Raw genomic sequence first — 53,672 nt, 5'->3', positions numbered from 1 at the left:
CGGGATCTGGGCTTGGGCGACCTGGGCTGGCGAGGCGGGGGCCTGGACCAGGTTACGAATGAGGGCTGCAGTGTCGACGGGCGCGGGCGCTTCATCGCGCTTGAGCGAGGAGGTCTGCTCGACCGCGGGCGCCACCGGCGCGGACTGGCTGGCACCCTGCACGGTGACCTGGCCGCGGCCGGTGACGACACCGGTCAGCGTGCGCTTGGATTGCAGGTTGAGCACGGAGACGGTGTCGCCCTCGGCGCCGCTCTCGATCGCCTTGCCGCGCGTGGTGAGGTAGAGGCCGGGCACCTGATAGATGATGGTGACGCTCTGGTCGCGCTGCACGAAGTCGGGCTTGACGATGTCGGCGACGCGGATCGGCGTGCCCGCCCGCATCGGCCGGCGCAGCTGCATGCCGATGGTGCGATCGCGCGAGGCGGGCTCGCCGGTGACCTCGGCCTTGGGCCGGCGCTCCAGCGAGATGTCCGAGGCTTTCAGCATGTCGGAGCGGTCGATGTCGCGGGTCAGCACGGCGACTTCCACGGTCTCGATCGCGGTGCCGGTGAAGCGCAGCTTGGTTGGCGTCGGGTTGTTGTCGTTGTTGATCTCGAAGGCGATGTCGAAACGGCCGCTGCGCGCGTCGTAGCGGGTTGCGACCGGCTGCAGCGCGCCGGTGTTGGAGGCGTCCAGCCGCATGTCGGAGACGCCGCGGTCGAAGGTGACGGTGATGTTGGCGGCATCGCCAAGGCCGAAGCGGCGCTCGAGCGCGAAGGCCACCGCGTTTTCGAGATCCCTGTTGGCGAGCGTGCGGGCGAGGCGGGTGACCTGGACTTCCTTGATGTCGCCGGTCATCACGCCGATCACCTGTTTTCCACGCAACACCGAAAGCACCTGGGCGACCGGCAGCGCACCGGTGGTGCCGAGATCGGGCGAGCGGTAGACCGGGATCAGCGCGGCGGAGCCGGCATTGTCGACGAGGTCGCCGACCCGAACCACGTCCGAGGTCACGGTGACGTTCGCGCGCAGCGTCGGCGCGGCGATGCCGTCGTCGGCGGCTTCTGCCGGCAGGGCCAGCAGCAGGAGCGCGGAGATCGTGGCGATTGTGGTCCGGATCATCGTCATCACCTCAGCGGAACAGCGCCGTGGTCGATTGCATCATCTGGTCGGCGGCGCTGATGACCTTGGCGTTCATCTCGTAGGCGCGCTGGGCGGCGATCAGGTCGCTCATCTCCGAGACGACGTCGACATTGGCCTGCTCGAGGCTTCCCTGCGTGATCTTGCCGTAGCCTTCGGCGTTCGCAGTGCCGTCCTGCGGCGGGCCGGAGGAAGGCGTCTCGGTGAACTGGTTGCTTCCGACAGGCTGCAAACCCGCCTTGTTGATGAACCGGGTCACGCCGATCTGGCCGATGATCGAGGAGGTCGACGAGCCCGGCAGCGTCACCGAGACCTGGCCCTGCTCACTCACGGAGATGCCCGAGGCGTTGTTCGGGATGGTGATGGTCGGCTGCACCGGGTTACCCTGCGCGGTGACGACGCGGCCCTGGTTGTCCATCTGGAAGGTGCCGTCGCGGGTGTATTGATAGGTGCCGTCGGGCATCAGGATCTTGAAGAACCCTTCGCCCGACATCGCGAGGTCGAGGTCGTTGCCGGTCTGCGACAGCGTACCCTGCGTCATGCTGCGGGGCGTGCCGACGGTCTTGACGCCGCCGCCGATGTCGACGCCGACCGGCAGGATGGTGCCCTGGTCCGAGGCCTGCGCGCCGACGCGGCGCACGTGCTCGTAGATCAGGTCCTGGAACGCCGCGGTCTGCTTCTTGAAGCCTGTGGTGCGGAGGTTCGCGATGTTGTTGGAGATCACCTGAACGTTGAGTTCCTGTGCCGCCATTCCGGTCGCTGCGGTGTGAAGCGCCTGCATGTCAGTTCTCCCTCAATCAGGCCGGGACGTCGGCGAGCTTCTCGATCGCCGATTTGTGGAGGTCGCTCTGCTGCTGCAGCAGGTTGGCGATGGCGGTGTAGCTGCGCATGACTTCGACCATGCGGGTCATCTCGCCGACCGAGTTCACGTTCGACTTCTCGATGTAGCCCTGCTGCACGGTCGACTTGGTGTCGGCCTGCTGGTTCGCCGACCCCGCACTGTAGAGGTTGGTGCCGAGCTTGGTCAGCTTGGCCGGATCGTCGAACGAGACCATGCGGATCTTGCCGCGGATCGAGTCCGTCTTGGCGGTCCCTTCGAGCACGGTGACGGTGCCGTCGGGGGCGACGTTGATGTCGTGGTCGGTCGGCTGGAAGGTGATCGGGCCGCCGGTGCCGAGCACGAGGTTGCCGTCGGAGGTGACGAGCTGGCCGGTGCTGTTGAGCGTGAACTTGCCGTCGCGGGTGTAGCGCTCGGCGCCGTTGGCCTGCACGGCGAAAAAGGCATTGCCGCTGATCGCCATGTCGAGCGGGTTGTTGGTCGGCTCCATCGGCCCCTGGCCGACGTCGCGGAAGGTGCCGCGGTCCTGCACATAGGAGACCCGGCGGTCGGAGCCGATGAAATTGTCCTCACGCGCGTTCGAGTTGAGGTACTCCTCGAACAGCGAATGGTCGGCCTTGAAGCCGTTGGTGTTGGCATTGGCGACGTTGTTGGCGACGACATCCATCTGCCGTTCCAACGTCATCTGCCGCGACAAGCCGATCAGAAGCGCGTTCTGCATCGGAAGATCTCCCCTGAGTGAGATCTGCCACCTCGCTCTCCCAAGCGCCTTGGCCGACCCCGTGAACGAGACCGTCGGGTTCTCCCAAACCGTTCGGTCTCGGTCCTCTCTCAGCGAAAGCCGTGCCAACCTGAAAATGTATGTAATTTCAATTATTTGACGATTTTTCGAGGGCGCGGGAAGGCGGCAGAAAGGTTCTGTTAGCCATGTTTGCCCGGCAGATTTTTCCTAGCTGAAGCCCAATCGAAAGAAACCGTTAACCATTATTACCGTAGCGTTTGCGGGCAAGAGGAGCGCATTGCGCTGGGGCATTTGTATCGCGTCACTGTCTGCCAGGAGGCTTCGCTCTTTCGACCCTTTATAAGATGAGCGAGCCCGGACGATCATGGCAGATGAAGCGGAAGGCGGCGCAGCCGCCGAAGGCGCGGAAGCCGCTGCCCCCAAGAGCAAGTTCAAGCTGATCCTGATCGTAGTCGCCGTGCTGGTCCTGCTCGGCGGCGGTGCCGCGACCTGGTTCCTGTTTTTCCGCCATGGCGACGACGAGCATCACGCCGAGGCGGCGCCTCCGCCGAAGCCGCCGGCCTTCGTCGACGTGCCCGACATCATGGTCAACCTCGCCGGCGCGCCCGGTGAGCGCGTGCAATATCTGAAGCTGAAGATCGTGCTGGAGCTGAAGGAAGAGAAACAGATCGAGGCGATCAAGCCGACCATGCCGCGCGTCACCGACATCTTCCAGACCTATGTCCGCGAGCTGCGCTCCTCCGACCTCAACGGCTCCGCCGGCATCTTCCGCCTCAAGGAAGAGCTGACCAAGCGCGTCAACGCGGCGGTCGCGCCGATCCAGGTCAGCGCGGTGCTGTTCAAGGAAGTCGTGATCCAGTGATGATGCTGCGGAAGGCAACGGGCTAGCGTCATGGCCGGCAACGAGCAAATGGACCAGGATGCGATTGCCGCCCAATGGGAGGCGTCGCTCGATTCCGAGGATCCGGCAGAGGCCGCGAAGGCCGCTGCCGAAAACGAACTGTCGGAGACCATGGCCCTGCAATGGGCGGCCATGGTCGAGGACGGCAGCCGCGATCTCGGCACCGGCAAGAATTCCGGCGAGCGGGTGCTGTCGCAGGAGGAGATCGACAATCTCCTCGGCTTCACCGTCGGCGACGTCACGCTCGACGACCACAGCGGCATTCGCGCGATCATCGATTCGGCGATGGTCTCCTACGAGCGTCTGCCGATGCTCGAAATCGTCTTCGACCGCCTGGTGCGGCTGTTGACGACCTCCTTGCGCAATTTCACCTCCGACAACGTCGAAGTTTCGCTCGACCGCATCACCTCGGTGCGCTTCGGCGACTACATGAATTCGATCCCGCTGCCCGCCGTGCTCTCGGTGTTCAAGGCCGAGGAGTGGGACAATTTCGGCATGGCGACGGTTGATTCCAGCCTGATCTACTCGATGATCGACGTGCTGCTCGGCGGCCGCCGCGGCACGAGCCAGCTTCGCATCGAGGGCCGGCCCTACACCACGATCGAGACCGAGCTGGTCAAGCGGCTGGTCGAGGTGGTTTTGATCGACGCCGAGCAGGCGTTCCGGCCGCTGTCGCCGGTGACCTTCACGATCGACCGGCTCGAGACCAATCCGCGTTTCGCCGCGATCAGCCGTCCCGCCAACGCCGCGATCCTGGTGCGCCTGCGCATCGACATGGAAGACCGCGGCGGCAACATCGAGCTGCTGCTGCCTTACGCGACCATCGAACCCATCCGGGGCGTCCTGCTCCAGATGTTCATGGGCGAAAAGTTCGGCCGCGACCCGATCTGGGAGGGCCATTTCGCCACCGAGATCAACCAGGCCGAGATCGCCGTCGATGCCGTGCTCTACGAGGCCGACATTCCGCTCAAGCAGCTGATGCGGCTGAAGGTCGGCGACACGCTGCCGCTGGACATGCGCGCTGATGCCAACGTGACCGTGCGCTGCGGCGACGTCACGCTGACCGAAGGGCGGATGGGCCGGGTCGGCGACCGCGTCGCGATCCGCGTGACGAAACCCCTGCGCAAGCCAAGTACGACACTTGCGATGTTCGAGAAGGTGGACGAGCAGAACAAGATGATGGAGGCCCCATGAACCACTCCCTGGGAATGGCGATCGAGACGCTGGTGGCTATCTTGCTGATGCTCACGATCGGCTACTGTATCCTGCTGAACAAGCGCCTGACGCGGCTGAAGGCGGACGAGCATTCGTTGAAGGCGGTCATCGCCGAGCTGATCACCGCGACCGAGATCGCCGAGCGCGCGATCGGCGGGCTGAAGCTCGCCGTGCGCGACGTCAACGAGAACCTCGGCAGCCAGCTCGCGGCGGCGACCCAGATGTCGGACCAGCTCTACAAGCAGCTCGGCGAAGCCGACAACGTGGTGCGGCGCCTGTCCAAGATCGCGATCGCCGCGCGGCCCGTCACCAATCCGGAAACGGTATCCGCGCCCGTAGCCAAGCCGTCGTCGGCGAAGGCGGTGGCGGCTGCAGCCGAAGCCTTCTCGGAGCGCCGGCGGTCCAACGGCCTCGCCGCATAAAGCCATGGTATGAAGTCCTTTCGTAACATCCGCGTCATTCCGGTCGTCCTGGTCGCCGTCGCAGGTCTCGCCGCGCTCAAGGTCGTGGGCCTCGTGATCAATGGCGGCTATGTCTTCGACTACCAGCCGAAACAGGTCAAAAGGTCCTGGGCGCAGGAGAATCTGAACTTCCCGACCGGTCGCGAGGACCCTGACATCACCGGCTCGACCCATGGCGCGCCGAAGGAGGCGCCGAAGCCCGCCGCGCCCGAGACCAAGCCCGAAGGCACCGTGGTGAAGGTGGAGGAAGGCCAGCCGCAGGTCTCGGCCTCGGAGCGCGCGATCCTCGAGCGCCTGCAGGCGCGCCGCCAGGAGATCGAGGCCCGCCAGCGCGAGATCGACATCCGCGAAAGCCTGCTCAAATCCGCCGAGAAGCGCATCGAGAACAAGGTCGAGGAGATGAAGGCGGTGGAAACCCGCATCTCCGCGACCCAGGCCGAGCAGAAGGCCGCCGAAGCCCAGCGCATGAAGGGCCTCGTCACCATGTATGAGGGCATGAAGCCGAAGGACGCCGCGCGGGTGTTCGACCGGCTGGAGATGGGCGTGCTGATCGAGATCGCCTCGGCGATCGCGCCGCGAAAGATGTCGGACATCCTCGGCCTGATGTCGCCGGAGGCCGCCGAGCGGCTCACGGTCGAGATGGCCCGCCGTGCCAATGGCGGCGGCGATCAATCCGCCTCGGCTGGCGACCTGCCCAAGATCGACGGCAAGCCGACGCAAAAGCCGAATTGAGGGCTCATACTTAAGAAGTCCTTAATTGGCAAAACCTACATTCGAGGGCATGGGCCGGCACCAGTTGCCGGCGTGAACCGCCGAACCGGAAGAAATGCCGCAAATGGCGCGAGAGGCTGCCGCTGGATTTGTGTCGCGAGCCCGCGCGTTGGTGCGAGGATTGTCGCGTCATGCCCGCAAGGCGCCGGTGCTGGCAGCCTGCTTGCTGATCGGCCTCACGGTGCCAGCCGGAGCCGCCGATCCGATCCGCGGCGAGGCCAGTTTTTCGGCCGGCGGCGGCTTTGCCCGTCTCGTCATCAAGCTCGGCGAGGATGTTCCATCCGAGGTGACGACGGCCGGCTCCATCCTCATCATCCGCTTCGATCGTCCCGTCGACGTTCCCGTCGACCGCGTTCCGGAAGGCGCGCCCGACTACGTCAACTCCGCCCGCCGCGACCCCGACGGCGGCGCCATCCGTCTGTCGCTCGCGCGGCGCGTCACCGTCAACACCATGAATGCCGGCGAGCGCACCTTCGTCGACCTCCTGCCGGAGGGCTGGAAGGGGCCGCCGCCGAGCCTGCCCATGGACGTGGTCAAGGAACTTGCCGAGCGCGCGCGTCTCGCCGAACGTGCCTTGCGCGCCCAGCGCGCCGCGGCCGAGACCAAGAAGCGTCCGCAGATCCGTGTCCGCGCCTCGGTGCAGCCGACCTTCGTGCGCTTCGTGTTCGAGATGCCTGACGGCGTCGGCGTGTCCTCCGTGCTCAATGAGCAGAAGCTCACGCTGATGTTCAACGCCAACCTCAATTTCGACCTCGCGGACGCCGTCGTCGCCGCGCCGCCGAACGTCGCCTCGATCAAGCAGAAGGCCGACATCGACCAGACAAGTGTCGAGATCGCGCTGATCGGCGATTCCGACGTGCACTCCTTCCGCGACGACAAGAACTACGTCGTCGACGTCTCCTTCCAGCCGGACAAGGGCAAGACGGCCATGACGCCGGAGGCGGCGATCGCGCAGGCCAAGCCCGCGGGCCATGCACCGGCGCCTGCGCCGGAAAAGCCGGCTGCCGAGAAGCCGAAGGAGGCTCGCCGCGAGATTACGCCGCCGACATCGGAGACGATCGCGCGCGAAGCCAAGATCGAAGTGAAGCCGGAAGTGCCCACCGCGGTGCCGGTCGCCGAAGCACCGAAGCCGGCGCCGGCTCCCGCGACCGAGGCTGCGCACGCCGCGGAAGCGCCTAAGGAAGTGGCGAAGCCAGCGCCTGTTGCCGAAGCTCCGGCTGCGCCTGCCGTTCCCGCAATCGTCGAGACGCCCAAAGAGCTCGTGAAGGAGGCGGCGAAGGAGCCGGCCAAGGACGCCGCCAAGGCCGAGGCCCCGCCGCAGCCCGCTGTCGCCAGCGTCGATGCGCGCCGCGACAGCGATGGCTTGCGCGTCACGTTCCCGCTGCAGGTTTCAACCGCTGCGGCGGCGTTCCGCCGTGGCGATACCATCTGGCTGGTGTTCGATACGCCGAAGCCGATCGACGTCGAGGCGATCCGCACCAAGGGCGGCGCGATGATCGGGGAGGTCGGCCGCATCCCGCTCGACAAGGGACAGGCGGTGCGCATCCGTCTCACCCGGCCGCTGGTCTACTCGCTGACGAGCGAGGAGGTCGGCAAGGAGACCAACTGGCTGTTGACCCTCGCCGACAAGATCCAGGCAACGCCGCTGCCGCTGATGATGTCGCGCAACATCACCGATCCCGCCCTCGCCAACATCGCAATCCCCTTTGCCAACCCGGGCCAGCTGCACAAGCTGACCGATCCCGATGCCGGCGACACGCTCTACATCGTCACCGCACAACGGCCGGTGCGCGGCTTCATCAAGCGGCAGGACCTCGTCGATCTCTCGCTGCTGGAATCCGCGCACGGCATCGCGATCCGGCCGAACTCCGACGAGGTCGGCGTCGAGGTCGGCTCCGACAAGGTCATCCTCGGCAAGAAGGGCGGGCTGACGCTGTCGCCGGTCGACATCTCCGCCGAGCGCGCGCCGACCGCGGTGCGCCCGATCTTCAGCCCGGAAGGCTGGCGCAAGGGGCAGTCGGAGAATTTCTGGACGCGGCAGAGCGATCTGGTCATGGCGATCTCCGCGGTCGATCCGGCGCAGCGCTCGCTGCCGCGGCTCGACCTCGCGCAGTTCTACATGTCGCGCGCGATGTATCACGAAGCCAAGGCCGTGACCGAATTGATGCTGGCCGATCCGCTCAACAAGGAGGAGAGCGGCGCCCTGATCATGCACGCGATCGCGAGCATCCTGATCGGCCGGCCGGCGCAAGGCCTGAAGGACCTCGCCAATCCCGTAATCGGCAACAGCCATGACTCCCTGCTGTGGAAGGCGCTCGCTTATGCGCGCCAGGGCAAATGGGCGGACGCGCGCGAGAAGTTCAAGAACGTCGAATTCGCCATCGCCTCGCTGCCGCTCGACATCCAGCGCATCGTGACCATGGACGCGATGCGGGCTTCGCTCGAAGTGAAGGACTATGCCGGCGCCTCCAAGCGCCGCAGCGAACTCGAGGTCGTCGGCGTCTCGCCGGAGGCGGCGCCCGGCTTTGCGGTGTTGCGCGGCCGGCTCGCCGAGGCGCTCGGCCACGACAAGGATGCACTCGACGACTACAAATTCGCGGTCGCCTCGAGCGATCGTCTGGCTGCGGCAGAGGCCAAGCAGCTCGAGGTCGCGCTGCGTCAGAAGCGCGACGAGATCGGCAAGGAAGACGCGCGGCGCGAGCTCGAGACGCTGTCGATGACCTGGCGGGGTGATGCGATCGAGGTCAAGACGCTGCAGATGCTGTCGCAGCTGTATGCCGCGAACGGGCGCTATCGTGACGCGCTCACGGCGGCGCGCACCGCGACAAGGCTGCAGCCGAACGCCGAAGCCTCGCGCCAGGCGCAGGACCTCGCATCCGAGCTGTTCACGCAGATATTCTTGGGTCCCAAGGGCGACGAGCTGCCGGTGGTCGAAGCGCTCGGCATGTTCTACGAGTTTCGCGAGCTGACGCCGATCGGCCGTCGCGGCGACGAGCTGATCCGGCGTCTCGCCGACCGTCTCGCCTCGATCGATCTGCTCGACCAGGCCGCCGAGCTCCTGCAGTACCAGGTCGACCACCGCCTCGAAGGCGCCGCCCGCGCCCAGGTTGCCGCGCGCCTGTCGATGATCTATCTCGCCAACCGCAGGCCCGACAAGGCGATCTCGGCGCTGCGCGCAAGCCGCATCAGCGATCTCTCCGGCGAGCTCAGGCAGCAGCGCCTGCTGCTCGAAGCGCGCGCGCAGAGCGACGTCGGCCGTCACGATCTCGCGCTCGACATCGTCTCCAACGTCTCCGGGCGCGAGGTGCTCCGCCTGCGCTCCGACATCTTCTGGGCGGCGCGGCGCTGGCGCGAGTCCGCCGAGCAGATCGAGCTGTACTACGGCGAGCGCTTCCGCGACTTCAAGCCGCTCAACGCGGTGGAGAAGAGCGACATCATCCGCGCCGCCGTCGGCTACGCGCTCGCCGACGACTCGATCGGCCTGTCGCGCTTCCGCGAGAAATACGCGCCGCTGATGAGCGAGAGCGCCGATCGTCTCGCCTTCGACATCGCCAGCAAGCCGGCTGCGGCCTCCAGCGCCGAATTCGCCGAGATCGCCAAGCTCGCCGCCAGCGTCGATACGCTCGACGGCTTCCTGCGCGAGATGAAGCAGCGCTTCCCCGACGCCACCGCCCGCGCACCGGCCTCGCCGCAGGCCAGGGACGAGAGCGACCACACCGGCTCGCTGCCCACGATCCCCGCCGTGCGGCAGATCAAGATGACGCGCTAGGAACCCTGCTACCTCTGGACCTCTCGACAGCTGCCGCGCGAGGCGGCAACCTGCACGTCTTCATGCCGGGAGAGGGACGATATGAGCAAGCCTGCCAAGACCGAAGCCGAACTCATCGCCATGGCGCGGGCCGAGTTGAAGGCCCACGCGGACGGCCCTGACGGCCTCGTCATCTCGATCGTCCGTGACGGCGACAGCTGGGAGTTCCGCGCCGACGCCGATCAGGCCACGCGGGACCGGCCCGGCTTCCCCGAAAGCGTCGCCATGCTGGTCCAGATTGGCGACCATCTCAGCAAGCAGTATGACGTGAAGGGGTAGGGGGCGCCTGTCGCCAGCCATTCCGCGCCAAGCGCGGCCCTGAGCGTCGCCACACACTCCGTCATTGCGAGCGGAGCGAAGCAATCCAGAATCTTTCCGTTGAGGCAGTCTGGATTGCTTCGTCGCAAGGGCTCCTCGCAATGACGGGGAGAGGGAGGAAGGCTCTCGTTGAGGCGGTGGGGATGCGCCGGTGACGTTGTCCCAAGCGCCTCACCCTCCGTAACTCTGCACCAAACTCCCCGCCACCAGCGACCAGCCGTCGACCAGCACGAAGAAGATCAGCTTGAACGGCAGCGAGATCGTCGCCGGCGGCAGCATCATCATGCCCATCGACATCAGCACCGAGGCGACGACGAGGTCGATGATCAGGAAGGGCAGGAACAAGAGGAAGCCGATCTCGAAGGCGCGCTTGAGCTCTGAGATCATGAAGGCGGGGACGAGGATACGCAGCGCGAGGTCGTCGGGGGTGGCCGGCGGCGGCTCGCCGGACAGGTCGAGGAACAGCTTGAGGTCCTTCTCGCGCACGTTCTTCTGCATGAAGCCGCGCAAGGGGACGGAGGCACGCTGGAGCGCGTCCTCGACACTAACCTGGTTGGCGACGAGCGGACGGATGCCCTCGTCATAGGATTTTTGCAGCACCGGCCCCATCACGAAGAAGGTGAGGAACATCGCGAGCGCGATGATCACCGAGTTCGGCGGCGCGGTCGCCGTGCCCATCGCGGTGCGCAGCAGCGACAGCACGACCACGATGCGCGTGAACGACGTCATCATGATCAGGATCGACGGCGCGATCGACAGCACCGTCAGCAGCGCGATCAGCTGGATCGCGCGCTCGGTGACGCCGCCGCCCTGGCCGCCGAGATTGATGCTGATGTCCTGCGCGTGCGCGGGCATCGCGAGCGAAGCCGCGCCGACCAGGACAGAAAGAAAAAGAACTCTACGCGGGAGGGCCGGCAGCCTCACGAAGACGGCTTCGGACGGCCGAGCAGTGAGGCCATCTCGTCTTCGAGATTCTCAAAGCTGGTCTTCTCCGCGGCGGGTTTTACCGGCGGGGCCGGGGACGCCGGCGGCTCGCTGCGTGCAACGCGGGCCGGAGCGACCGGCGGTTCCGGTGCAACCGGAGGGGCGACCGGTTCGCCGCCCGGGCGGCGCAGGGCAGCCTCTAACCGCTGCGCCATTTCGGCAAGATTCTGCTCGGCGCTCGAGGGCGCCGCGGTAGCGGGGGCCGGCGGCGGAACGGGCGCGGCCTGCGGCACCGGCGGAGGCGGCGGCGCGGCTGCGCGCTCGGCGCGCACTGGCGGCACCTTCACCGGCTCGCTCTGGCGCGGCGGACGCGGCATCAGCGGCGGCTCGCTGCGGGCAATGCGCGGCGGCAGCGGCTCTGGCCGCGGCTCGCGCTCGGGACGCGGCGACATCGGCTCCGGCGGAAAGCCGGGCAGGGCCGGCTCGCCACGGCGCTCGGCCAAAGCGGGTGCGGGCCGGCGCACTTCGTCGGCGAAGGACGGCCGCGCGGGCCGCGGCGGCGGCTCGGGCATCTGCGGTTCGGGATGATCGAGCAGTTCGGGCCGTGGCGCTTCGTCGGCCCAGGCGCCGGCATCGGGCATGGGGGCGAGACGCGGCGGTTCGGCGGCGTTGGGGCGCTGCGGGAGCTGGTCACGGCCGGGCGCGGCGCGCACGATGTTGGGCTCGACGACGATGTCGGTCGGACCGCCGATCATCAGGAGATGCTCGACGTTGTCGCGCCGGACCAGCACCAGGCGGCGCCGGCCATCGACCGCGGCGGCATCGATCACGGCGAGCCGGGGCATCCGGCCGCGCTGGGTGTTGGCGCCGATCCGGTTGCCGGCGAATCGGCGAACCAGCCATGCAGCGACGCCGATCAACGCCAGAACGACGATGAACGCGACGATGAAGGTGATAGGGCTGCCTTGCATACTTGTCCCCGACAAATGGCGCTTTTCTCGCGCCCGTGGTCAGCTGCGCCAACCACCGGCGTACGATGCCCCAAACTGCGATCTCTTAACGTTCCACGGCAAGTTTTGCCGTCCCCAACTCTTAATAACCTATGAATCGCTCGATCCAAAACGACTTCTTGGCCCGTGCGTGGGCCGCCAAGCGGTTGGGTTAATGCCGCTTTTTGACGCGTAGAATCACGGGATCGCAAGGTCGTGTCCCGCCCCGGAACATGTCCCGGCTGCATCCTTAACCACCTGTTAACCATACAGGCGGCAAATTCTGCCTAGCTTCGGACACAGGTCCGACGGCGGAAGGAGCCGCAACGATGTCCATCAACGACCTCCCGGTGCTGTCGGCGCTTCGTACCAAGATGCAGTGGCATCAGGAGCGCCAGCGCGTCCTGTCCGAGAACGTCTCCAATTCCGATACGCCCAAGTTCCGGCCGCGCGACCTGGTCGAGCCGAAGCTCGACAAATCAGGCGCAGTCACGGGCTCGATGGGCCCGCTGGCGATGGCCGTCACCAGCGCCTCGCACATGAAGCCGTCGGGCGCGGCCTCCGGATTCGACCAGAACAAGAATGCGGGATTTGAAACACGCCCCGCGGGCAACGCCGTCAATCTCGAAGAGGAGATGATGAAGTCCGCCAGCAACCAGATGGACTACGCGGCGGCAACCTCTCTCTATTCCAAGAGCCTGCATCTGCTCAAGACCGCGATCGGCAAGGGCTAGAGCATGATCCGGGAACAGCAGAGTTAGCGGAGACAGATGATGGCGAATGACAGCAGCGACTTTGCCCGCTCGATGGCGATCGCGACCTCCGGCCTGCGCGCGCAGGCCGGACGCATGCGGGTGATCTCGGAAAACATCGCGAACGCGGATTCGACCTCGCAGACCGCGGGCGGCGATCCCTACCGGCGTAAGGTTCCGACCTTTTCCTCCGCGCTCGACCGCACCCTCGACGCGCAGGTCGTCACCCTCGGCAAGATCAAGCCCGACCAGTCCGCCTTCCGCGTCAGATACGAGCCGAACAATCCGGCGGCAGACGCAACCGGCAACGTCAAATTTCCCAACGTGAACTCGGTGGTCGAGATGACCGACATGCGCGATGCGCAGCGGTCCTACGAGGCCAATCTCAACATCATCAGTGCGACGCGCCGGATGATCCAGCGCACACTCGACATCCTCAAGAGCTGAACAGGACCTTTGAGCCATGGCATCACCGACAATCGCCGCGAACGCCTATGCCAATCTTGCCCGGGTGCTGGAGAACAGCGGTGCCGGCAAGGGCAGCGAAGCGAGCGGGCAATCCTTCGCCTCGCTGCTGAAAGACGCCGTCGGCAGCGTCATGGAATCCGGCCGCAAGTCCGACGCGCAGACGGTGGCGATGGCCGCCGGCAAGGCCAACGTGATGGACGTGGTGACGGCAGTCGCCGACACCGACGTGGCGGTGTCCACGCTGGTCTCGGTCCGCGACCGCGTGATCGCCGCGTATGAGGACATCATGAAGATGCCGATCTGATTTTTCGCGCTGGCGCTCGCCCCAGGCGTCATTGCGAGCGCAGCGAAGCAATCCAGAACTTCTCCGCGGCGGCAGCCTGGATTGCTTCGCTTCGCTCGCAACGACGGGGGAGGGAGCGTTCGTTCCTCGCCGGGGTGGCGGGGATGAAGGATGAACAAGGAATTCTGCAAATGACCGGACCCGAAACCCTCGACGTCGCGCGCGATGCAATCTGGACCATCGTGATCGTGTCCTCGCCGCTGATGGTGGTCGGCCTCGTGGTCGGCGTGATCGTGTCGCTGTTCCAGGCACTGACGCAGATCCAGGAGCAGACGCTGATCTACGTCCCGAAGATCCTGGCCATCTTCGCCACGATGCTACTAGCATTACCGTTCATGGCCGACTCGCTCCACGCCCACATGCTGCGGATCTCGTCGCGAATCATCGGCGGCTGAGGCACAATGCGGCCGCTATGCGCATCGACGTCTCGCTGCTGCCGGCGCTCGCCGCGTCCTTCATGCTCGCCTTCGCCCGGGTCGGCGCGATGGTGATGCTGCTGCCCGGTCTCGGCGAGACCAACATCCCGACGCGGATCAAGCTGTCGATCGCGCTGCTGCTGACGCTGATCATCCTGCCGCTGCATCGCAACGCCTACCACGTCGACATGGGGTCGCTGGCGCCGCTGCTGGTGTTGATGCTGCATGAGATCGCGATCGGCATCGTGCTGGGCGCGACCGCGCGCGTAACGCTGTCGGCGTTGCAGGTCGCGGGATCCGTGATCGCGCAGCAGATGGGACTCGGCTTCGTCACTTCGGTCGATCCGACGCAGGGACAGCAGGGCGTGCTGGTCGGCAACTTCCTGACCATGCTGGGGGTGACGCTGCTGTTCGCCACCGACAGCCATCACCTGGTCATCGCTGCGCTGAACGACAGCTACTCGATCTTCTCGCCGGGCGAGACGGTGTCGAGCGGGGATGTCGCTTCGCTCGCGACGCGCGCCTTCGCCGCGGCGTTCCGGCTCGGCCTGCAGCTCTCGGGGCCATTTCTGGTGTTCGGCCTCGTCTTCAACATCGGATTGGGCGTGCTGGCGCGGCTGATGCCGCAGATGCAGGTCTATTTCGTCGGCGTGCCGCTGTCGATCTTCGCGGGTTTCCTGGTGCTCGCCGTGGTGCTCACCGCGATGATGGGCACCTATCTCGACTACTTCATCGGTGTGATGCACCAGATGATGCCGCTCAAATAGGTGATCGATGGCGGAAGACAACGATCCCGAAAGTCAAACAGAAGACCCGACACAAAAGCGTCTCGACGATGCGCTCGAACGCGGCGACGTCGCCAAAAGCCAGGAGATCAACACCTGGTTCATGATCGCGGGCGGGACGCTCGTGGTCTCGACCTTCTCTGGCTCGGTCGGCAGCGGGCTGGTGACGCCGATGCGCAACCTGCTCGCCAACTCCTGGATGATCAAGACCGACGGCGGGAACCTGCTCAAGCTGATGCAGCAGATCGAGGTCGCCGTGCTTGCGGCGGTCGGCGGTCCCTTGCTGATGCTGGTGCTGGCGGCGATCGCCGGCAACATGCTGCAGCACCGCCTGGTGTGGTCGGCCGAATCCCTGAAGCCCAAATTCAGCAAGATCTCGCCCGGCGCCGGCTTCAAGCGCATCTTCGGCAAGCAGGCCGCGGCGAACTTCCTCAAGGGCCTCGGCAAGCTGATCGGGCTCGGCGTGGTCATGACCATGATCCTGTGGCCGGAGCGGCATCGCATGGAGGCGATGGTCAGGCTCGATCCGGCCGCCATGCTCGGTGCCACCACCAGCATGACCGTCCACCTGCTCGGCGCGGTGGTCGCGGCGCTGGCGATCGTCGCCATCGCCGACTACTTCTTCCAGTACCGCAGCTGGTTCCAGCGGCAGAAGATGTCGCTCCAGGAGATCAAGGAAGAGTTCAAGCAGTCCGAAGGTGACCCCCACATCAAGGGCAAGATCAGGCAACTCCGGCAGCAGCGCGCCAAGAAGCGCATGATGGCGGCGGTTCCCAAGGCCTCGGTGATCATCACCAACCCGACCCACTATTCGGTGGCGCTGTCCTACGAGCGCGGCATGTCGGCGCCGATCTGCGTCGCCAAGGGCGTCGACAATCTCGCCTTCAAGATCCGGGAAATCGCGCGCGAGCACGACATCCCGATCGTCGAGAACGTGCCGCTGGCCCGTGCGCTCTATGCCACCGTCGACATCGACCAGGAAATCCCGACCGAGCACTACCATGCGGTCGCCGAGGTCATCGGCTACGTCATGCGACTGAAACAGGGATTCCGCGCCGGGCGCGGCTAAAACCCCCGAAAAGTACCGGAAATGGCTGTAATCTGGGAATCAGCGTACCTTTCACCCCTGCTGCCCTTGCGCCTGCGGGTCCTGATGAGGCAGGGAAGGCCCTGCGCGCGCGGCAGCGCGTTGATTCTCTGCCAACAGGCTGCGCCAGCTCGAGATGACTGCTGAGACCGACCACGACCTCACACGCGAGCCCGTTGCGGCGCACGAGCCGTCGCCGCGCTCGGGCAGCATTGCGCTGGTGCTGCTGGTGGCCGCCGGCCTCGTCGCGGTCGCCGTCGGGCTGATGACCCTCGGGCGCGCGCAGGCGCAGCCCTATATCCTCGGCATCCTCGCCGTGCTGGCGATGGTCGGCCTGTTCAACCTGTTCGCCTTCGCCGCCGGCATCATCCGCTTTGCCGACCGCAATCTCGACGATCCCATCATCGGCCGCATCTCCGATCACGCGTTCGACGGTCTCGCCGTCACCGATGCGCGCGGACACGTGGTCTATTCCAACGCGGCCTATCTGACGCTGACGGGCGCCAGCGGCCCGCAGGACGTGCGCCCCGTGGAGCGCGTCTTCATCGGCAACCCCGACGTCTCCGAAGCCGTGTTCCGCCTGCTCAAGGCCGCCCGCGAGGGCAAGCGCCAGCAGGAGGAGGTGCGCATCTCCGGGCAGGACGGCAGCCAGGGCCGCTGGCTGCGCATGCGCGTGCGCCCGCTCGGCACCGGCAAGCGCGAGGCGAAATACGCGGTGTGGTCGATCGCCGACATCACCCGCGACCGCGAGCGCCAGGAGGACGTGTTCCAGGAGCTCCAGCACGCCATCGAATATCTCGACCACGCGCCGTGCGGCTTCTTCTCGGTCAATCCGGCCGGCGAGCTCGCCTATGTCAACGCGACGCTGGCGAACTGGCTCGACTATGACCTGGCCGAGATCGGCTCGGGCGGCTTGAAGCTGACCGACATCGTCTCCGGTGACGGCGCCTCGCTCTTGACGGCGATCGTGGCGGTGCCGGGCGAGGTGAAGACCGAGGTCTTCGATATCGACCTGCGTATGCGGACCGGCAAGACCATGCCGGTGCGGCTCTATCACAAGCTCGCCTTCGGCGCCGACGGCGCGCCGGGACCGTCGCGCACCCTCGTCATCAGCCGCGCCCGCGACGAGCGCAGCGATCCTGACCGGGCCGCCGAAGTGCGGTTCATGCGCTTCTTCGACCACACGCCGATGGCGATCGCGACCGTCGATCGCGCCGGCAATGTCGTGCGCGCCAATGCGCGCTATGCCAAGCTCGGCCAGGCGCTGGGGCTCGACAGTGCCTCCAAGTCGATCTTCCGCGCGGTCAATTCGCGCGATCGTCATCTGCTGATCACGGCCATCAACCAGGCCGCCGAGGGCCAGGCCGACGTCGCTCCGGTCGAGGTGGCGCTGGAAGGGACCAAGGAACGCTGGGGCCAGTTCTTCGTCACGCCGGTGGATGCGGCCGAGAACGAGGCGGAAGCCGCCATCGTGCACATGCTCGAGACCACCGAGCGGCGCGCGCTGGAGAACCAGATCAACCAGTCGCAGAAGATGGAGACGGTGGGCCAGCTCGCCGGCGGCATCGCCCACGACTTCAACAACGTGCTCTCCGCCATCATGATGGCGAACGACTTCCTGCTGAACGCGCACAAGCCGACCGATCCGTCGTTCCAGGACATCATGCAGATCAAGCAGAACGCGACGCGTGCCGCCACTTTGGTGCGGCAGCTGCTGGCGTTCTCGCGGCGGCAGACGCTGCGGCCGCAGGTGCTCGATCTCGGCGATGCGCTCTCCGATCTCACCATGCTGTTGCGCCGGCTGATCGGCGAGAAGGTCAAGCTCGACCTGATCCACGGCCGCGACCTCTGGCCAGTGAAGGTCGACGTCTCCCAGTTCGAGCAGGTGATCGTCAACCTCGCGGTCAACGCGCGCGACGCCATGCCCGACGGCGGCAAGCTGATCATCCGCACGGCCAACGTCACGACCGAGGATGCGGGCAAGCTCGCCTACAAGGGCATGCCGGCCGCGGACTATGTCCGCATCGAGGTCGCCGACACCGGCACCGGCATTCCCGCCGACATCCGCGACAAGATTTTCGAGCCGTTCTTCTCGACGAAAGAAGTCGGCAAGGGCACCGGCCTTGGGCTGTCGACCGTCTACGGCATCGTCAAGCAGACCGGCGGCTTCATCTACGTGGATTCCGAGCCGGGGCAGGGCACCTCATTCCACATCTTCCTGCCGCGCCACCACGCGGAGCCGGAGGTGCAGGTCGAGCAGCCCGCAGCCGCGGCCAGCGCGACCAATGGCGCCGCGAAGGAAGCCGCGCCCGCCGCGCCGGCAGAGGCCAAGCCCCGCACCGATCTCACCGGGCAGGGCACGATCCTTCTCGTCGAGGACGAGGAGGGCCTGCGCGCGCTCAACGCCCGCGGCCTGCGCTCGCGCGGCTACACCGTGGTCGAGGCCGAGAACGGCGTCGAGGCCATGGAGGTGCTGGAGGAGCAAAGCGGCGCGATCGATCTCGTCGTCTCCGACGTCGTGATGCCGGAGATGGACGGCCCGACGCTGCTCAAGGCGATGCGGGAGAAGAACCCCGACATCAAGTTCATCTTCGTCTCCGGCTACGCCGAGGACGCCTTCGAGAAGAGCCTGCCTGAGGGCCAGCAGTTCGACTTCCTGCCAAAGCCGTTCACCCTCAGCCAGCTCGTGGCGGCGGTGAAGGAGACGATGACGAAGCAGGGGTGAGGGGCGGGCGTCGGCCACGCCGCTTCCGCATTCTCCGTCATTGCGAGCGTAGCGAAGCAATCCAGAAATGCATCCGCGGAGGGATTCTGGATTGCTTCGTCGCAAGGGCTCCTCGCAATGACGTGGTGAGAGAGTCGCGCCTCCAATGACGAGGAAAAAGCGGATTCCAGCCCCTGAAGCCGCCGGTAACCGGCGACCACGGTTTCCTCGGCGGACCCGGCCAAACCCCCGTCAAATATGGGCTTTTGCCACATCCCCGCGACTGAGGGCCGCAGCCATCGGTCCCGAAACCGGCTTCACTTTTCGGGAAGTCTGCCCATCTTAGGGGCACGTCCCCATGCCGGGGATTTGGGAAACGCACATGACTTTCTCGCAACGATCCCGCTCTCTCTTCAAGACGATCGCCGTCGTGCTGGCGCTTGCGCTGCCGACTGCGCTGGCGATCTCGTCCGCAGACGCCCGCGTCGGAGGCGGCGCTTCGTCGGGTTCGCGCGGCTCGCGCACCTATTCGGCTCCGCCGTCGACCACGACCGCGCCGGGCTCGACCTCGCAGTTCAACCGCACCTACACCCAGCCGGGTGCAGGCATGAACTCGGCTGCGGCTGCGCCCGCGCGCGGCGGCCTGTTCGGCCGCGCCGGCGGCTTCATGGGCGGCCTTGCGGCCGGCTTCCTCGGCGCAGGCCTGCTCGGCATGCTGTTCGGCGGCGGCCTGTTCGGCGGCCTCGGCGGCCTGTCCTCGATCATTGGCCTGATCATCCAGATCGCGCTCGTGGTGTTGGTGGTGCGGCTGGCGATGTCTTGGTGGCAGCGCCGCCACTCGCCGCAGGCGGCCTATGCCAATGCCGACGCAGGTAATGGCCAGGGACCGCAAACGAATTATCGCAGCGGCCTCGGTGGCGGACTTGGTGGTGGTCTTGGCGGCGGCTTCGGCTTCGGCGCCAACAACGCGCCGCTCGAGATCAAGCCTGATGACTACGAGGCGTTCGAGCGTCTGCTCGGCGAGATCCAGACCGCCTGGTCGAACGAGGACGTGGCCAAGCTGCACACGCTCGCGACGCCGGAAATGGTCTCCTATTTCGAGCAGGACCTCGGCCAGAACCGCGCCCGCAATGTCGTCAACAAGGTGACCAACACGAAGCTGCTGCAGGGCGACCTCGCGGAAGCCTGGCGCGAAGGCGAGACCGACTACGCCACGGTGGCGCTGCGCTTCGCGCTCACCGACAAGACGGTGGACCGCAACACCGGCGCGATCGTCGCCGGCAGCGAGCAGCCGGGCGAGGCCACCGAAGTCTGGACCTTCGCCCGTCGCCCGAACGGCGGCTGGGAATTGTCGGCGATCCAGCAGACCAATTGATCGCAGACGAGATGAGGAACCAGGGCGTCGTGCTTCGGCACGGCGCCCTTTTCTTTTGGGCGTCTCGCAGCGCGGCATCGGAATAAGCGGGCGTGCGTCGGGTTGAAAATCAGGCGGCCAACGAAAACACAACCGGGAGGACAAGATGATCCGTATCGAAAGATCCGTGACGATTTCAGGGCTCGCACTCACGCTGGCCTTGCTCGCGGCGCCATCCGTGCGCGCGCAGTCCGCTGACATGACGTTCTTCGTGACCTCCAGCGGCCCGGGCAAGGGCGCCGATCTCGGCGGCCTGGAGGGAGCCGATGCGCAGTGCCAGAAGCTCGCTCAGTCCGCGGGCGCCGGCACCAAGACCTGGCGGGCCTATCTCTCGACGCAGGCGGCCGACGGCAAGCCGGCCGTCAACGCGCGCGATCGCATTGGCAAGGGACCGTGGCAGAACGCCAAGGGCACGGTCATCGCCAAGGACGTTGCCGATCTGCATGGTCCCGCCAACAACCTCACCAAGCAGACCGCGCTCACGGAGAAGGGTGAGGTCAACAACGGCGCCGGCGACACGCCGAACCGGCACGACATCCTCACGGGATCGCAACCGGACGGCACCGCCTTTGCCGCGGGTGACGATAAGACCTGCAAGAACTGGACGTCGAGCACGCAAGGCGCGGCGGTCGTCGGCCACGCCGATCGTAAGGGCCTGCGCGATGACGAGCCGTCGAAGTCCTGGAACAGCTCGCATCCGTCGCGTGGGTCCGAAGGCGGCTGCTCGCAGGCCGATCTGAAGAGCACCGGCGGCGACGGGCTGTTCTACTGTTTCGCGTCGAATTGAATTAAGGCGCGAAGCTCTCTCCTCCGTCATTGCGAGGAGCTCTTGCGACGAAGCAATCCAGAATCTTTCCGAGGAGGCAGTTCTGGATTGCTTCGCTGCGCTCGCAATGACGCGGCAGTTCCGCCTCGCCCTGACGGAACCCTGAGCCGCATGCTACATTGGTCCGGTTGCCCCCACGTTCACGGACCCCTCCCATGAAATACGAGCTCTACTACTGGCCCGAGATCCAGGGCCGCGGCGAATATGTGCGGCTGGCGTTGGAGGAGGTGGGGGCGGCTTATGTCGATGTCGCGCGCGGTGCGCGCGGCTCGGCTGCGATGATGAAGATGATGGAGACGCAGAAGGGCACGCCGCCTTTTGCGCCGCCCTTCCTGAAAGCGGGCAAGCTCGTGATCGGCCAGACCGCCAATATCCTGCTCTATCTCGGCAGCCGCCACGGACTGGCGCCAAAGACGGAAGCCGGCCGGCTCTGGGTGCACCAGCTCCAGCTCACCATCACCGACTTCGTGGTCGAGATCCACGACACCCATCATCCGCTCGGGCCGTCGATGTACTACGAGGACCAGAAGGCGCCGGCGAAGAAACGCACGGCCGATTTCTGGGACGAGCGCGTGCCGAAATATCTCGGCTATTTCGAGCAGCTGCTTGCCGGCAACGGCGGCGCTTACGTCACCGGCCGCCGCTTCACCTATGTCGACCTTTCGCTATTCCAGATCGTCGCCGGGCTGCGCTACGCGTTTCCGAAGCGCATGACGGCGTTCGAGACGGACATCCCGGGCCTTGTCGGCCTGCACGACCGCGTTGCCGCGCGCCCGAACATCAAGGCCTATCTCGACAGCGAACGCCGCATTCCGTTCAACGAGCAGGGCATCTTCCGCCGCTATCGAGAGCTGGACAATTAGTCGGTCCGGAAGACGTCCGCCTGTCGTACGGGCGCGTATGCGCACTCACCACACGCCCGGCACCAGGCGATAGCGCACCCGTGTGGCGTAATCGATGTAGCCCGGCAGGCCCTCGCGTAGCGTGCGCTCCTCGATGCCGATGCGGACGGCAAACAGGGCGAGGAACAGCGGCGCCATCGCCAGTCCCCACCACGAGCCCAGCAGCAGCGGCAGGCCGGCGAAGAACAGGATCATGCCGCTGTACATGGGATGGCGCACATGGGCGTAGGGCCCGGTCGAGATCACGTGCTGCGCGCGCTCGGCTTGCAGCTTCACCACGGGCGCTGCGAACGAGTTCTCGCGGAACACTGACATCGTGAACAGCATGCAGAGCACGAACAGCACGAAGCCGAGGACCTGCAGGGCAAGCGGCATGTCGGACCAAAGCCAACGCCGGTCGAGCCCCATCACGACCAGCCAGGCCAGCATCGCCGCAATGAGGGCGGTGACGAAGGCCTTGTCGGCCGGCGGCTGGTCCTTCTGGATGACCGGCCGGAGGCGCTCCGCCAGCAGCGCCGGATCGAGCCGGTAAAGCCACCAGCCGCAGAGCGGACCGAGCAGGGCGGAGGTGATGAGGAACGCCCAGGCCGACGGCCAGTGCAGCGTGCCGGCGGACGCGAACAGCAGCGCGCCCATCGCGACGGTGAAGATCATGTTCTGCAGCAGAAGGCGGACGATCATGCGCAACTCTCAGACCCGAGCGCGCACGAGTGTGGTCCCGCTATCCGGCAAAGATGCGGCCGGACACGCGAAAAGCCCGATCGACCGGATCGGGCGTTTCATCTCTGGCAAGGCCGATCAGGCGAGTTGATCGATCCGCGTGCCCTGACCCGGCGGCAGCGGCGCGGGCGGCTGCGGCTTGTAGGTCGGATCAGTGTCCTTGGTCTTGGCCTGGTCATCCTGCTGCTTGGTCGTGTCGTAGCTCGGCACCACGATCGCGATCGGCGGCGGCGCAACGGTGGAAACCTTCATCCACAAATCCTCACACATGGAAACAATTCAGCCTGCCCCGACAGGAGCGAAATTTCCTTCAAGGCAATCGTTAAAATGCGAGGGATTGGGGCTGTGGGTTGTGCTGTTCTTACTTCCGTGAAGGGAAGATTTGAGAGGACGGTAGCTCTCTCCTCGTCATTGCGAGCGTAGCGAAGCAATCCAGAGTCCTTCCGCGGAAAGATTCTGGATTGCTTCGCTACGCTCGCAATGACGGAGTGTGTAGCCAGTCGCGTCGCGGCACATGTGCACCGCGTCCGTAGCCAAGAACGGGAGAGCGCGCCGCCTACTCGTCCTTGCCGCGCGTGATCGCGATGGATGCGTCCGTCTTGGTGCGGGTGCATTCCATGTTGAGCCGCCGGTAGCGCATGCTGATCTTGTCGCCGCGCAACAGGCCCATCCGTTTCAGGCAGCGTGTCGCGCCCGTCGTGGTGTCGTCCTTGGTCACGGTGAAGACGATCGCCGCCATCGATCCCACCAGCGCAAGGAATTCCGGCGTCGGCTTTCGGTCGCCCTTGGCATAGAGCTCGATCGAATATTTGTCGCCGCGGCAACCCACGGACAGCTCCTTGGCTGCGGGGTGCGTCAGGTAGACGATATTGGCGGCCCGGAAATTCACCTTGAGGCGGTCGATCTGGTTCGCCAGCTCCTTGGCGCTGTCGTCACAGCGATCGGCGCGCGCAGGCGAGGTGAGGGTCACAAGTCCGGTGATGGCGGCGGCGACCAGAATCGCGCCGCGGACGTTCAGTTTAAAAATCATGATGAAAAGCCCCTGAGGGCGCGCATTCAACCTTCGTCGCGCGCGGAGCGCAAGGGGTGCATCCGGACCTTTCCCGGAGACAACGGCGGCCGCGCATCTTTGCGGACATCGGCCTGGAAAAGGGTCGTCCTGTCGCCGAATTCAGATGCCCCGGCCGCGCCAGAACGCCTTCCCTTTGCGGCAAAAAAGCTTAGAACGCTTCTATGCTAGCGGCCCGCCAGGGCTCCAAAACCCCGAGATTCGCCCCATGAACGTTCCCACCGCCTTCCCCGACCAGTCCAAGCCCGTTCCGCCCTACAAGCACACCCCGCTGTTCCCGCTGGGCAAGGACGAGACGCCCTACAAGAAGATTTCGTCCGAGGGCGTCAGGGTCGAGAAGGTCCTCGGCAAGGACATGCTGGTGGTGTCGCGCGAGGCGCTGAAGACGCTGTCGGAGGCGGCTTTTGGCGACATCAACCATTATCTGCGCCCCGGCCATCTGAAGCAGCTCCGCTCGATCCTGGAGGACGGTGAGGCGAGCCCGAACGACAAGTTCGTCGCGCTGGACTTCTTGAAGAACGCCAACATCGCCGCCGGCGGCGTGCTGCCGATGTGCCAGGACACCGGCACTGCGATCATCATGGGCAAGAAGGGCTGCAACGTCATCACCGACGGTGACGACGAGGCGGCGCTATCGGAAGGCGCGCGCGACGCTTACTTGCGCCGCAATCTGCGCTACTCGCAGGTCGCACCGCTCTCCATGTACGAGGAGAAGAACACCGCCAACAACATGCCGGCGCAGTGCGAGATCTACGCCGAGGGTGACGACGCCTACAAGTTCATGTTCATGGCGAAGGGCGGCGGCTCCGCCAACAAGAGTTTTCTGTTCCAGGCGACGCCGTCCGTCCTGACCAAGGACCGGCTGCTCGCGTTCCTGAAGGAGAAGATCCTCACCCTCGGCACCGCGGCGTGTCCGCCCTATCACCTCGCCATCGTGATCGGCGGCACTTCGGCCGAGCTCTGCATGAAGACGGTGAAGCTCGCCTCCGCCCGCTATCTCGATGCGCTGCCGACCCACGGCTCGCCCGACGGCAACGCCTTCCGCGATGTCGAGATGGAGAAGGAAATCCACAAGATGACGCAGTCGCTCGGCGTCGGCGCGCAGTTCGGCGGAAAATATTTCTGCCACGACGTGCGCGTGATCCGCATGCCGCGCCACGGCGCTTCGCTCCCGATCGGGCTTGGCGTGTCCTGCTCGGCCGACCGCCAGGTGCTCGGCAAGATCACCAAGGACGGCGTCTATCTCGAGGAGCTCGAGCACAACCCGGCGCAGTACCTGCCTCAGGTCGAAGAGGCGCTCGGCGGCGAGGTCGTCAAGATCGACCTCAACCAGCCAATGAAGGATATCCTTGCGACGTTCTCGAAGCACCCGATCAAGACGCGGGTCTCGATGACCGGCACCATGATTGTTGCGCGCGATAGCGCGCACGCCAAGCTGCGTGAGCGGCTGGAGAAGGGCGAGCCGCTGCCGGATTACTTCAAGAACCACCCGGTCTATTACGCTGGTCCCGCCAAGACGCCCGAGGGCTATGCCTCCGGCGCGTTCGGTCCGACCACCGCGGGCCGCATGGATTCCTTCGTCGACCTGTTCCAGGCTGCCGGCGGCTCGATGGTGATGGTGGCCAAGGGCAACCGCGCGCCGGCCGTGCGCGAGGCTTGCAAGAAATACGGCGGCTTCTATCTCGGCTCGATCGGCGGCGCTGCGGCGAACCTCGCCGAGCACTGCATCAAGAAGGTCGAGGTGCTCGAATATCCCGAGCTCGGCATGGAAGCGATCTGGCGCATCGAAGTCGTCGACTTCCCTGCGTTCATCATCATCGACGACAAGGGGAATGACTTCTTCAAGGAGTTGAATTTGGGCTAGCTCTGGAGGCGATCGCCTTTGAAGCGGTCGCTCCGCGGCGCATCCTTCGAGACGCCCGCCGTTGGCGGGCCCTCAGGATGAGGGCAGAGTACGCGGTTGTGGTTTCTGGCGCCGCCGACCTAGCTCAGCCTCATCCAAGGAGACCGCGGAGCGGTCGTCTCGAAGGACGAGGCGCTTGCTCAGCCGTAGCCCAGGAAGCATTTGCGATTGCCTTGCCGCTTGCGGGGCGAGGTGATCAGACAGCTAACTGCAATTCGTGACCTGGTTGGAGCACAGCGAACGCCACCAGCCACGCACGCCGTCGTGGCTCTCGACGAGGCCCCAGAAGCCGCTGCAGGCCAATAGGCGCTTTGGTCCGCCATCGCCGTCGATCGGGCCGCCGAGCTCGTGCTGGGCGGGCATCCATTTGGCATCGACGAATGGCGCCTGGAATAGCCCGCCCGCGCGTGTGTAGCCATTGGCGTAATTCGCGCCGACCTTGTTGGAAGCGACCCAGCCGCGCCCCGCGTAGGGCTTTGGCGCGCTGCGTGGGTATCGCTTGTCGTCCTCGTAATCCTTGCCCGGCGGCTTGGCGCCCTCGATCAGGAACCAGCCGTCCCTGAAGCCGATGATCCGGAATTCGGTGAGCCAGCCGCCGTCAGGCGTGTTCTCGGCGCCGCCGAGCTTGAGCCGGTAGGGCGGCGGCAGCGTGCCGAGCACGCGCGCTTTCACGGAGGGTTCAGCGCGCACATTGAGGCCGTTCGGATCCTTGTCGATGGACCAGGCGCCGAGATCGCAGGGCTCGGTGCCTTCGGGCAGGCTTGCGCGTTTCGCGGCAAGTTCGGCGTGCAGCTTCGCGAAATCGTTGTCGTCGTTGTCTGGGTCAGGCCCGCTGCGCGGCTTCAACTCGGCCGAGACCGCGCGCGTCGCATCCGCGGTCAGCGTGACGACGAGAGCCTGGCGCGCGGCGAACACGCTCGCCGGTGTCTTCGGATCGTTCGACGTCGCCGGATAGACCGCGAGATATCCGGTCGCACCTTCGGTGCGATAGGCGAGGCCTGCAACATAGCCTGCCGGCACCATGGCGAGCGCGCTTGCGCGCCACGCCGGTTCGGTGTCATTCGCGCGCGCTGCCTGTGTCGCGACACACAGGATCGTCGCCGCGATGAGACGGAGCGCACGCATGGATGCCGCGCGGTCTTTACGTCCGCGCGCCCGTGAACGGGAAGCTGCCCATCGGGCCGATGCCCATTTCGCCGTTGATGCTGTCGCCGGAGACCGTGCCGGCGAATTCGAGCGTGAGCGGCATCGGGTTGGTGATCGAAACCTTCCAGGAGACGTTGTCGCCAGAGACGGTGCCGTCGAAGATCTCGGCGGTATTACCGTCCGCGCCCTGCGTGCCCGTGAGCGTGCCGCCTGCAGCCTTCACGCTCAGCGTCGCCTGGCGCTCGCCCATCGGCGTCGTCATCGTCAGATTCCAGTTGCCGTCTACGGCCATTCCCGTCTCCCCAACAAATCCCCGGCGGGCCGCGACGATCCGCGGCCCGTCCACAGCGAGCCTATAGCCCAACTCGCAGCTCCTGCCTAACGCTCCGATAGGGCATTTAGGCGCGGGCGGCGGCGCGGCGGCGGCTCGTGACGATGAGCCTGAGAACCACATACTGCACGGCAAAGGCCAGGATCTTGGCGCCGCCCGCGACCACCGTGATGTAGAACGCCCACAGCTTCAGATCGCCTGTGGCGGCGACCGCGATCATGCCGGCGCCGATCACGAACATCAGCGCGGCCCAGGCATAACCAGCAGCGGTCACATATTCCGGAACGGTCTCGGTGACGATCGGCGGCATGTAGCGCAGCATCCAGCCGCGCTTGAGCATGATGGCGCCAATCGCGAAATGCGCGATCGAGGGCTTTGCCAGCATGAAGCGGGGATCGTTGGTCAGCAGCGTCACCGTGCCCAGCACGATGACGAGCGCGAGGCTCGCATAGGTCATGTAGTTGAGCTGCTGCCCCTTCACCCGGGCGTAGATCACCTGCGCGATCGCGCCGGCAATCGCCACCGACGTTGCCAGCACGACGTTGTCGGTGATGAGGTAGACGGCCAGGAAGACGATGGCGGAGAGGAAGTCGGAGGCGAGGCGGGCGAATACGTCCTTCATCGTCGATCCTGTTCAGCGGGCGTCGGGAAGAGCGCGGGCGGGCGTACCGTACTTGATCTGGCGATACTCGGGATACCATTTTGTGAAGTAGATCGCGCTGTTGCGGGCGGCGAAGGCGACCGCAAGGCTCGACCAGAGCGGCAGGCCGGGGACGTAAAGCAGCACGAGATTGGCGGCCGCCATCAGCAGCGCGGCGGCTGTCCACGCGCTGGTGATGACGTAATTGGCCGTGAGAAAGCCGGGCATTGCCGCGGTCTCGGCCGGGACGGATTCGAGCGCATATTGCAGCGTGAAGGGGCGGCGGAGCAGCATCGAGCCGAGCGAGATGACGAAGATGCCGATGTCGACCGACAGCTTGACGCCGAGCGGGCCGAAGGCGGGGTCGATCAGCGCAAGGTAAAGGCCGATCGCGGCGAACACGATTGCGGAGCCCGCGGCCAGGACCTTCACCGAGCGGCCGCGCGCGACATCGACCGCGACGGTGGCGAGGCAGATCGCGGAGGCCGTGAACACGCTGACCGCGGCCGATGTCACCAGCATGAGGAAGGTGAAAGCGCCGTAGGGCGCGAGGATCAGGAAAATCGCCATGGTCGCCTCGGTCAGGCAAATCTTTACGATGTAAAGATCAATAGTGCGGCGGCGATGCCGGGTCAAGCGAAATCTTTACAGTGTCAAAATGACGTAGGCGACCTCTAAAAGGTGAAGGGCTGCAACGGCTTGGTCTGATGCCTCCTCGGCCAATTCCGCCCAGGGCAGGCGCGACAGGAGCGGCAGCGTGGCGGCGATCAAGAGGCCGAGGCAGAGCAGGATGCCGCCGTTGAAGACGGTATGGCGGCTCCGCCGCAACCGGATCATCTGCAATGCGAGCGCGGTGCCGGTCAGGGCAAGGAGGGCAAGGCAAGCTGCGGTGAGCGAGGGCATGTGCATGGGAGACCTCTCTGCATTCGCGATGTCACTCCGGGGTGCGCTACGCCGCGCCCACCCAATTGCCGTGGAAGCCGTCCGGCACGCGGTGGCCGAGCTGCACCAATGCGGCGGGGCCGGCTTCGATGTCGGTGGCATTGAACACGGCGAGGTCGCTGCGGTTCTCGCGCGCGCGCCAGACCACCGCGAGCAGCCAGCCGTCCCCCTCGGGGGCATCCTTTGATCGCTCGACGAAGACAGGTTCGGAGATGGTGTCGCCGGCCGGCAGCAGATAATGCCCGAGCCGCCTGCCGTTGCCGTCGACATGGACGATGCCGGACAGCGCGCCGAACATCGGCAGTCTTGGATTGGCGCAGGCGTACCAGCCGTGACGGCTCTTTAGCCCGGCGCGGCGATCGTCGATGCGCGGGAATTCGCCGGTGAGGTCGTCCAGGTAGGTCTGCTGAAAGCGGTCGGTATTCCCCGAGAGATCGAACGTCCAGCGGCAATGGCGGGCGCGCGATTTCTCCGGATCGGTCGGCCGGCCGTCGGGATGCGGAAACAGCGGCGCCTCCTCGAACTGCATGACGTGGGCGACGATGCGGTCTCCGTCCTCCCACGCATTCATGACGTGGAAGACGTAGCAGGCCTCGCTGCGAAACCAGACGATGTCCTTCGCGGTGCCGTTGCGCTTCATCACGCCGACATAGGCGCCCTTGTCCGGCTCCCAGGCATAGGGCGGCCGTCCGCTCATCGCGCGCTCCATGCTGCCGGTGATGGGCAGGATCGGAAACAGCACATGGTTCGCGGTGACGATGAAGTCGTGCACCATGCTGGCATAGGGCGCCTCGAAGCGCTCGAAGCGCGTCGCCTTGCCGGAGGCGTCGATCGATCCGTACGAGAGGGCAGGCGTCAGCGGCCCCGCAGCGTTGTAGCCGAAGAACACCAGTTCGCCCGTGACGGGATCGACCTTTGGATGCGCCGTGAAACTGCCGGCGACGCGGCCCTGGTAGTTGTGATAGCCGCACGTGGCCAGCGTGCCCGGCTCGATCTCGGTCGGCGGATGCGCTTCTTCCAGCGCCAGCAGCTTGCCGGCGTGGAAGATGATGTTCGTGTTGGCGACGCCGCCGTCGGTGAGGTTTGCCGGCGCATCCGGCAGCTTGCGGCCGAAGCCGCCGAACAGCGCGCGGCCGGCGTCGTGCTCGGCCAGCCATTTCGGCGTGCGGACCCAGCGGTTGCGGTAGCTGGCGCGGCCGTTCTCGAGATGGAAGGCGTGCAGCATGCCGTCGCCGACGAACCAATGCGCGCCGGGAGAATCGAACTGCGGATTGGGGCCGTTGCGATAGAGCGTGCCGTTCAGCTCGCGCGGCAATTCGCCGACGATTTTCAGATGGGGCGCGTCGGCTTCGAACGGGATCGGCGCGATATTGTTGCGGCGCTCGGTGACGGCGTCGTGCTGCACGGCATATCCCTCCCTATCTTTACATCGTAAAGATCGAATGGGGCCAATCGCGGCGTCCGTCAAGTGAAATCTTTACACTGTCAATATTGCGTCATATAGCTTGTAAATGGCCAAGTCCGACACCAAGAGCGAAACGGCGCGGAGTTCGCGTGCCCCCGGAAAAATGACATCGACCGCGGCATCGCGCACCTCGCGCCGCGCGACGAGTGCGAAGGCCGAGGCGCCGTATCATCACGGTGCCCTGCGCGAAGCGCTGCTCCAGGCCGCCGAACGGGTGCTCGAGCGCGACGGGCTCGCCGGCCTGACCTTGCGCGCGGTGGCGCGCGAGGCGGGTGTCTCGCATGCCGCGCCGACGCACCATTTCGGCGATCTCACCGGTCTTCTCAGCGAGCTTGCGGCCGTCGGCTTCCGCCAGTTCAATGCGGCGATGGCCTCGGCCTGCGATGCCGCCCCCACGCCGCTTGCGCGCGCATTGGCACGGCCGAAGGCCTACGTGGCCTATGCACAGGCTCATCCCGGCATGTACGGAATCATGTTTCGCACCGAGCGGCTCGATTATTCCCGTCCCTCCCTGCACGAGGCGGCGGAGGCTTCTTTTGCCGGGCTCGCCAACGCCATCGGCGCGATGCGGCAGGAGCAGATCAGCGGCGATGCGTTGACGCTGGAGCAGGGCGCCGCCATTGCGCGCGCCTGGTCGATGGTGCACGGCTTCACCACGCTGCTGCTCGACGGGCGGCTGAAGGATATCCTGGAGCGGCTGCCCGAGGGAACGACGGCCGAGCGGCTGCTCGAGTCGATGCTGACGGCGCCTATCACCACGAAACTTCCCGTGTAGCGGCTGTTCGGCGCTTTAGCGCATCGTCGCGAGCTCGCTGGGCTTGCCGGCAGCTCTTCGGCGCCGTCGAGCTATAGGTGGTGCCCACGGATTGAGCGTTCGCGCCATCGAGGACGGTGCTCGTCAGCAACATCGCGAGGCACGCGGAGGTGATGCGGATCGTCACGAGACCTCGAATGCAGTGGGAACTCCGTACCATCTGGCGTCTTTCATTGTGGGCAAGGTTCAAACAGGCCCGCGAGAGACCTGACAGCGGCGCGGAATCGTTCTAGAAGAGCGGCTTCGCCTGAAGCTCATGCGGCCTCGTACGCGTCCTCGTTCTCCTGATCATGCCAGCCACATCGTCGAACAAACCCTATCGCGTCGGCCGCTCCAAGACCGGGCTCGGCCTCTTTGCCACCAAACCGATCAAGAAGGGAACCCGGATCATCCGTTATTACGGACCGATCCTGGACTCGCGAATCCCCGAGCAGGACGAGATCGAGAACAAATATCTGTTCGAGCTCAACGGCCGCTGGACCATCGACGGCTCGGTGCGCAAGAATCTGGCGCGCTACATCAACCATTCCTGCCGGCCCAATGCGGAATCGGACGTCCGCCCGCGCGAACGCAAGGTCTTCATCCGCGCCATCAAGAACATCGAGCCGGGCGACGAGATCAACTACGATTACGGCACCGACTATTTCAAAGCCTATCTGAAGCCGATCGGCTGCAAGTGCGTTTCCTGCGAGGCCAAGCGCAAGAAGCTGCGTGCCGAGGAGCGGGCCGAGCGTGCCAAGGTGAAGGCGCGCACGGAAGTCAAGGCGGCCAAGAAGGCGCCCACAAAGGCGGCCAAAAAGAAGAAGCTCAACGGCCACGCCCTCGGCAAGGTCAACGGCCGCGCGCGGGCGTAGCCGTTAACCGCGGTGTCATGCCCCGCGAAAGCGGGGCATCCAGTACGCCGCGGCTTCTCCGCATCCCTCAACGTCTCTGGAATACTGGGTCGCCCGGCTAAACCGGGCGACGACAGCAGCGGCTGTGGCTTCACGCGGCGACCACACCCGCACTCTTCCGCAATCCCCAAAATTGCAGCTCGGCAAACACGCCCGTGGCGATTGCCTGCGCGACGACCATCAGCTCGCCGGCGAGGTTCGGCGACACCGCGCCCGAGAACAGCAGTGCGATGCTGCCGACCGTCCAGGCCGCATTGCCGATCACCACCAGCAGCACGAGCGGCTTCGCCACCGTGGCCCGCGAGGCTAGCCAGCCGACCAGGGCGGTGTAGGCGATCAGGAACAGGCCGGTCTCGCGCAGCAGCGCTTCGGGCAGGTTGAACATCGCTGCGAACGCGCCTGCGCCGAAGCTGAAGCCGAGAGCGGCAACGCCGCTGAAGACGGCGTCGGCGAGCAGGGCGCGGCGCAGGAAGGTGGATGCATCGATCATCTTAGGTCTCCTTGGTTGGGGTGGGCGCGGGGTGAAACTCAGTGCAGTCCGCGCCACCAGGCGCGGAGCAGGCGGGCGAGACGGAACGGGCAGAGGCTTTTGCCGACGCCGTGCTCGAAGGCGATGACCTGCGCGAGCACGTAATCGCCGGTCGAGTGCACCAGCGGCTCGGGCATGTTGAGGCTGCGCGCGAGCATCCGAGTTGCGAATGCCATGGCCCAGGGCACAACGTGGTCTGCGACGGTCCGGTAGAGCAGCAGCGCGATCATGGTCATCTCCTGTTGCGGCCGAAGATGCGCGCGCCTGCGCCCCAATTCGATTACCTCGCGGGTAATGGAAGGGCCGAAATCCGCATGCTAGGTTTCTGGTCATGAACGCACATGCATCCACGGCACAGGCCGAACGCAGCCAGCCGGTCCATATCGGCGACCATTTGCGCGAGTGGCGGCAGCGCCGCCGCATGAGCCAGCTCGATCTTGCCGGCGAAGCCGAGATCTCGGCGCGGCACTTGAGCTTCGTCGAGACCGGCCGCGCCGCGCCCTCGCGCGACATGGTGCTGCGGCTCGCCGAGCGTCTCGACGTGCCCTTGCGCGAACGCAATGTGCTGCTGGTCGCGGCCGGTTTCGCGCCGGCGTTCCCGCAGCGCCCGTTGGAGGACCCCGCCTTGAAATCAGCCCGCCAGGCGATCGACCTCGTGCTCAAAGCACACGAGCCCAATCCGGCGCTCGCAGTGGACCGGCACTGGAACCTGGTCTCGGCCAACCGCATGGTGGCGCCGCTGCTCGAGGGCATCCCGCAGCGGCTGCTCGGCCAGCCCTTCAACGTGCTGAAGCTCGCGTTCCATCCGGAAGCCCTGGCGCCGCGCACCGTCAATCTCGCGGAATGGTGCGGGCATCTCTTGGAGCGGCTGCACCGTCAATGCGAGGCGACGGCCGATCCGGAGCTGATCAAGCTCTACAACGACCTCAAGAGCTATCCCATCCCGGCGCGTTCGGCGCCGCTGTCGAGCGACAATGTCGCGATCCCCTTCAAGCTGCGGCATGGCGGGGAGACCCTAAGCTTCTTCTCCACCACCATGGTGTTCGGCACGCCCGTCGACATCACGCTGTCGGAGCTGGCGCTGGAGACGTTCTTCCCGGCGGACGAGCGTACCGCCGAACGGTTGAGGCAGATGGCGGCCGGGCTGCGGTAGCGCCGTTTACAGGTGAGCGCGGCGCTCGCATAATCCGCCGATGGACACACGCGCGTTCCGGCGATTGCGGCCGGCCAATCCCGTCGGTGATCTCCTGCGTGGCTGGCGCACGCGCCGCGCCTTGAGCCAGGCGGAGCTGGCGTTCGAGGCCGGCATCTCGGTCAAGCACCTGAGCTACGTCGAGACCGGCAAAGCGGCGGCAAGCCGGGACATCCTGCTGCAGCTCGCGTCCGCGCTCGACCTGTCGCTGCGTGATCGCAATGCGCTGCTCGAGGCCGGCGGCTTTGCGCGGCAATATGGCGAGCGCGATCTGTCTGCGCCGGAGCTTGCCGATGCACGCCGCGCCGTCGATCTTCTGCTCAGCCGCCACGAGCCGTTCCCCGCGATCGTCACCGACCGGCGCTGGAACGTGATGCAGGCCAATCGCGCCGCCTCGCGCCTGATGACCATGCTGCTTGGCCCTGCGCGCATGCAGCGGCCGTTCAATCACATGCGCATGTTCCTCGCGCCGAACGAGCTCAAGCCGTTCGTCGAGAACTGGCCGACCGTTGCAGCCGCGCTGCTGGCGCGGGCGCGGCATGAGGCGATGGCCGCGCCGCTCGACGAGGCCCTGCAATCGACCTGGCGCGAATTGATGCGGCTGCCGGAGCTTCCTGCGCCTGCGACCGAGGACAATTCCGTGCCGGGGCCGCTCTGCGAGGTGCGCCTGCGCAAGGGTGACGTCGGCATCGGCCTGATCGGTGCAGTGCTGACGCTCGGCACACCGCAGGACGTGACACTGCAGGAGCTTCGCGTCGAGATGTTCATGCCTGCCGATGCCGCGTCCGAGACTATCCTGACCGCGCTTGCGGCTCAGGACGCCTGAGCCTGCACGGCTTCGCGCCGCTCGAAGCTCATGGCCTGCATCACCTCCGCGAACGGTCCCTTGAGGTCGCTCAGCGTCGCCGTGGTGAGGCCCGCGCCATGAGCGCCGACGCGCGTCGCGGCACGGATCAATATCCATTCGCCCTCCGGCGGACGGAAGAAATAGAGGCTGATCTCCGGGTTGATGAAGGTCCAGTCGCGCATGTCGACGATCTGCGCGACGCCGCTGGCGAAGTCCGCGGCCTGCACGGCCTGGAGCAGCGGCGTGTTTGGCTCGCGCTCGACCAGCGGCGCATCGAGCCGCATCCAGGCCGCGGCCGGGCCCGGCTTCTCCAGTGCGCCCTCGATCAGCCGCACCGAGACGTTCTGGAAATAGCGGCTCCATTTCTGCGCGAAGGCCGGCGGCGGGCTGCCGGCTTCGGGCCGCGTGTCGAGCGCCGTGGGCCCGGCGAAGGGATCGAGCGGCGACTCTGCGCTCGATGCCGTCAGCAGCGCCGTGCAGCGGCCGATCTCGGTCTCGCCGTCCATCAGCCGCACCTGCAAGGTCTTGGCCTTGCGGCCGTCGCGCAGCAGTTCGGTGTCGGTCCTGAACAGGCGCAGGCCTGCCGGCCGCCACAAATCGAAGGTCAGGCGCCGCACCGCAAAGCCGGATTCGGCCGCGAGCCGCGCGACGTCGCGGGTCATCAGTGCAGTGGTGGCGCTTCCCTGCAACATGTCCGGCGACCACGGACCGCCGGCATGCTCGGTTGCCCGGAATTGATGGCCTTCCGGCTTGAAAATGGCGGTCATCGCGGTCACCCCTTGGGCTGGATCGTGGCCGCAACTATCGTGGCGGGGGCGACCGGTCACAATAACCGCAGAGGTGAAGTCGTGAGCCATGCAGGACGGGTGCCTTGCGCAGCCCCCGGTTCGGCTTATCTTCCGACGGACCCTCGAAGTGCCCGAAGGAGGCGCCTGACATGAGCACGCTGAAACCGCTCCAGATCGACGTCGTCTCCGACGTGGTGTGCCCCTGGTGCTATATCGGCAAGCACAGGATCGAGAGCGCGCTGGCGCTGGTGCCGGACGTTCCGGTGAAGCTGAATTTCCGGCCCTTCTTCCTCAATCCCTGGGTGCCGCGCGAGGGTATCAGCCGCGAGGCTTATCTCACCCAGAAGTTCGGCTCGGTCGAGGCCTATAAGGGTATTGCGGGACGCGTCGTCGCAGCCGCGAGCGAGGAGGGCCTCGTCTACAAGCCCGAGCTGGTCGCGCGCCAGCCCAACACGACCGACTGCCATCGCCTCATCCTGTGGGCCGAAGCCATCGGCAAGGCGCCCGAGATGAAGCAGCGCCTGATGGAGCTGTACTTCCGCGACGGCGGCGATCTCACCGATGTGAACGTGCTGGTGCAGGCGGCGGCCGATGTCGGCCTCGACGCCGACGACGTGCGCAAGCGCCTTGCCACCGACGAGGACGTCGCGCGCGTTTCGGCGGATGCGCAGGAGGCCGCCGAGAAGGGCATCTCCGGCGTGCCGACCTACGTCTTCGCGCAGAAATACGCCGTGTCCGGCGCGCAGGATCCGAACCTGCTCGCCCGCGCCATCCGCCAGGTCTCCGAGGAGATCAACGCGCAGGCGGCGGAGTAGCTTCGCTTATTTGCGGAGGCGGCGGACCACGCGTCGCGCCGTCTCGTGCGCGGCGTTGAGGCCGGTTAGCGCTGCGTGAACGAGCGCCACCACCGGATCGTGCCGCCGCAGCGGGATCAGCACGTCGCCGATCGCGAAGCGTCCGCGCCAGATCGGGTTGATCATGGGATGGTCGGCGCTCGCCGTGGAATCCGCGCTGGCGATCGCGGGATCGGCGCAGAGATGGCGGGTGAGGTCGAGCGTGAGCTGCACGCCCGGCGAATATCTTGCAAAGCGTTCGTCGATGCCGAGCTTGAAGAAGAAGGCGCGGTCCTGGTGGCGCAGCACGATGCCGGCGGCGATCGGATTCGTGCCGGCACGAAGCGTGACGATCTCGCACTGCGCGGTCTCCGCCAGTGCCGGTACGGCGCGGCGGATGAAGGTCGCATCGCCCGCGTGTTGGACCAGCGCGGTGCCGCGTTTGCCCTTCCAGCCGCTGGCTTCAAGCTGCAGGAAATTTTCGAGCGCCGGCCGGATCTCGTCGGGGCTGCGCGCGACCTCGAACACGACGGGGCCGTGCTCTTCCAGGCGATGGCGCTGGCGGCGCAGCTCCTTGAGCTTCTTGGCGCCGAGCGCGTCGCGCAACAGCGTCTCGCCATCCTGCCTCGCATCGAGGCTGGCGCGAATGTAGGAGGAGAGGATTCTTGGCTTCAGGCCGTCGCGGCTCAGGACCTGATCGAGCGATGCCATCGCCGCGCCGTCGAGCGCGACGTCGTTCAACACGAGCGCATGGGCGCCGGCCTCGCGTGCCTGCTGCAACAGACGCCCGGCCGCCTCGATCGGCGCATCGCGGTCGATCAGCGGGCTGCACAGCGTGCCATAGGGATGTGCGCTCACCAGCGCGGGCAGGGGAACCTTCCAGGCACGCCAGAGCGAGATCACCGGCATCAGCCCGATCAGCCGCGCCGAAGCTCCGTCGAATGCGGGCAGCGCCGAGGCATCCGTGCGGCCACGTCCGGTTGCACTGACGGCCAGCTCCCAGGCGGGCAGGTAATATCCGTTCGGCTCGATCGCGCGCTGCGCGAGCGCGCGCCATTGGCCGGTGTCGAGCGCGATGAGTGGGACGAGCGCGCGCGACTTCGCGACATCTTTTGCCGATGCCGGATTGATCGCAGCCTGATGGGCGATGTCGACCACGTCCCGTCGTCCCCGTTCACGCGAGCTGAGCCCGTGTTACGGGTCATGCTTAGCGCAAAGATTGGAAAATACCGTTGGGACGCCGCTTCAATTCGAGTGGTAATATTAACGTCTCGTTGAGCATCGGAGCGTCGATTGTAGGGATGGATGGAGTAGGATTGCTTCCGAACTGGAGGATCACAATGATCGTGACACCTTTCACACCAATGGCCTCGCTCCTGGGCGGAGCACTGATCGGCCTCGCCGCCGTTCTGCTGATGTGGGCGACGGGGCGGATTGCCGGCGTCAGCGGCATCGCGGCGCGGCTGTTTCCGCCCTACGAGGACCGCGAATTCGCCGGGCGTCTCGCCTTTGTCGCCGGTCTCGTCGCCGCGCCCGTGCTGGTGCGGCTCGTCACCGGAGACCTGCCGGCTCAGACGATCGCGGCAGGGCCGGCTGTCCTGATCGTCGGCGGATTGCTCACCGGTTTTGGTTCGGTGTGGGGCAGTGGCTGCACTTCCGGCCACGGCGTTTGCGGCTTGTCGCGGCTGTCGGTGCGCTCGCTGGTCGCGACCATGACCTTCATGGCGGCCGGCATGGCGACCGTCTTCGTGATGCGTCACTGGAGCTGATGGCAATGGCAATTCTCGTTCAATTCGCGATCGGCCTGATCTTCGGCATCGGCCTCATCGTCTCCGGCATGTCGAACCCGGCCAAGGTGCTGAACTTCCTGGACGTCGGCGGCATTCCGGCAGGGACATGGGATGCGAGCCTCGCCTTCGTCATGGCGGGCGCGGTGGCCGTGACCTTCATCGGCTTCAGCCGCGTCCTCAAGCTCGCGCGTCCGTTCTTCGCGGATCGGTTTTATCTGCCGACACGACGAGACATCGATCCCAGGATCGTCGCAGGTCCCGCGATCTTCGGTATCGGCTGGGGACTGGCGGGCTTCTGCCCGGGGCCGGCGTTGACTGCGCTCGGATTTGGTTCGGTCTCGGCCGTCATCTTCGTTGCGGCGATGTGCGCCGGCATGGTGCTCGCCCGCTTCATTGCTCACCTGCCGTCATCGACGCGCTTCGTCACGCCGGCCGATCCGCTCGAAACCTGACGTCGGCATGCGAAAGCGGGACCGGGCGAGTTGTCTCGTCCGGTCCGCCACTGAAAACCTTCATCGATCACCAGCGGTCGTCGCCGACGCCCACACCGACGCTGACGCCAGGTGTGCGAATGCCGACGCCGGCGCGCGGGCCGTCATCCCAGTCGCGGCGATACGTCCGATGTTCGTAATAGCGGTCGCGCGGCATGTAGTTGTAGGAATCGCGCACGATGACACGCGAACCGCCGCGCGTGCGATAGCACCGGCCGGCGTCGTCGCAGACAAGTCGCACCTGCTGGACGAGATCCGGATTGGTGTATTCGCTGCTCGTGTAGATATCCGAAGCCTTCACGCCCGATGCGGCTGCCAAAGCACCAACGCCCGCCAATAGCGCAATAGTCAACGTCCTCATCATGTCCTCCTCCGAAACTGCCCTCGGCGGTAACAAGAAGGGGAGGCGGTGATCGTTCCCGCCCGCAATGCGGGTTTTTCCCGGAACCGCACCTCCGTTAACGGCGGATTGTTCCTAGATCGGCTCGTAAGTCTCGGTCCCGCAAATGTCGTCGGCTTCGGCGCGCCGGCGATCGACGACCTTTCCGCCATTGATGGTCACGATGTAGGTCTGTGCGCCGAGCGGCGTGCCGGTTGCGGAGGTGAGCTGCGCGCGGACGCAGGCGGTCCAGCCCGGTCCCCGCACCTCGTGATGGGGCGGGGCGACATGAATCTCACGTGGATAGGACGTGGCGAGAAACACCACGTCGATTTGCTCGCGCACCACGCGTTTGACGTCCGGGGGCGGCTCCGGCGGAAGCTGCTCGGCTTCCTTGATGCGCATGAACTCGGGCACCGGCGCCCGGCTGTCGGCAAAGCCGCAAGCACCGAGCGCGAGCGCGCCGGCCAGCAGCGCCGCATTGGCAATAATCCGCAACATCCGTGAAAGTCCCCTGCGGGCGAACAGATAGGCACGAATGCGATCCGGCGAAGTCCGCCCCGATCAAAATTTGCTGAAGGCGCGGAACCCGCAGCATTGCTATTACGGGATTGCAGGCTAGTTTGTACCCCACGCGAGGGGGATTGCATCAATGAAGATTTTGGTCATAGCGGCTGCGGTGCTGGCACTGGCGTGCGGCTCGGCCGAGGCGCAGGGGCGGCGCCAGCCCAATGACGGCCCCAAGCCGGCGGATAACAAGCCGAAGGTCGACGAGAAAGCCTACAAAGCCGCGCTCGAGCGCATTCCCGAGCCGAAGGAAAAGTACGATCCGTGGGGCGGGGCCCGCCCCAGCGAACCGGCCAAGAAGCCGAAATAGGGGGAGGCGGGCGTTTGCGGACCCGCCTGCGAATTCCGCCGGCGCTCGTTGCGCTCTTGCTGCTTGCGATGCCCCCCTGCGCCGCCTGGGAAAGCTGGGGCGGCGATGCCGGCGGCTCGCGCTTCTCGCCCTTGCGAGAGATCACGCCCGACAATGTCGGCCAACTCGTTCGCGCCTTCGAATATCACACCGGCGATCTCATTGCGCGCCCGCCCGAAGTGATGCGGCGAACCAAATTCCAGGCAACGCCGCTGTTCGTCGAGGACAGCCTGATCTTCTGCTCGCCCTTCAACGAGGTGATCGCGCTCGATCCCGGCACCGGCGCGCAGAAATGGCGCTTCGATCCGAAGATCGCGACCAATCAGCGTCCTGCCAATCGCTATGTCTGCCGCGGTGTCACGTACTGGGTCGATGACCACGCGCCCGCGAATGCCGCTTGCCGGTCGCGCATCTTCATGGGCACGAACGACGTCCGCCTGATTGCGCTCGATGCGAGGACCGGCATTCCCTGTGCCGGTTTCGGTAAGGGTGGCGAGATCAAGCTCGAGATCGGCATGCGGCTGGAATGGCCCGGCGAATTCCAGATCACCTCGCCGCCGGCGGTCGGACGCGGCGTCGTCGTGGTCGGCTCCTCGATCGGCGACAACAGCCGCGTCGATGCGCCGAGCGGCATGGTGCGCGCATTCGATGCGCGTAGCGGTGAGCCGCGCTGGACCTTCGAGCCGCTCAAGCGCGACGGCATCGAGGCCGGCCACGCCAATGTCTGGGCACCGATGTCGGTCGACGAGACGCGCGGGCTCGTGTTCTTGCCCACGACCTCGCCGTCGCCGGACTTTTGGGGCGGCAAACGACCGGGCAACAACGAGCATGCCAATTCGGTGGTTGCGCTGCGCATCGAGACCGGTGAACTCGTATGGGCGTTCCAGACCGTGCATCACGACGTCTGGGACTACGATCTGCCGGCGCAGCCGACGCTGACGCGTCTCGACACGGGTGACGGGCAGCGCGACGTCGTGATCCAGCCGACCAAGCAGGGTTTTGTCTTCGTGCTCGACCGTGACACCGGCAAGCCGGTGTGGCCGGTCGAGGAGCGCGCGGTGCCGCAAGGTGGCGCGGAAGGCGAGAAGCTGTCGCCGACGCAGCCGTTTCCGACCCACGTGCCGGCATTGACGTCACAGACGATCTCGACCGATGACGCGCTCTCGTTATTGCCCGGCTTGATGCGCTCGTCGTGCGAGCGGCAATTCGCAGCGGCGCGCAACGAGGGACTGTTCACGCCGCCTTCAGTGCAGGGCACATTGGAGTTTCCCTTCACCGGCGGCGGGGTCAACTGGGGCAGCGCGGCCTACGATCCGGTCCACCAGATCCTCTACGCCAACACCAGCCGTGCCGTTCATCTCATCAAGCTGATCCCGCGCGCGGAAGCCGCCGGCTTCAATCCGCCGCCCGGTCATGATTTCGGCAGGCAGCGCGGCGCGCCGTTCGCGATGTCGCGCGCGATGGTGACGTCGCCGCTCGGCTTTCTCTGCAACAAGCCGCCCTGGGGCGAGATGGTTGCGGTCGATCTGAAGGCGGGCAGGATTCTCTGGCGTTCGACGGTCGGCACCACCGAGGATCTGGCGCCGCTCGGCGTGCCACTGCCCTGGGGCGCGCCGCTCCTCAATGGACTCGCGGTCACCGCGGGCGGCCTCGTCTTCACCGGTGCGATGGATGCTTACTTGCGCGCCTTCGATGCGCGCAGTGGCAGGGAGCTGTGGCAGGGGCGGCTGCCGGTGCCGGGCGTCGCCAATCCCATGACCTATCTCTGGAAGGGCGAGCAATATGTCGCGATCGGCGCCGGCGGCCATTCCGAAGCCGGCACATCGATCGGCGACAGCGTCGTTGCGTTCCGCCTGGCGCGGCCGGGCGAGGCGCCTTCGCTCTGGTCGCGCACGATCGATCGTCCGGGCGGACGATTTCTTGCGGCGACGTCGGCGATCACGCTTGCGATCATCACGCTCGTGATGGTCGGACTGCGCTGGCGTCGCCGCCGTCGTAGCAGGCAATCATGATCGTGTTGTGCATGTGATGCGAACGCTCGTTCACATCGTGAGTGCTATTGCACGAAAGCGAGGCCGATGCGTTTGTCGCTGCGCCACACGGGGCGGCAATGCCGCACGAAATTGTCGCATGTGATCGAGAGTGTGAACGATTGCGGCAATGAAACGGGGCTCTCGAGCTCGATCGCCGCGCCGCCTGCCGACATGTTTCGCACCGTGCACGCGATGCCGCCATCTTCGAAGGTGATCGTTCCACCCTTGAAAACACGGTGACGCTGTGCTGCGCGCTTCTCGATCATCGGCATTAATCCATCGTGACGATTGTGAAATAGTGCATAGAAATTACGTTGAAATGAACTCAATACTGGCGCTACTTGCACAGCGCTTCAGACTTCGTTTACGACGTTGAAGCGGTGAGTCATGTCCCGCCGACTTTCCTCACGATCCTTTCCTTTAAGGCGTTACGCGCCGATGGAGATACTGATGAAGACCACGCTTTCGCTTCTGTTCGCCGCAGCGCTCTCGCTGACATCGATGCCCGCCCACGCCGTCAAGTGGGACCTCTCGACCATGACCTGCAAGCAATTCCTCGATAGCGGCGAAGACAACATCGCGGTCGTGCTGACCTGGATGGACGGCTGGTACAAGGGCGACGAAGACAACGCGATCATCGACACCGAGGTGTTCATCGAGAACGCCAAGAAGTTCGGTGCCTATTGCGGAAAGAATCCGACCGTCAGCGTCGTCACCGCGGCCGACGAGATCCTCGGCAAGTAATTATTGAAGCGTGCCGACCGAGACACGATCGCAATCGTGCCTCGGTCTGGCTTCGTCGTCATCGAGAGCCGCGCTGCGCCTTGCGCTCACGCGGCTCTCATATTTCGGATGAGCCTCAGCCCGGCAACATCGCGAACGCGCTCGACACCATCGCCACCGGCTTGTTGTCGACGGCGGAGAGCAGGGTGACGCGGCCGAAGCTCATGGTGCGTCCGAGCCGCACGACGCGCGCATCCGCCAGCACGTCCGAGGAGGAGGCCGCGCGCATGAAATGCGTGGTCTGGTCGACCGTGGTCATCGGACGGTAGCCGCGATTGGCGGCAAGGATGGCGATCACCATCGCGGTGTCGGCGAGGGCCATCAGCGCCTGGCCGCAGACCACTCCGCCGCTCCGGCAGAGCCGCTCCGAAAACGCCATGCGCAGCAGCGCGCTCGGCTGCCAGTCGGGCTCATCCGGCGGCGGCACGTGCTCGATGCGCTCGACCGAGAGATTGAGATCCTGTACCCAGGGCGCAAAGACCTCGCCGAGGATGCGTCGGGCATCATTGATGCCGAACTCGGCTTCTGGCTGCGATGGCATTGCTGTGGTTTCCTCCATGGTTGCCGGATGTTTCGGCCATTCTGCCCGCATCGGCGCGGCAAAGTCACCCGGCCGTGCCGGTCCCTTCGGCTTGAAAATGCCCGACTTGGCCCGATATGATGCCGTGGTTGGGTAACGGGTGGGCGATGTTGCGTCGGTATGTCCTCGTCTTTTGTCTGGTTGCGCTCGGTCTGGCGCTGAACGGGTGCACCAAGTGCGGCCCGATCTGGGACGACTGGCTGCACGCGCCGAAATCGTGCCGATCGTAGCGGTCCCTGCGGCCCCCCCCCAGCGGCCGCGCTGGGATGACGAGGCACGGCGAGCCGGGCCTTCATGAAATGATCTGAGGAGTCAAAGATGAAGCTTTTCCGTTTGGCCGCGGTGCTGGCCGTGCTGGCGGGACCGGCCTATGCGCAAATGCCCAATCTCAATTTGCTGCAGGACGGCCCGGGCAAGACCCCGGAGGAGAAGGCCGCGGAAGCCGAGCGTGACAAAGCCTACAAGGAAACGCTGAAGAAGATTCCGGACGCCAAGGCGTCCAACGATCCCTGGGGCGGCATGCGCTCCGATCCGCCGAAGCAGCCGGCGGCGCCGAAGGCGGCCGCCACCAGCGCGCCGAAGAAGAGCAAGACCGGCACAGCCGCGAACTGAGCCTTTGGCCGGGGGCGGCAGGCGCCTTCCGGCCGGGACTCCTCCTTGCCCCGCCACTCCCTACATTGAGCGCAGGTATTGCGTAGAGGAGGGCAATTCATGGCCGATCGTCCGCGGGATCTCGCCGAGCGGATGGCGCGCCGGCGCAAGGTCGGCGGCAGCACGCCGGGCGGGCGCGCCAGTGACGGCTATCTGCGCGAGACCTTCACGCTGCCGCGCGCGGCGGCGCGGGCGAGGGCGGAGGCCTTCTTCGCCCGCTATCCCAAGGCCGGCTATATGAGCGCGGTCGAGACCTGGCGCGAGCTGCCCGGCGGCGACATCGAATTCACCATGCGGCGGCTGCCCAGCGCTGATTGAGGGACCACGCCCTCGCGCCTAGTCGAGCGTCTCGGCAACGATGCGGATGCGGAACACCGGCTCCTTGGCCTCGTCGAGGAGCTCCATGTGCCATTCGGAATTTTCCTGGAGCTTGCGGGCGATCCCGGCAGCCATGTCGGCGCAGACGCTGGTCATCTCCTTCCAGGCGGAATCGCGATCGGAAAATTCCGTCGCTTGGTCCGCACAGCCGGAATAGCGGCCGTTGCGGATTCGGAAGAAATAAAGCGGCATGGCTGGCACCGGTCGCGCGTAAAGGTCCCGCCCCCAAGGCCATGGGCCGGCAGTGCAATCCCAAACCCCCGGCAGATCAATTCCGGACGTCTACGGAGGACATGCGGCTTCGGTCAGGGGATGTCGCGCTGCGCAAGGATGTCCGCGACACCGCCGCTCCGCCTCAGGCTGTCTCGGTCGGGCTGTCTCGGTCAGGCCGTCTTGCGCCCGATGGCCTTCAGCTCCCGATCGATGCGCAGCTGCACCCGCCGGATCGCCAACAGGTCGATCTTGGTCTCGGTCTTGCCGGACTTGACCTGCTCCCCGATGCGGAACTGCCACTGCCAGACTCCGGGAATCGCTGTCTTGGCGACGGTGAACTCGACGCCCCTGTGATTCATGGTCACCTCCCACGATTCACCCTCGATCACTGAAAACATGTTGGCCGTCATAATATTCCAGGGACAAGTGAAATCTGCCGGATAACTCTTGGATAGCTCACGGAAATCTCGAAAGCGCGCGCGCCATCGGCCGGCCAGGAACTTTGTTCATGGCCGGAGAACCACGGAGCCAGTTCAATGCTGATGCTGCCGGAGACTCTTGATCCAGATCAGTCTCCGGATTCAAAAAAGCGCGGTCGCTGAACGGCAGGCGATCAGGCGCGTCCCAGTGCACGAGGCGGCACGTGCCTTGCTTGGCCACATGACGGTAAGCACAAGGGCGCCTCATGCTCGGCATTCCCCGCCGCTACAGTCATTTCGTCTTCGGCGTCATCCAGTCCGGACTGACCTCGCTGATCGCGGCGGGAATCGCCAGCTTTCCCGCTGATGGCGCGCTGCTGTTCGTTCGGCACTGGATGGTGTCGTGGCTGATCGCATGGGCCGCGATGCTGCCCATGGTGCTGCTGGCGGCGCCCGCGATCCGTGCCTTCTCGCTGCGGCTGACGCGGGAGGAGGGCGGGGCGTGAACGGCGGGCACGCATGAAAAAACCCCGCCTGGGGAGAGCCAAGCGGGGCAAAGGTTATTGGAGGCTGAGGTGCTGGGCTGCAACACCATAAGCCGAAAGACCCTAACCGGCTGAGCTTACGGCAGCCTGACAGGCTCGCGAATCGATTCGGCAGGCATCACCGCGCACAGGCTCGCAAACAGAAAACCCCGCTCGGTGAGAGCGGGGTCGTCGACTGGTATGGAGGCCCGGTGTTGGTCCACAGGGCTCGTCGACACTAGGCGCGTTGGCTTACAGACGCCTGACGGCGAAAACGAAAGCAGCGCTGAGCAGGCCGCAGACTGGCCCCGCACCGGTCCCAATTTGGCCACCCGATCGCACCACTCGGGCCACAGCAGCAGGCGAGATTCCGCAACGTCCGGTCGTGCCATGGGGGAAACGTGGCGCGCCGGCAACGGGGTGGCATCATCATGGATAACGTAGAGCGGTCATTTGCCGCCGCGACAGCGGCTGGCTTCGTGGTGTTGGTGATCGGCATCGCACTGCTGGTGCTGCTTTAGGGATCACGGGACGCAGGCGGATGGGGGGCGGCTCCGGGCCAGCATGGCCATGGACGCGCCGACCCGCATAAAGCTGCAAAACAACCCCATGCACAGTAGGCCTCTCTTGCGCGATCAATGGCTTACGGGTGGTGTTGGAATGCCTTACCGACTGCCATACCGCTGAAGCAAGCCGGCGCGCCGGAAAAACGGGTCTGTTTCCATGGCCCCCATGACGCAGAAGCAAGCGAGCGCGTTCAGGCGCGAGGCTTCTCCCAGGGGAATGGCTCCTGTGTCTTGCGGCCGAGAAACGCATCCGGCACGGGCAGTTGCAGCACTTTCGCCGCCTCCGCCACCAGCTCGCGCATCAGGGCGTTCTGCGCGGCAAGTTCGACAGCCAGATAGTGCACGCGCGAAATGTGATTGTGGTCGGCCATGGCGGCGCTCCCTTGCTTTGCAGGCGGGAGCGCGCTCGGTCTCTCAGCCACCGACGCCTACGGCAGAGCCTCGGCCGGTGATGCCAGGTAAACTGCCACGGGCCGCTCTTTGTTCACTATTGAACTTTGGGTTGCTGCTGACGCCTCAGTCCGGCGGCTGGAGGCCGGGCGATCTCAGCCACTGGCTCATGTGCGAACCGGTCTCGGCCTGGCGGGCCTTGCGGAGGGCGTCGTCCCGTAGCGGACCGGGAGGGAGAGATCTGGCTTTTTCTCGGAGGCGTTTTGCTTCTTCGGCAAGGCGTTCTTCCAGGGATACGGTTTGCGCGAAACGGCGGCGTCGCTGCATGACACAACCTCGTCTGACGGGTCCTAACCGTTGGGTTTGAATTTCACGAATCCAATATGCCGTAGCTGGCGTTCCGGTTCCCGAAGACACTCAATTGCCGCACGATCCCGAAGGACGAGTTGAAAGAGGCCGTCAACTGAGGCGGCCTCAATTCAGCTTGCGGCGCAACTGCATGATGATCTCGCGGAGGTCGGCGGCGTATTCCTCAATGATCCGGCGCGCCTCGTCCAAGCGCGATGGCTTGGCTTCCTTACCCTCAGTCGGTTTACCTGGATCGGTCATGGCCCGGATGGTCTGCCGTGCGAGGGAATGATGTTTGCGCTGGATCAACAGAAGGAAGCCGCACAGGCTGGCGGCCTTGCGGGAACCGGCCGGACTAACCTAGTTAATTTCCGATGGATGCGCCGTCCCAGATCAGCTGCTTGCAATCCCACGAATAAAAGAGGCCGGCCACCGAGGCGGCCTCGCGTCATCCGAGGAATTTGTCGAACGCCACCAAGGCGCCGAAGGCCGTCGCGGTGACCGCGATGAAGGCGGCAAAATACCAGAGGCGATACATGCCGGGATAACCCGGGCGCACTGCAAAGGTTCTGGGGGCAAGCCCCTGTCGGCATTCGCCTCAGTGGATCTTGATCCGATCCAGAGGAAGGTGAAGCTCCGCCGCACGCTCCTCGCGGTCCTTCTTGCGAAACTCCATTTCTCGCCGTTCGAACTCGATCAGCTCCTTGCGGGCTGCGTCCAACAGGCGATCTTTTGGCGCCACGCCAAGATGGGTCGGTTCCGTCATCACTCACGTTCCCCGTCTTTCAGTCGCTGATCCCTAGACAAGACCGGGAATAGCGGGAAGGTTCGGGTGCCGTAGAATTACGGATTTATGACGGCGAATGGCCGTATCAGGATTGAGAAAAGCGCGGCCGGGCTCGAAATAAACGTCCCGGCGGCGCTTTATTTTCTAACTGAGCGCTGAAATCTCAGTTGAGCTCAATGTGCAACGGCCATGCCACAGGCTTGTGACGCGGCCAACCAGCAACGGAATCGGGGGCACAACACCGCGACGTGCACAGCCGGCGCAAAATCCAAGTCGTTCGGTTCTTTACGGCTGGCCTTTGGTTCAAGGGGGCCGCGAAGCTTCTTGAGGACGCCACGAGAGTTGGGACACCCTCAGAGCAAACTGGGACACTTGTGATCAAATGCGGACAGCCTGGCTCCAATTGTTGGAGGGCAGTTTCGATCTGATCGATGTGGATGGGGAGGAGGCCGCCAACGGAGGCGGCCTTAAAACATGAGGATGGCGACGGCAACCACCGCCACCGACAGGTTGTCCCGACGATCACAAGAACCTTGTACCGGAGGTCATTGCCCATACGGCAGCATGGCGTAGTAGGGATCAACGCTACGCAGCTTGTGCCAGTTCTTATGGGCGGCCCCTACGGCTTCGGCGGCTGCAACTCGCTGTGGATGAGGTTATGAATATCCACGCGTTCCAACGGGTCTTCGTCCCGGAACGGCTCTTGGGTCTTGCGCCCGAGGAAGGTGTCGGGCTTGGGCAGCTTGAGCGCTTCGGCCGCTTCAGCCGTTATCTGGCGGATCTTGTCGTTCTGCTTCGCGATCTCGGCAGCCAGATTACGCGCGCGACGGATCTGGGAATGGTCGGCCATGACGGCGCTCCCTTCGCTTTGCAGGCGGGAGCGCTCTCGGTCTCTCAGCCACCGACGCCTACGGGCAGAGCCTCGGCCGGTGATGCAGGAACAATGCGCCTTTTAACCGATGGTTGCTAGCGAAACCACGTCAACAGCGTCGGCCTTAATCGTCCCAAATACGTTCGCCGCACTGGCATTCGTAAAGGCGTACAGTTCGGCCGCGCCGGGGGTCCAGCATCGAATATGCCAGTCTGGGAAAGGATGCGCAGGCCGGGCACCTTGGTGCCGTCTTTGGTGGAACCAGAGCCGACGACTTCTCTTCGTGATGCGCAGTCATGACGTAACCCAATAACCGGGCCCAAGTACGAAAGCGCGGATAGGTTCCTAAGCACCAGCAAAATTCAGACTGTGGCACGACCTACTTTTGGGGCTGTCTCGACGGCCAGACCTCCGGGGCGGGCTCGCTAAGCAGCTCTTTTGCCTTGGCAAGCAATTCGAAAGATCGCTGAAGCATTGCCCTCTCGCGCTCGGTCTTGGCGCGCATCCGTTCCATTTTTAGTTCGATCTGTTCGGAAAGCCATTCCAAGTCGCCTGTTGCCATTAGCGTCTCCCGGTCAAGCCGGGAGCTTAACTCATGTTAGGTTCCTTGGTTCCGCGACCTGGGGGCGCTTCGAACTCAATCAGGCGGAAATCGGGTGCTGTCCTAGATGCGCGTCGCCTGCTCAAGAGGCTTGAAGCGAATATCGCGCTATTCGAAGACGAAGAGGAAAGACTCAGACAATGATGGGGCCGCCAACTGAGGCGGCCTTATCTTTGAATATAAACGGCCCCAAGTGGGGGCCGCCAACCCGCTGATGGGGTTTTCCTCCAGCAGTCGGGGGGGCACCTTTCGTGCTGGGGGCATCTTAGAGATGCGCTGCTAGGCTGATAGTTCCTCAGCCGCGAAGACTGGTACGCAGCCGTGAAAGAGGCCGCCACAGAGGCGGCCTAGAAGAGTTTGGGATAATGGCCAGAGCGGCCTATGTCGTGTTCTTTGCCGTGGCGGGGATTATTGTCTGCCGATACCTATTGCGCGGCATCGACTCGGGGAAACTGTGGGCTGGAATTAGAGGCGGGAATGAAACTTGGCTGGTCCGGCAAGATGACCCCGCTTCGTTCTGGATTGTCGTTTGCCTGATTGCCGTAGCTGACATCGGACTTGGCATCATGGCCGTCCAGTCCGCGCTAGTTAATTAGGACACTAACGAAATCTAAATAGGACGCTTGGGGGTCAAATACGGACGGTATCCGCAAAAGAACATATTGCGAACCTAGAACAAATAGGGTACATTGTTTTTATCGCCGGCCCGCCTCTCAATCGTTTGTCCCCCTAGCGAATCCTCGCCATAAGGAGCACGACCCAATGTCCGCAACTGCCCTGCGTATCGTCGAAGGATCTTCCATGGACAAGAGTAAAGCTCTGGCCGCCGCGCTCTCCCAGATCGAGCGGCAGTTCGGCAAGGGCTCGGTGATGAAGCTGGGCAAGAACGACCGCTCCATGGACATCGAGGCGGTGTCCTCCGGCTCGCTCGGGCTCGATATCGCGCTCGGTATCGGCGGCCTGCCCAAGGGGCGTATCGTCGAGATCTACGGGCCGGAATCTTCGGGCAAGACCACGCTGGCGCTGCATACGGTTGCGGAAGCGCAGAAGAAGGGCGGCATCTGCGCCTTCATCGATGCCGAGCACGCGCTCGATCCGGTCTATGCCCGCAAGCTGGGCGTCAACATCGACGAGCTCCTGATCTCGCAGCCCGACACCGGCGAACAGGCGCTGGAAATCTGCGATACGCTGGTGCGCTCGGGCGCGGTGGATGTGCTGGTGGTCGATTCGGTTGCGGCGCTGGTGCCGAAGGCCGAACTCGAAGGCGAGATGGGCGATGCGCTGCCGGGACTTCAAGCGCGGTTGATGAGCCAGGCGCTGCGCAAGCTGACGGCGTCCATCAACAAGTCCAATACCATGGTGATCTTCATCAACCAGATCCGCATGAAGATCGGTGTGATGTACGGCTCGCCCGAAACCACGACTGGCGGCAACGCGCTGAAGTTCTACGCCTCCGTCCGCCTCGACATCCGCCGCATCGGCGCGATCAAGGAGCGCGACGAAGTGGTCGGCAACACAACCCGCGTGAAGGTGGTGAAGAACAAGCTGGCGCCGCCCTTCAAGCAAGTCGAGTTCGACATCATGTACGGCGAGGGCGTCTCCAAGATGGGCGAGATCCTCGATCTCGGCGTCAAGGCCGGCATCGTCGAGAAGTCCGGCGCCTGGTTCTCCTATGACAGCCAGCGCCTCGGCCAGGGCCGCGAGAACTCGAAAGCGTTCCTGAAGGCCAATCCCGACATCACCGCCAAGATCGAAACCTCGATCCGCCAGAACTCCGGCCTGATCTCCGAGCAGATTCTCGCCGGCACGCCCGAGAGCGACGCTGACGGCGAGGAGCCGGCGGAAGAGTAGGACCTAACGCGGAAAAGCTTTCGCGAGGAGCGGGCACTGAGGACGTTGAGTTGCCGACGTCTTCGGTGCCCGTTTCGTTTTGCGTGAGGGTGGGGCGCGCCGACGATGAAGTGTGTGATCCTGACCAGTTCGTCCGGCGTTGGTCTTGCCCACGCCGATCGCGCCGATATGGTCGTCCCGTTCATCTATCGCTTCGTGTCGGGGCCACTTCCGTCGCCTGACCACCTCAGTTGCTATCTCGACTCGCGCATATCCAGGATGTTCGACGAGATCCACTGGTCTGACTTCGTCCGTCAATCGCCCTTTGTCACGCGCGAGACTCGGGGATGTCCGTTGCTCTGGGTCTTCAAGACTTACGGGGTCGATCGCATCGAGCTGTGGTTCGACCCTGAACCCAACAGTCAATTGCAGTTGATCTGGATCCTCGATTACCTGCGTTCCGAGCCATCCGTCGCTGAGAGCCTGAGATTGTTATGCGTCGATTTCGACCTGCGCGGAGCAGATCCCGCAGAGCTTCGTCATCGCGACGTGCGGCCGTTCGATATCGCAGAAAACGATTTTGGGATCGCCAGCACAGCCTGGGAGGCCTACCAAGCGCCGACGCCCGAGCTTTGCGCCGGGCTGCTCGACAGGCCGCTCGGCAAGCTGTCCTTCCTGAAGCCGGCCATGGAAGATCTGCTCTCGGAACTGCCCGCGCCGGTGACGGGCCTGGGGGCGACCGAGATGCGGCTTCTCGAAAAGATCGCAAGCGGGCACAATCGCACCGATGAGCTGTTTCGGCCTGGCACGCTTGGAGCGCGCGTGTTCGATCCGTGGGAGTTGGGCACGCTGCTCGAAGGACTCGCATTCGGCCCGGCGCCCGCCGTTGCGGGTCTGGACGGCAAGCTGGCGACACTCGACCCGGACAATGCAAGAAGCCGCAACGCTGCCTTTCGCCGCAGCCGGCTGTCGCTGACGGAGTTTGGCAAAGCGGTTCTTGAAGGCCGCGAGGATTTTCGTCGGCTCAATCCGATTCGGCGCTGGTGGGGTGGTACGCTTCTTACCAACGAACGGCTTTGGCGCTGGGATGCGCAGGGGCGTTCGCTGGTTGCGCCCCAAGGGCCGTAGGGTGGGTTAGTGCCGTAGGGTGGGCAAAGGCGCGTAAGCGCTGTGCCCACCATCATTCACCGCGTGCAAAGGTGGTGGGCACGCTTGCGCTTTGCCCACCCTACGAGACCTCCGTCGCGTCTTACTCCGCGGCTTCGGCGTAGTCGCTCACCGGTGGGCACGAGCAGACCAGATTGCGGTCGCCATAGACGTTGTCGACGCGGCCCACCGGGCACCAGTATTTGTCGGTGCGCGAGACGCCGTCGGGGAAGCAGCCTTCGGCGCGGGTGTAGGCGCGATTCCACGCATCATCCGCGATGTCGTGCACGGTGTGCGGGGCGTGACGTAGCGGGGACGCTTCGATCTTGAAGCGGCCGGCTTCGACCTCGGCGATCTCCTTGCGGATCGCGATCATGGCGTCGCAGAATCGATCCAGCTCGGCCTTCGATTCCGACTCGGTCGGCTCGATCATCAGCGTGCCCGGCACCGGGAAGCTCATGGTCGGGGCGTGGAAGCCGTAGTCGATCAGGCGTTTTGCGATGTCGTCGACGGTGACGCCGGATGTCGTCTTCAGCGGACGGGGGTCGACGATGCACTCATGCGCGACGCGGCCCCTGGCGTTCTTGTAGAGCACCGGGAAATGCGCATCGAGCCGCGCGGCGATGTAGTTGGCGTTGAGGATCGCGATCTCGGTCGCGCGCTTCAAGCCTTCGCCGCCCATCATCAAAATGTAGATGTAGGAGATGGTGAGGATCGAGGCCGAGCCGAACGGCGCGGCCGAAACCGGGCCGACCGGCGCTTCGCCTTTCGTCGCGGGATGGCCGGGGAGGAACGGCGCAAGATGCGCCTTCACGCCGATCGGGCCCATGCCGGGGCCGCCGCCGCCATGCGGGATGCAGAAGGTCTTGTGCAGGTTGAGATGGCTGACATCGGCGCCGTAATCACCGGGCCGTGAGAGACCAACCTGCGCATTGAGGTTGGCGCCATCCAGATATACCTGGCCGCCATGGCCGTGCACGATGTCGCAGATCTCGCTGATGTGTTCCTCGAACACGCCATGCGTCGAGGGATAGGTGATCATCACCGCGGCGAGATCGTTCGAATGCTTTTCCGCCTTGGCGCGGAGGTCATTGACGTCGACGTCGCCGTTCTTCTCGCAAGACACAACCACCACGTCCATGCCGACCATCGCGGCCGAGGCCGGGTTGGTGCCGTGGGCGGAGGAGGGGATCAGGCAGATCTTGCGATGGCTCTCTCCGCGCGCGGCATGATAGCCGCGGATCGCGAGCAGCCCGGCATATTCGCCCTGCGCGCCCGAGTTCGGCTGCAGCGAAATCGCGTCATAGCCGGTGATGTCGCACAGCCATTTTTCCAGCCGCGCGAACAGCGCGTGGTAGCCGTTGGCCTGCTCGCGCGGGACGAACGGATGCAGCGAGCCGAATTCCGGCCAGGTCAACGGCATCATCTCGGTGGTCGCGTTCAGCTTCATCGTGCAGGACCCCAGCGGGATCATGGCGCGGTCGAGCGCGAGATCGCGGTCGCTGAGCTTGCGCATGTAGCGCAGCATCTCGGTTTCCGAGCGATGCGCGTGGAAGACGGGATGGGTCAGCAAGGCAGTGGTGCGCTTCAGCGCCTCCGGCAGCGCCTCGCGGGTGGTCGCATCTAGCTCGGCGTAGGAAAGCTGGCCGCCGAAGGCGCGCCAGACCGCTTCCACTGTCGCCGGCGTCGTGGTCTCGTCGAGCGCGATGCGCAAGGCAGCGTCGCCAACGCCGAGATTGATCTTCTCGGCAGCGGCGCGCGCGACGATCTCGGCGCGCTTGGCGCCGGCATCGACGCTGAGCGTGTCGAAGAAGGTCTCGCTATCAGGCGCAAAGCCGAGCTTGCGCAGGCCGGCCGCGAGCACGGCGGTGCGGCGATGCACGTTGCGCGCGATCTGGGTGAGGCCCTCGGGGCCATGATAGACCGCATACATCGCGGCGATCACGGCGAGCAGCACCTGCGCGGTGCAGATGTTCGAGGTCGCCTTCTCGCGGCGGATGTGCTGCTCGCGGGTCTGCAGCGCGAGGCGGTAGGCCGGCATTCCGCGGGAGTCCACGGACAGGCCGACGATGCGGCCGGGC

Annotated in this window: 63 protein-coding genes (2 of these 63 cut by a window edge); 32 read left to right on the top strand and 31 right to left on the bottom strand. The window is 65.2% G+C overall.

Annotated features, from left to right (window positions below; genetic code table 11):
* The 3 genes in view from flgA to flgF are tightly spaced (at most 16 nt apart) and all read right to left on the bottom strand, a layout consistent with a single transcriptional unit that may run on beyond the window.
* Positions 1-1,101: the 5' portion of a flagellar basal body P-ring formation chaperone FlgA gene (gene flgA, locus IQ16_RS26075; protein ID WP_026311963.1), read on the bottom strand. It extends 39 nt beyond the left edge of the window; the window shows 1,101 of its 1,140 coding nt (coding positions 1-1,101); its start codon is at positions 1,099-1,101; the stop codon falls past the left edge of the window.
* Positions 1,102-1,111: 10 nt separating this feature from the next.
* Complete coding sequence (gene flgG / locus IQ16_RS26070; RefSeq protein WP_018642817.1) at positions 1,112-1,900, bottom strand: flagellar basal-body rod protein FlgG; 789 nt, start codon at positions 1,898-1,900, stop codon at positions 1,112-1,114.
* 16 nt (positions 1,901-1,916) lie between these two features.
* A complete protein-coding gene (flgF, locus tag IQ16_RS26065; RefSeq protein ID WP_018642816.1) occupies positions 1,917-2,678 on the bottom strand; it encodes a flagellar basal-body rod protein FlgF in 762 nt (253 codons plus the stop codon).
* A 385-nt stretch (positions 2,679-3,063) separates the two neighbouring features.
* On the opposite strand from flgF, the gene fliL reads away from it, so the two are divergent.
* The 6 genes from fliL (at position 3,064) to IQ16_RS26035 (ending at position 10,134) form a co-directional block, all read left to right on the top strand.
* Positions 3,064-3,561, top strand: a complete 498-nt coding sequence (gene fliL, locus IQ16_RS26060) for a flagellar basal body-associated protein FliL (protein WP_018642815.1) — start codon at positions 3,064-3,066, stop codon at positions 3,559-3,561.
* Positions 3,562-3,591: 30 nt separating this feature from the next.
* Entirely contained in the window at positions 3,592-4,794 is a 1,203-nt protein-coding gene (gene fliM / locus IQ16_RS26055) for a flagellar motor switch protein FliM (protein ID WP_018642814.1), read from the top strand.
* Entirely contained in the window at positions 4,791-5,237 is a 447-nt protein-coding gene (locus tag IQ16_RS26050; protein WP_018642813.1) for a DUF6468 domain-containing protein, read from the top strand. The genes fliM and IQ16_RS26050 overlap by 4 nt, the downstream gene beginning before the upstream one ends.
* 9 nt (positions 5,238-5,246) lie before the next feature.
* Entirely contained in the window at positions 5,247-6,008 is a 762-nt protein-coding gene (locus IQ16_RS26045; protein WP_018642812.1) for a MotE family protein, read from the top strand.
* A gap of 103 nt (positions 6,009-6,111) precedes the next feature.
* Entirely contained in the window at positions 6,112-9,816 is a 3,705-nt protein-coding gene (locus IQ16_RS26040; RefSeq protein ID WP_018642811.1) for a tetratricopeptide repeat protein, read from the top strand.
* Between the two features lie 81 nt (positions 9,817-9,897).
* Positions 9,898-10,134 carry a hypothetical protein gene (locus IQ16_RS26035; protein ID WP_018642810.1) on the top strand — a complete coding sequence of 79 codons (237 nt, stop codon included), beginning with the start codon at positions 9,898-9,900 and terminating at the stop codon, positions 10,132-10,134.
* Between the two features lie 210 nt (positions 10,135-10,344).
* Here IQ16_RS26035 and fliP read toward each other — a convergent pair whose 3' ends face one another.
* Both fliP and IQ16_RS26025 read right to left on the bottom strand, forming a co-directional pair.
* A complete protein-coding gene (gene fliP, locus IQ16_RS26030) occupies positions 10,345-11,097 on the bottom strand; it encodes a flagellar type III secretion system pore protein FliP (RefSeq protein WP_018642809.1) in 753 nt (250 codons plus the stop codon).
* Entirely contained in the window at positions 11,094-12,068 is a 975-nt protein-coding gene (locus tag IQ16_RS26025; RefSeq protein WP_018642808.1) for a flagellar biosynthetic protein FliO, read from the bottom strand. The genes fliP and IQ16_RS26025 overlap by 4 nt, the downstream gene beginning before the upstream one ends.
* A 347-nt stretch (positions 12,069-12,415) precedes the next feature.
* Here IQ16_RS26025 and flgB point away from each other — a divergent pair, with 347 nt between their 5' ends.
* From flgB to IQ16_RS25975, 10 genes are all read left to right on the top strand, one after another.
* Positions 12,416-12,820 (top strand): flagellar basal body rod protein FlgB, encoded by a 405-nt coding sequence (gene flgB / locus IQ16_RS26020; RefSeq protein WP_018642807.1) that lies wholly within the window; start codon positions 12,416-12,418, stop codon positions 12,818-12,820.
* A 39-nt stretch (positions 12,821-12,859) separates the two neighbouring features.
* Positions 12,860-13,285 (top strand): flagellar basal body rod protein FlgC, encoded by a 426-nt coding sequence (gene flgC / locus IQ16_RS26015; RefSeq protein WP_026311961.1) that lies wholly within the window; start codon positions 12,860-12,862, stop codon positions 13,283-13,285.
* Positions 13,286-13,301: 16 nt separating this feature from the next.
* Positions 13,302-13,610, top strand: coding sequence for a flagellar hook-basal body complex protein FliE (gene fliE / locus IQ16_RS26010; RefSeq protein WP_008142413.1), 309 nt, complete (start codon positions 13,302-13,304; stop codon positions 13,608-13,610).
* 170 nt (positions 13,611-13,780) lie between these two features.
* Positions 13,781-14,044: a flagellar biosynthesis protein FliQ gene (gene fliQ, locus IQ16_RS26005; RefSeq protein ID WP_011088555.1), complete on the top strand. Its 264-nt coding sequence runs from the start codon at positions 13,781-13,783 to the stop codon at positions 14,042-14,044.
* 17 nt (positions 14,045-14,061) lie between these two features.
* Positions 14,062-14,832: a flagellar biosynthetic protein FliR gene (fliR, locus tag IQ16_RS26000; RefSeq protein WP_018642805.1), complete on the top strand. Its 771-nt coding sequence runs from the start codon at positions 14,062-14,064 to the stop codon at positions 14,830-14,832.
* Between the two features lie 7 nt (positions 14,833-14,839).
* A complete protein-coding gene (flhB, locus tag IQ16_RS25995) occupies positions 14,840-15,919 on the top strand; it encodes a flagellar biosynthesis protein FlhB (protein WP_018642804.1) in 1,080 nt (359 codons plus the stop codon).
* A 154-nt stretch (positions 15,920-16,073) separates the two neighbouring features.
* Positions 16,074-18,662 (top strand): cell cycle histidine kinase CckA, encoded by a 2,589-nt coding sequence (gene cckA / locus IQ16_RS25990; RefSeq protein ID WP_018642803.1) that lies wholly within the window; start codon positions 16,074-16,076, stop codon positions 18,660-18,662.
* 337 nt (positions 18,663-18,999) lie between these two features.
* Entirely contained in the window at positions 19,000-20,016 is a 1,017-nt protein-coding gene (locus IQ16_RS25985; protein WP_018642802.1) for a Tim44 domain-containing protein, read from the top strand.
* Between the two features lie 145 nt (positions 20,017-20,161).
* Positions 20,162-20,842, top strand: a complete 681-nt coding sequence (locus tag IQ16_RS25980; protein WP_018642801.1) for a hypothetical protein — start codon at positions 20,162-20,164, stop codon at positions 20,840-20,842.
* 194 nt (positions 20,843-21,036) lie between these two features.
* The gene (locus IQ16_RS25975; protein WP_018642800.1) at positions 21,037-21,744 is read left to right on the top strand and encodes a glutathione S-transferase; all 708 of its coding nucleotides are present in this window, start codon (positions 21,037-21,039) and stop codon (positions 21,742-21,744) included.
* A gap of 45 nt (positions 21,745-21,789) precedes the next feature.
* Here IQ16_RS25975 and IQ16_RS25970 read toward each other — a convergent pair whose 3' ends face one another.
* From IQ16_RS25970 to IQ16_RS25965, 3 genes are all read right to left on the bottom strand, one after another.
* Positions 21,790-22,464, bottom strand: coding sequence for a methyltransferase family protein (locus tag IQ16_RS25970; RefSeq protein WP_018642799.1), 675 nt, complete (start codon positions 22,462-22,464; stop codon positions 21,790-21,792).
* 117 nt (positions 22,465-22,581) lie between these two features.
* Entirely contained in the window at positions 22,582-22,755 is a 174-nt protein-coding gene (locus IQ16_RS45830; RefSeq protein ID WP_018642798.1) for a hypothetical protein, read from the bottom strand.
* Between the two features lie 304 nt (positions 22,756-23,059).
* A complete protein-coding gene (locus IQ16_RS25965) occupies positions 23,060-23,533 on the bottom strand; it encodes a hypothetical protein (protein WP_018642797.1) in 474 nt (157 codons plus the stop codon).
* A gap of 247 nt (positions 23,534-23,780) precedes the next feature.
* On the opposite strand from IQ16_RS25965, the gene IQ16_RS25960 reads away from it, so the two are divergent.
* The gene (locus tag IQ16_RS25960; RefSeq protein ID WP_018642796.1) at positions 23,781-25,436 is read left to right on the top strand and encodes a fumarate hydratase; all 1,656 of its coding nucleotides are present in this window, start codon (positions 23,781-23,783) and stop codon (positions 25,434-25,436) included.
* Positions 25,437-25,679: 243 nt separating this feature from the next.
* On the opposite strand, the gene IQ16_RS25955 is transcribed toward IQ16_RS25960, so the two are convergent.
* From IQ16_RS25955 to IQ16_RS25930, 6 genes are all read right to left on the bottom strand, one after another.
* Entirely contained in the window at positions 25,680-26,600 is a 921-nt protein-coding gene (locus tag IQ16_RS25955; RefSeq protein ID WP_018642795.1) for a hypothetical protein, read from the bottom strand.
* A gap of 16 nt (positions 26,601-26,616) precedes the next feature.
* Positions 26,617-26,913 (bottom strand): hypothetical protein, encoded by a 297-nt coding sequence (locus IQ16_RS25950; protein WP_018642794.1) that lies wholly within the window; start codon positions 26,911-26,913, stop codon positions 26,617-26,619.
* 106 nt (positions 26,914-27,019) lie between these two features.
* Entirely contained in the window at positions 27,020-27,574 is a 555-nt protein-coding gene (locus tag IQ16_RS25945) for an inner membrane-spanning protein YciB (RefSeq protein ID WP_018642793.1), read from the bottom strand.
* A gap of 12 nt (positions 27,575-27,586) precedes the next feature.
* Positions 27,587-28,162, bottom strand: a complete 576-nt coding sequence (locus tag IQ16_RS25940) for a hypothetical protein (protein WP_018642792.1) — start codon at positions 28,160-28,162, stop codon at positions 27,587-27,589.
* A gap of 75 nt (positions 28,163-28,237) precedes the next feature.
* The gene (locus tag IQ16_RS25935; RefSeq protein WP_018642791.1) at positions 28,238-28,501 is read right to left on the bottom strand and encodes a hypothetical protein; all 264 of its coding nucleotides are present in this window, start codon (positions 28,499-28,501) and stop codon (positions 28,238-28,240) included.
* 40 nt (positions 28,502-28,541) lie between these two features.
* Positions 28,542-29,939 carry a carotenoid oxygenase family protein gene (locus tag IQ16_RS25930; protein WP_018642790.1) on the bottom strand — a complete coding sequence of 466 codons (1,398 nt, stop codon included), beginning with the start codon at positions 29,937-29,939 and terminating at the stop codon, positions 28,542-28,544.
* A gap of 106 nt (positions 29,940-30,045) precedes the next feature.
* On the opposite strand from IQ16_RS25930, the gene IQ16_RS25925 reads away from it, so the two are divergent.
* Positions 30,046-30,774: a TetR/AcrR family transcriptional regulator gene (locus tag IQ16_RS25925; RefSeq protein ID WP_018642789.1), complete on the top strand. Its 729-nt coding sequence runs from the start codon at positions 30,046-30,048 to the stop codon at positions 30,772-30,774.
* 329 nt (positions 30,775-31,103) lie between these two features.
* Complete coding sequence (locus IQ16_RS25920) at positions 31,104-31,667, top strand: SET domain-containing protein (protein ID WP_018642788.1); 564 nt, start codon at positions 31,104-31,106, stop codon at positions 31,665-31,667.
* A 130-nt stretch (positions 31,668-31,797) separates the two neighbouring features.
* On the opposite strand, the gene IQ16_RS25915 is transcribed toward IQ16_RS25920, so the two are convergent.
* Both IQ16_RS25915 and IQ16_RS25910 read right to left on the bottom strand, forming a co-directional pair.
* Entirely contained in the window at positions 31,798-32,196 is a 399-nt protein-coding gene (locus IQ16_RS25915; RefSeq protein ID WP_018642787.1) for a hypothetical protein, read from the bottom strand.
* Positions 32,197-32,234: 38 nt separating this feature from the next.
* A complete protein-coding gene (locus IQ16_RS25910; protein WP_208751644.1) occupies positions 32,235-32,465 on the bottom strand; it encodes a hypothetical protein in 231 nt (76 codons plus the stop codon).
* Positions 32,466-32,566: 101 nt separating this feature from the next.
* Between IQ16_RS25910 and IQ16_RS25905 the strand changes: the two genes are divergently transcribed.
* Positions 32,567-33,388: a helix-turn-helix domain-containing protein gene (locus IQ16_RS25905; RefSeq protein WP_018642785.1), complete on the top strand. Its 822-nt coding sequence runs from the start codon at positions 32,567-32,569 to the stop codon at positions 33,386-33,388.
* A 40-nt stretch (positions 33,389-33,428) separates the two neighbouring features.
* Positions 33,429-34,253 carry a helix-turn-helix domain-containing protein gene (locus IQ16_RS25900; RefSeq protein WP_018642784.1) on the top strand — a complete coding sequence of 275 codons (825 nt, stop codon included), beginning with the start codon at positions 33,429-33,431 and terminating at the stop codon, positions 34,251-34,253.
* On the opposite strand, the gene IQ16_RS25895 is transcribed toward IQ16_RS25900, so the two are convergent.
* Entirely contained in the window at positions 34,241-35,041 is an 801-nt protein-coding gene (locus tag IQ16_RS25895; RefSeq protein WP_018642783.1) for a thioesterase family protein, read from the bottom strand. The two genes, IQ16_RS25900 and IQ16_RS25895, sit on opposite strands and share 13 nt — an antisense overlap.
* A 170-nt stretch (positions 35,042-35,211) precedes the next feature.
* Here IQ16_RS25895 and IQ16_RS25890 point away from each other — a divergent pair, with 170 nt between their 5' ends.
* Positions 35,212-35,877, top strand: coding sequence for a DsbA family oxidoreductase (locus IQ16_RS25890; protein ID WP_018642782.1), 666 nt, complete (start codon positions 35,212-35,214; stop codon positions 35,875-35,877).
* Between the two features lie 6 nt (positions 35,878-35,883).
* Here the strand turns inward: IQ16_RS25890 and IQ16_RS25885 are convergent, their stop codons facing one another.
* Positions 35,884-37,053, bottom strand: a complete 1,170-nt coding sequence (locus tag IQ16_RS25885) for a GNAT family N-acetyltransferase (protein WP_018642781.1) — start codon at positions 37,051-37,053, stop codon at positions 35,884-35,886.
* A gap of 182 nt (positions 37,054-37,235) precedes the next feature.
* Between IQ16_RS25885 and IQ16_RS25880 the strand changes: the two genes are divergently transcribed.
* Positions 37,236-37,664, top strand: a complete 429-nt coding sequence (locus tag IQ16_RS25880; protein ID WP_018642780.1) for a YeeE/YedE family protein — start codon at positions 37,236-37,238, stop codon at positions 37,662-37,664.
* A 5-nt stretch (positions 37,665-37,669) separates the two neighbouring features.
* Positions 37,670-38,137 (top strand): DUF6691 family protein, encoded by a 468-nt coding sequence (locus IQ16_RS25875; protein ID WP_018642779.1) that lies wholly within the window; start codon positions 37,670-37,672, stop codon positions 38,135-38,137.
* A 67-nt stretch (positions 38,138-38,204) separates the two neighbouring features.
* Here the strand turns inward: IQ16_RS25875 and IQ16_RS25870 are convergent, their stop codons facing one another.
* Positions 38,205-38,540 (bottom strand): hypothetical protein, encoded by a 336-nt coding sequence (locus IQ16_RS25870; RefSeq protein WP_018642778.1) that lies wholly within the window; start codon positions 38,538-38,540, stop codon positions 38,205-38,207.
* Positions 38,541-38,651: 111 nt separating this feature from the next.
* Positions 38,652-39,056: a hypothetical protein gene (locus tag IQ16_RS25865; RefSeq protein ID WP_026311960.1), complete on the bottom strand. Its 405-nt coding sequence runs from the start codon at positions 39,054-39,056 to the stop codon at positions 38,652-38,654.
* 151 nt (positions 39,057-39,207) lie between these two features.
* Between IQ16_RS25865 and IQ16_RS25860 the strand changes: the two genes are divergently transcribed.
* Both IQ16_RS25860 and IQ16_RS25855 read left to right on the top strand, forming a co-directional pair.
* The gene (locus IQ16_RS25860; RefSeq protein WP_018642777.1) at positions 39,208-39,432 is read left to right on the top strand and encodes a hypothetical protein; all 225 of its coding nucleotides are present in this window, start codon (positions 39,208-39,210) and stop codon (positions 39,430-39,432) included.
* A 68-nt stretch (positions 39,433-39,500) separates the two neighbouring features.
* Positions 39,501-41,483 carry a pyrroloquinoline quinone-dependent dehydrogenase gene (locus tag IQ16_RS25855; RefSeq protein WP_051122975.1) on the top strand — a complete coding sequence of 661 codons (1,983 nt, stop codon included), beginning with the start codon at positions 39,501-39,503 and terminating at the stop codon, positions 41,481-41,483.
* Positions 41,484-41,527: 44 nt separating this feature from the next.
* Here the strand turns inward: IQ16_RS25855 and IQ16_RS25850 are convergent, their stop codons facing one another.
* Positions 41,528-41,770: a PilZ domain-containing protein gene (locus IQ16_RS25850; protein ID WP_026311958.1), complete on the bottom strand. Its 243-nt coding sequence runs from the start codon at positions 41,768-41,770 to the stop codon at positions 41,528-41,530.
* A 184-nt stretch (positions 41,771-41,954) separates the two neighbouring features.
* Between IQ16_RS25850 and IQ16_RS25845 the strand changes: the two genes are divergently transcribed.
* The gene (locus tag IQ16_RS25845; protein WP_026311957.1) at positions 41,955-42,248 is read left to right on the top strand and encodes an HdeA family protein; all 294 of its coding nucleotides are present in this window, start codon (positions 41,955-41,957) and stop codon (positions 42,246-42,248) included.
* Positions 42,249-42,363: 115 nt separating this feature from the next.
* Here IQ16_RS25845 and IQ16_RS25840 read toward each other — a convergent pair whose 3' ends face one another.
* Complete coding sequence (locus tag IQ16_RS25840) at positions 42,364-42,828, bottom strand: PaaI family thioesterase (protein ID WP_026311956.1); 465 nt, start codon at positions 42,826-42,828, stop codon at positions 42,364-42,366.
* A gap of 357 nt (positions 42,829-43,185) precedes the next feature.
* Between IQ16_RS25840 and IQ16_RS25830 the strand changes: the two genes are divergently transcribed.
* Positions 43,186-43,479 carry a hypothetical protein gene (locus tag IQ16_RS25830; protein ID WP_018642772.1) on the top strand — a complete coding sequence of 98 codons (294 nt, stop codon included), beginning with the start codon at positions 43,186-43,188 and terminating at the stop codon, positions 43,477-43,479.
* A 99-nt stretch (positions 43,480-43,578) separates the two neighbouring features.
* Positions 43,579-43,836, top strand: coding sequence for a hypothetical protein (locus IQ16_RS25825; RefSeq protein WP_026311955.1), 258 nt, complete (start codon positions 43,579-43,581; stop codon positions 43,834-43,836).
* A gap of 18 nt (positions 43,837-43,854) precedes the next feature.
* On the opposite strand, the gene IQ16_RS25820 is transcribed toward IQ16_RS25825, so the two are convergent.
* The gene (locus tag IQ16_RS25820) at positions 43,855-44,088 is read right to left on the bottom strand and encodes a DUF6894 family protein (RefSeq protein WP_018642771.1); all 234 of its coding nucleotides are present in this window, start codon (positions 44,086-44,088) and stop codon (positions 43,855-43,857) included.
* Between the two features lie 191 nt (positions 44,089-44,279).
* Entirely contained in the window at positions 44,280-44,468 is a 189-nt protein-coding gene (locus IQ16_RS25815; protein WP_026311954.1) for a hypothetical protein, read from the bottom strand.
* A 326-nt stretch (positions 44,469-44,794) separates the two neighbouring features.
* Here IQ16_RS25815 and IQ16_RS25810 point away from each other — a divergent pair, with 326 nt between their 5' ends.
* Positions 44,795-45,034: a DUF2798 domain-containing protein gene (locus IQ16_RS25810; RefSeq protein WP_018642769.1), complete on the top strand. Its 240-nt coding sequence runs from the start codon at positions 44,795-44,797 to the stop codon at positions 45,032-45,034.
* Positions 45,035-45,809: 775 nt separating this feature from the next.
* Here IQ16_RS25810 and IQ16_RS25805 read toward each other — a convergent pair.
* From IQ16_RS25805 to IQ16_RS25785, 6 genes are all read right to left on the bottom strand, one after another.
* Positions 45,810-45,989, bottom strand: coding sequence for a hypothetical protein (locus IQ16_RS25805; protein WP_018642767.1), 180 nt, complete (start codon positions 45,987-45,989; stop codon positions 45,810-45,812).
* A 145-nt stretch (positions 45,990-46,134) separates the two neighbouring features.
* Positions 46,135-46,335 carry a hypothetical protein gene (locus IQ16_RS46645; RefSeq protein ID WP_018642766.1) on the bottom strand — a complete coding sequence of 67 codons (201 nt, stop codon included), beginning with the start codon at positions 46,333-46,335 and terminating at the stop codon, positions 46,135-46,137.
* A 147-nt stretch (positions 46,336-46,482) separates the two neighbouring features.
* Positions 46,483-46,665 carry a hypothetical protein gene (locus IQ16_RS25795; RefSeq protein ID WP_145831825.1) on the bottom strand — a complete coding sequence of 61 codons (183 nt, stop codon included), beginning with the start codon at positions 46,663-46,665 and terminating at the stop codon, positions 46,483-46,485.
* A 289-nt stretch (positions 46,666-46,954) separates the two neighbouring features.
* Positions 46,955-47,122, bottom strand: a complete 168-nt coding sequence (locus IQ16_RS45825; RefSeq protein WP_018642764.1) for a hypothetical protein — start codon at positions 47,120-47,122, stop codon at positions 46,955-46,957.
* A 640-nt stretch (positions 47,123-47,762) separates the two neighbouring features.
* On the bottom strand, positions 47,763-47,993 hold the full coding sequence (locus IQ16_RS25790) for a hypothetical protein (protein WP_018642763.1): 231 nt from the start codon (positions 47,991-47,993) through the stop codon (positions 47,763-47,765).
* A 400-nt stretch (positions 47,994-48,393) separates the two neighbouring features.
* Positions 48,394-48,576 (bottom strand): hypothetical protein, encoded by a 183-nt coding sequence (locus IQ16_RS25785; RefSeq protein WP_018642762.1) that lies wholly within the window; start codon positions 48,574-48,576, stop codon positions 48,394-48,396.
* Positions 48,577-49,377: 801 nt separating this feature from the next.
* Between IQ16_RS25785 and recA the strand changes: the two genes are divergently transcribed.
* Positions 49,378-50,466, top strand: coding sequence for a recombinase RecA (gene recA, locus IQ16_RS25780; RefSeq protein WP_018642760.1), 1,089 nt, complete (start codon positions 49,378-49,380; stop codon positions 50,464-50,466).
* 105 nt (positions 50,467-50,571) lie between these two features.
* Positions 50,572-51,573 carry a hypothetical protein gene (locus tag IQ16_RS25775; protein ID WP_018642759.1) on the top strand — a complete coding sequence of 334 codons (1,002 nt, stop codon included), beginning with the start codon at positions 50,572-50,574 and terminating at the stop codon, positions 51,571-51,573.
* Positions 51,574-51,694: 121 nt separating this feature from the next.
* Here IQ16_RS25775 and gcvP read toward each other — a convergent pair whose 3' ends face one another.
* On the bottom strand, positions 51,695-53,672 hold the 3' portion of the coding sequence (gene gcvP / locus IQ16_RS25770) for an aminomethyl-transferring glycine dehydrogenase (RefSeq protein ID WP_026311953.1). 887 nt of this gene lie beyond the right edge of the window; only the last 1,978 of its 2,865 coding nucleotides appear in the window; the start codon falls outside the window, past its right edge — the gene reads right to left on this strand; its stop codon occupies positions 51,695-51,697.

The organism is Bradyrhizobium huanghuaihaiense (assembly GCF_007830635.1).
Classification (GTDB): Bacteria; Pseudomonadota; Alphaproteobacteria; order Rhizobiales; family Xanthobacteraceae; genus Bradyrhizobium; species Bradyrhizobium huanghuaihaiense.
This window is presented reverse-complemented; position numbering and strand designations above follow the sequence as displayed.

Excerpts from the sequence above, each read along its gene's own strand:
- IQ16_RS25890 (WP_018642782.1), top strand. The coding sequence starts at position 35,212 with ATGAGCACGCTGAAACCGCTCCAGATCGACGTCGTCTCCGACGTGGTG.
- IQ16_RS25775 (WP_018642759.1), top strand. The coding sequence starts at position 50,572 with ATGAAGTGTGTGATCCTGACCAGTTCGTCCGGCGTTGGTCTTGCCCAC.
- IQ16_RS25860 (WP_018642777.1), top strand. The coding sequence starts at position 39,208 with ATGAAGATTTTGGTCATAGCGGCTGCGGTGCTGGCACTGGCGTGCGGC.
- IQ16_RS25810 (WP_018642769.1), top strand. The coding sequence starts at position 44,795 with ATGCTCGGCATTCCCCGCCGCTACAGTCATTTCGTCTTCGGCGTCATC.
- IQ16_RS25940 (WP_018642792.1), bottom strand. The coding sequence starts at position 28,162 with ATGGCGATTTTCCTGATCCTCGCGCCCTACGGCGCTTTCACCTTCCTC.
- IQ16_RS25815 (WP_026311954.1), bottom strand. The coding sequence starts at position 44,468 with ATGAATCACAGGGGCGTCGAGTTCACCGTCGCCAAGACAGCGATTCCC.
- recA (WP_018642760.1), top strand. The coding sequence starts at position 49,378 with ATGTCCGCAACTGCCCTGCGTATCGTCGAAGGATCTTCCATGGACAAG.
- IQ16_RS25790 (WP_018642763.1), bottom strand. The coding sequence starts at position 47,993 with ATGGCCGACCATTCCCAGATCCGTCGCGCGCGTAATCTGGCTGCCGAG.
- IQ16_RS26050 (WP_018642813.1), top strand. The coding sequence starts at position 4,791 with ATGAACCACTCCCTGGGAATGGCGATCGAGACGCTGGTGGCTATCTTG.
- fliE (WP_008142413.1), top strand. The coding sequence starts at position 13,302 with ATGGCATCACCGACAATCGCCGCGAACGCCTATGCCAATCTTGCCCGG.
- IQ16_RS25880 (WP_018642780.1), top strand. The coding sequence starts at position 37,236 with ATGATCGTGACACCTTTCACACCAATGGCCTCGCTCCTGGGCGGAGCA.
- IQ16_RS25875 (WP_018642779.1), top strand. The coding sequence starts at position 37,670 with ATGGCAATTCTCGTTCAATTCGCGATCGGCCTGATCTTCGGCATCGGC.
- IQ16_RS25915 (WP_018642787.1), bottom strand. The coding sequence starts at position 32,196 with ATGATCGATGCATCCACCTTCCTGCGCCGCGCCCTGCTCGCCGACGCC.
- IQ16_RS25855 (WP_051122975.1), top strand. The coding sequence starts at position 39,501 with ATGCCCCCCTGCGCCGCCTGGGAAAGCTGGGGCGGCGATGCCGGCGGC.
- IQ16_RS26040 (WP_018642811.1), top strand. The coding sequence starts at position 6,112 with ATGGCGCGAGAGGCTGCCGCTGGATTTGTGTCGCGAGCCCGCGCGTTG.
- fliL (WP_018642815.1), top strand. The coding sequence starts at position 3,064 with ATGGCAGATGAAGCGGAAGGCGGCGCAGCCGCCGAAGGCGCGGAAGCC.
- IQ16_RS25975 (WP_018642800.1), top strand. The coding sequence starts at position 21,037 with ATGAAATACGAGCTCTACTACTGGCCCGAGATCCAGGGCCGCGGCGAA.
- IQ16_RS25870 (WP_018642778.1), bottom strand. The coding sequence starts at position 38,540 with ATGATGAGGACGTTGACTATTGCGCTATTGGCGGGCGTTGGTGCTTTG.
- fliQ (WP_011088555.1), top strand. The coding sequence starts at position 13,781 with ATGACCGGACCCGAAACCCTCGACGTCGCGCGCGATGCAATCTGGACC.
- flgF (WP_018642816.1), bottom strand. The coding sequence starts at position 2,678 with ATGCAGAACGCGCTTCTGATCGGCTTGTCGCGGCAGATGACGTTGGAA.
- flgB (WP_018642807.1), top strand. The coding sequence starts at position 12,416 with ATGTCCATCAACGACCTCCCGGTGCTGTCGGCGCTTCGTACCAAGATG.
- IQ16_RS25960 (WP_018642796.1), top strand. The coding sequence starts at position 23,781 with ATGAACGTTCCCACCGCCTTCCCCGACCAGTCCAAGCCCGTTCCGCCC.
- IQ16_RS25905 (WP_018642785.1), top strand. The coding sequence starts at position 32,567 with ATGAACGCACATGCATCCACGGCACAGGCCGAACGCAGCCAGCCGGTC.
- IQ16_RS25830 (WP_018642772.1), top strand. The coding sequence starts at position 43,186 with ATGAAGCTTTTCCGTTTGGCCGCGGTGCTGGCCGTGCTGGCGGGACCG.
- IQ16_RS25945 (WP_018642793.1), bottom strand. The coding sequence starts at position 27,574 with ATGAAGGACGTATTCGCCCGCCTCGCCTCCGACTTCCTCTCCGCCATC.
- IQ16_RS25920 (WP_018642788.1), top strand. The coding sequence starts at position 31,104 with ATGCCAGCCACATCGTCGAACAAACCCTATCGCGTCGGCCGCTCCAAG.
- fliR (WP_018642805.1), top strand. The coding sequence starts at position 14,062 with ATGCGCATCGACGTCTCGCTGCTGCCGGCGCTCGCCGCGTCCTTCATG.
- IQ16_RS45825 (WP_018642764.1), bottom strand. The coding sequence starts at position 47,122 with ATGACGGAACCGACCCATCTTGGCGTGGCGCCAAAAGATCGCCTGTTG.
- IQ16_RS25970 (WP_018642799.1), bottom strand. The coding sequence starts at position 22,464 with ATGATCGTCCGCCTTCTGCTGCAGAACATGATCTTCACCGTCGCGATG.
- IQ16_RS25865 (WP_026311960.1), bottom strand. The coding sequence starts at position 39,056 with ATGTTGCGGATTATTGCCAATGCGGCGCTGCTGGCCGGCGCGCTCGCG.
- IQ16_RS25925 (WP_018642789.1), top strand. The coding sequence starts at position 30,046 with ATGGCCAAGTCCGACACCAAGAGCGAAACGGCGCGGAGTTCGCGTGCC.
- IQ16_RS25895 (WP_018642783.1), bottom strand. The coding sequence starts at position 35,041 with ATGACCGCCATTTTCAAGCCGGAAGGCCATCAATTCCGGGCAACCGAG.
- IQ16_RS25985 (WP_018642802.1), top strand. The coding sequence starts at position 19,000 with ATGCCGGGGATTTGGGAAACGCACATGACTTTCTCGCAACGATCCCGC.
- IQ16_RS25955 (WP_018642795.1), bottom strand. The coding sequence starts at position 26,600 with ATGCGTGCGCTCCGTCTCATCGCGGCGACGATCCTGTGTGTCGCGACA.
- IQ16_RS25980 (WP_018642801.1), top strand. The coding sequence starts at position 20,162 with ATGATCCGTATCGAAAGATCCGTGACGATTTCAGGGCTCGCACTCACG.
- IQ16_RS25935 (WP_018642791.1), bottom strand. The coding sequence starts at position 28,501 with ATGCACATGCCCTCGCTCACCGCAGCTTGCCTTGCCCTCCTTGCCCTG.
- IQ16_RS25850 (WP_026311958.1), bottom strand. The coding sequence starts at position 41,770 with ATGATCGAGAAGCGCGCAGCACAGCGTCACCGTGTTTTCAAGGGTGGA.
- IQ16_RS26025 (WP_018642808.1), bottom strand. The coding sequence starts at position 12,068 with ATGCAAGGCAGCCCTATCACCTTCATCGTCGCGTTCATCGTCGTTCTG.
- cckA (WP_018642803.1), top strand. The coding sequence starts at position 16,074 with ATGACTGCTGAGACCGACCACGACCTCACACGCGAGCCCGTTGCGGCG.
- IQ16_RS25965 (WP_018642797.1), bottom strand. The coding sequence starts at position 23,533 with ATGATTTTTAAACTGAACGTCCGCGGCGCGATTCTGGTCGCCGCCGCC.
- IQ16_RS25825 (WP_026311955.1), top strand. The coding sequence starts at position 43,579 with ATGGCCGATCGTCCGCGGGATCTCGCCGAGCGGATGGCGCGCCGGCGC.
- IQ16_RS25820 (WP_018642771.1), bottom strand. The coding sequence starts at position 44,088 with ATGCCGCTTTATTTCTTCCGAATCCGCAACGGCCGCTATTCCGGCTGT.
- IQ16_RS25950 (WP_018642794.1), bottom strand. The coding sequence starts at position 26,913 with ATGGCCGTAGACGGCAACTGGAATCTGACGATGACGACGCCGATGGGC.
- IQ16_RS26035 (WP_018642810.1), top strand. The coding sequence starts at position 9,898 with ATGAGCAAGCCTGCCAAGACCGAAGCCGAACTCATCGCCATGGCGCGG.
- IQ16_RS25845 (WP_026311957.1), top strand. The coding sequence starts at position 41,955 with ATGAAGACCACGCTTTCGCTTCTGTTCGCCGCAGCGCTCTCGCTGACA.
- IQ16_RS46645 (WP_018642766.1), bottom strand. The coding sequence starts at position 46,335 with ATGCAGCGACGCCGCCGTTTCGCGCAAACCGTATCCCTGGAAGAACGC.
- IQ16_RS25840 (WP_026311956.1), bottom strand. The coding sequence starts at position 42,828 with ATGCCATCGCAGCCAGAAGCCGAGTTCGGCATCAATGATGCCCGACGC.
- IQ16_RS26045 (WP_018642812.1), top strand. The coding sequence starts at position 5,247 with ATGAAGTCCTTTCGTAACATCCGCGTCATTCCGGTCGTCCTGGTCGCC.
- IQ16_RS25805 (WP_018642767.1), bottom strand. The coding sequence starts at position 45,989 with ATGGCCGACCACAATCACATTTCGCGCGTGCACTATCTGGCTGTCGAA.
- IQ16_RS25900 (WP_018642784.1), top strand. The coding sequence starts at position 33,429 with ATGGACACACGCGCGTTCCGGCGATTGCGGCCGGCCAATCCCGTCGGT.
- flgG (WP_018642817.1), bottom strand. The coding sequence starts at position 1,900 with ATGCAGGCGCTTCACACCGCAGCGACCGGAATGGCGGCACAGGAACTC.
- flhB (WP_018642804.1), top strand. The coding sequence starts at position 14,840 with ATGGCGGAAGACAACGATCCCGAAAGTCAAACAGAAGACCCGACACAA.
- IQ16_RS25785 (WP_018642762.1), bottom strand. The coding sequence starts at position 48,576 with ATGGCAACAGGCGACTTGGAATGGCTTTCCGAACAGATCGAACTAAAA.
- IQ16_RS25910 (WP_208751644.1), bottom strand. The coding sequence starts at position 32,465 with ATGATCGCGCTGCTGCTCTACCGGACCGTCGCAGACCACGTTGTGCCC.
- fliM (WP_018642814.1), top strand. The coding sequence starts at position 3,592 with ATGGCCGGCAACGAGCAAATGGACCAGGATGCGATTGCCGCCCAATGG.
- IQ16_RS45830 (WP_018642798.1), bottom strand. The coding sequence starts at position 22,755 with ATGAAGGTTTCCACCGTTGCGCCGCCGCCGATCGCGATCGTGGTGCCG.
- flgC (WP_026311961.1), top strand. The coding sequence starts at position 12,860 with ATGGCGAATGACAGCAGCGACTTTGCCCGCTCGATGGCGATCGCGACC.